The following is a 46,707-nucleotide window of genomic DNA, read 5'->3' on the forward strand; positions in this document are numbered from 1 at the left end:
TAATTTGTCCTGACAATGGATATGGAAAGAATGCTTGCCGAGATCGATACCAATAAGGGTGACGTTTTGCATGATGGACTCTCCAGAAAAAATACTCTATAAAGAGTATGGTTCACAAGGTGGGGAAGACCATCTCATTAACTCCCGTAGCCTGAAAGGGAGAGCAAGTATTGCGGTACATCTGCGCACTTTTGGAAGCAGATATCATTGGACACCTAACCCTCCGTCTGATGATGAAAGTTTCCCGGTGTTACACATCACCGGCTACTCATACAACAGGGCAAAACAGCCCCTGCCTTACGTTAAACGATACCGTTTTCATCGGTACAACATTCATCCACATTTTCAATTCATCACGATAAACGTCACGAAAATGGCGCGGCGTCACTTGTGTTGGCGCGAAGCGATGAGCAAGTGACGTCGCCGGGCGTCAGCGTCCAGAGCGCATTCGGTCTGCCTTTACGGCCGATTTGAACCCTGAATTACTCAGTGAAGCCATTCAGAACAGACCATTAACAGACATTTCATTTGATTGACGAACGAATTCCAGACCTGGTTTTCAACCCACCGCCTTAAAACAGGCTGATGCAGTAAAAAAAGGAGATATGACATACGTCAAGATAATGAGGCGTTCATCCTGAGCTGATCAGGCAATGAACGGGGAGCCTTCCATCGCTGTGCTCAGCACGTCGCGAACTCCTGCAATAACTCAACACAACCTCACTCTGCTACACATTATCTGACGCATCACGGAACGGTGAACCTGAACCGACACGCAGAGACTTGTTAAAAAAATGAATAAAAACAGAGAAAAAGTGACAGGAGAGGCGTGAATGGCGCAGAAATCGGCACGGTCAAAAATTGAGTTGTTCAGGAAAGCATTTATTACCCATGCCCGACAAGCGGGTGGGAGCTTTGCCACGGTTGCCGATCGTGAACGGATTGCCCGGCAGTTTCTTAACTTTCTCAAGGATAAAGGCATTAAGCTCCGGCAGATGGACAGCCTTAAGGTCAAATATATTGAATGCTATATTGCAGAGCGAAAGGCCAACCTTATCAGCCACCGGACTCTGCAAAATGAAATGTCCGTGCTGAGAAGCGTTTTAGCGCAGGCCGGAAAGCATAAGCTGGCTGATCCCGATAATACCCGTTTGAGCAACCGGGCACTCGGTATTGTTGCAATAAACCGAAAAGGAACTAAAACAGCGTTGGCACCGGCGGCGTTCCGTGAAATATTTCAGCAGGTCGAGCAAAAAGATCGGCGCGTGGCGGCGGTGATGCAACTGGCGTATGTTCTGGGGTTGCGCACCAAAGAAGCGGAAGCGGTGGAAGCCTATAAGTCGTTAGCCACCTGGAAAAAAGCCCTGGAAAATGGGCAGACCTCTGTGCGGGTGATATTTGGCACCAAAGGCGGACGGCCGAGGCAGACGACCATATTGGATCGGGCAGCGCTGCAACATGCCATTGCTTATGCCGAGCGAGAGCAGGCAGAGCGGGGTGGAAAACTGATTGATAAACCGACGATCACGCAGGCCATAGACCGTTACCGCTATGTGGTCAGAAGCGCAGGGCTGACGGGCAATAAAGCGCCACACAGTATGCGTTATCATTTTGCTCAGCAGTCCGGTGAATATTACACAGCGCAGGGCTTCAGTGAGCGGGAAGCGCTGGCATTGGCATCAATGGATTTGGGACACGGTGATGGACGTGGGCGCTATATCCGGCAGGTGTATTACCAGAAAGGTGAGGCGGAATAACACTATTTTCCCTGATAAAAGATAATGATCTGGATTAATCGCTACCCTACCTGACCGTCAGCTATGAGCGAAAAGCGGACCTGTAGGGGCATCGGGTCAGGCGAACCAGACTACGTTCAGGGCTTCGAACGATGCAGGGATGCTCCGGTTTTATACATGCCTGATTTATTATGCTGCCCTTTGAGATGCATACAATTCAGTATTTAAAACATTAAGTCACCTTCTGCATCATTCTCCTGCTATTTATCGATTAACTCATTGAATGTAATCGTTTTACTTTGGGATTTCTGGTCGTGAGCAAGTTCCGCCACTCTCAGTTTAAGCGGCATCGGGCTGACTATACCGCTGAATATGCAGGTTCCGGTGGAGAGAGTCGGGATGGACTCCTCTGTCAACCGATCTATATTCTCCGAAAAATTAGCGATTATACACAACCATCAACGGGTTAGATACGTAACCCTTTTTGTGTATAAATATGTTTTTTTTGAATTTTTCATTGATATTATCACTTCTCATGTATAAGGTTCGCCACCGCAAATGGGAAATGGGCTAATTATTCTTTATTGGGAGGAGGAGAGATGCGCTTTATTAACACGAGCCGTTTAGAGCCACAAGGAAATACTCTCGGTCCGATATGCTTGAGATCAGTTCAAGAAAATAGGAGCGTGTTGGATTTTGTCAGTAGTAACGCTAAGGACTTGCAAACATTGCTCTGGGAAGAAGGGGTAATTTTGTTGAGAAATTTTGGTTCATCCAGCGCTGATCATTTCTCGAAGTTGTCCGCAATTTTGTTCGATAGCCCACTTAATTATGTCTACCGTTCAACACCCAGGCGTTTATTGAGTGAGAATGTGTTTACCGCGACAGATTACCCCAATTCTCTTCATATAGATCAGCACTCAGAAAATGCTTACCAACGTGATTGGCCAATGGTTTTAGGCTTTTGCTGTATTACCAGCCCCACGACTGGGGGACAAACGCCCATTGCTGATTTGAGCAAGATAACGCAAAGTCTGGGAGAAGATTTAATCAGCGAATTTGAAGAAAGAAGAGTTCGCTATGTTCGGCATTATCGACCTTTTGTCGATTTGTCATGGCAAACTGTTTTTCAGACAGAAAATCCTGAAGACGTGGGGATATTTTGCAAGGAAAATGATATTGAATATCAATGGCTAGATAGCCAAACATTACGTACCTGGCAGGTATGTCAGGGTGTTGCATCCCATCCGATACATCATGAAAAGCTGTTCTTTAATCAGTGCCATATGTTTCATATTACTGGTGCAGGGGAACAATCGGCTAAGGCGCTTGAGCAAGCTTTTGGGCGTGATAAAGTCCCTCGTCATTCTCTGTTTGGCGATGGTTCTGAAATCCCAATGAAGACGATGAATTTCATTCGAGAAACATTAGCTGCGAATCGTTATTGTTTTGATTGGCAAGTCGGTGACATTCTGTTGTTGGATAATATGCGTTATACCCACGGTAGAACTCCTTACACAGGAGTGCGAAAGATAGCCGTCAGTATGATGCAGCCTTACTCATCTATGATTATCTAATTTAAGATAATTATTTAATATTCTTTCTTTGGGTGAATCATGATGACTCTTTATTATGAAGAGAAGAGTATGCGCTATGCTAAAAAAAAATATTTTTACTAAATACCTACGCCTTGTTTTAATGGCTTCGGGGTTATCTTTAGTCAGCGCGGTAGCTACTTTGTATTTGTTGCATAATATTAATGCTCTTGTCAATAAGAATTATTCTGTCGAAAGCAATAATATATTCATCAATGGGATGCTGGCTATGCTGGTCCTCTTTGCTGCCTCAGGGTTGATGCAGTATTTTATGGCTCGTCTCGGAGCCGGGGGCTGATCTGATTTACGACGGATGCTTTCAGGTCAGGTGCTTTTTTTGAGTTATATGGAGTTTATAAATAAACGAAAGATAATTTTTAACGCGCTGATGGGGGATATTGCAAGAATAGCGCCGCTGTTTATGCTGGGACCTCAATTTATTTACAATGCTATTCTTTTTATTTCTTGCTGTAGTTATCTGGTTTATGTGTCACCATTAATGTTTCTGGTCTTTGCTATCGGATTAGTCCTGCAATTTATAAACTCTTTTTTCACCTTCAAGTGGACTCGCCACTACTCGGAAAAAATGAGAAGCAGCGAAGATGATATTTACAATAGCTTTTCGGCGATTAGTGACGGAAAAAAGGAAATGTTGCTGAACGTCGTAAGAAGAGAATCATTCACAAAGCGAACGCTACTACCCAATATAAATAAAGCTGAGAAATTGACGAACAAAGTCTATTTATATTGGGGAATGAATGGCACATGGGGAATGATTATTTTTTATACTTTTTTGTTTTTGGTTGCCTACTTCGGCATGGATATATTTCATCTGACAGATAAAACAGTAATGAGTTTTGTTGTTGGTTCTTTCTTTATTATTGGTCCTTTTACTTTTCTTATGAACACCGGTTCTCCGGTGATCCTCGGGCTGACAAGTATATATCGTTTGAAAAGTATGAGGTTGTTTAACCAACGTATTGAAGATTTATCCACTCTCGCTGAAAGTCGTCCCTCTTCAGAGTCGCTCGAGAGGTGCAGTTTAAATAATTGGCAGAAAATCAGTCTTGAAAATGTTGTTTATCACTACGTTGATAATAATGAAAAAGAAGTTCGATTAGGGCCTTACCACCTTGAAATAAATCAAGGGGAAATTGTCTTCATTGTTGGCGGTAATGGCAGCGGAAAAACAACGCTCTTACTGTTGCTCACTTCACTGCTGAAACCTGCATCGGGCCATATTACTATTGATGGTGTAGATATCTCAGAACCCACTGAATCCTATAAAGCTTTATTTGCCGGGGTGTTTAATGAGTCCTATCTGTTTGAGCATGTTATTGATGCTCAAGGGCAGGCCGCATCTGAGAGTTTAGTGAATGATATATTAAATAAACTTGGCCTGAGTAATACGATTCACTACCAGAACGGCATGCTTTCTTCACTCGAACTGTCAACCGGGCAACGAAATCGAGTGGCACTATTGCAGTCGTATCTCGATGACCGAAATATTTACTTCTTTGACGAATGGGCTGCTGCTCAAGATCCGGAATTTAAATGTCATTTCTATAAAAAACTACTTCCTGAACTGAAAGCGAAAGGAAAAACGGTTATCGCTATTAGTCATGACGAGCAATATTTTTGTTGCGCCGATCGTTTAATAAAGTTGTGTGATGGTAAAGACGCATAGCCTGTAGTTTTCATTAAATGATGAATATTCACTATTAACATTAACTGGGATGCTAATGTCGATTAAATATGCTTGCCATTCTGAAGATTATGGCGTGCAGTCTTTGTCTGCTGTAATTATTGGTGGAACAACCTTAGCAATATATTGTGCACAACAATGGTTACGTTCCGGGCAGACCCTATCCGCAGTTGTCAGTGTGGATCATGTATTTAGAGAATGGGCTGAAGAACAAGGGATTTATTGCCTGGATGATGTGACCGCATTAGAACAATATTGCCAGGATCATTCTATTGCGCATCTTTTTTCCATCGTGAATCCACATATTCTTTCGCCTGAGCTTATTGAGAAGGTGAAAGTCGCCTGCTTTAACTACCATGATAGCCCCTTGCCTCGTTATGCCGGGCAAAACGCGACTGGCTGGGCATTGCTTAATCAAGAACAGGATTATGCCGTGAGCTGGCATTTACTCGTCGCCGGCGTTGATCGGGGAGACATTGTTGTTCAAATCCCATTGTCCATCACTGCTGATGAAACGGCATGTAGCCTCAACTTGAAATGCTACCAGGCCGCCAGGCAAGGTTTTGATCAGCTACTGGCGTCACTAAAGCAACAGACTCTCGTTGCCCTCCCGCAAGCGGTGGCTGAGCGCAGCTTTTATGCCGGTTACCGCCGGCCGCCGGGTGGTGGGGTAGTGCGTTGGGATAATACGGCCGCCGAGCTTTCAGCATTAATCAGAGCGTTAGATTACGGTGAATATTACGTAGCCTCTTTAGATATCCCTAAAATTTTGCTGGCAGATGGCACCGTATTGCTGGCGACCAAACTCAACGTATTACCCGAACCTAGTGTCCAGACCGCAGGCACGCTACTGGCAATCGGTAAAAACGAACTGACGATTGCGACCGCAGATTTCGATGTGCGTATCAGTGGATTAAAGCCATTAGAAGCTAATCAACTGGCTAGAGCAGAAATTGAGTGTGATTTTTCTCAGTTGCACATTGGGGACATTTTACCTGTCATTACCGATAGCCAGCAGCAGTGCTTAACGGAATGGCATGAAAATGCGGCTCGGCATGATGCTTTCTGGTCTCAGCGCTTGCTCAGTTTTAGCCCATTGGCGCTATCCGCTTACATGGAGAGCACGGAGAGCTCTGGAGCGACGACATCCTGGCTGTATACACCCTGGCAATCCTGGCCGACAGCAGATGGAAAAGATACGCTGTTACTGGCTTTTCTTCTGGTACTGAGCCGGATCACGGATCGGGTCGATTTGCAGCTAGGTTGGTCGAAAGCCACTTCAGCTTCCCCGCTGACTGGAATAATGAGTGAAAGTGTCCCTTTCCATCTGTTGATGGATGAGGAGCGAACCGTCGCTGAAATGCTCACCTCTCTTTCTAAAGAAAAACAGCGAATCAGTACATTACCGGCTTATGCCAAAACCCTGCCTTGGCGTTATCCCGAGCTCCGTTCGTTGCAGCCCGCCCCCACAGGGCAATGCTGGCCGATCTTGATTGCAGAAGGAGAGAGCGAGGCGGTTGCCCAGCAACTCACTTTGCACCGTAAACCTGACGAGAACAGTTTTCGTTTAGGGTATAACCCAGATAGCCTGAGCGGCGTTCAAATAGAGCGTATTTTGAGTTATTTGGACATGCTGGGGAGCCAGTTAAGCCAAGATCTTGCACAGCAACGCTGCGTCGACTTAGTGATGCTGCCACCGAGTGAGCAAGATTATCTTATCAATGGACTGAATCCATCCCTGCACCACCGGCAGTATCAAGGGACTTTGGCCGACAAAATAAGCGACATTGCCCGCGCGGCTCCTGAAACAACCGCCTTGTTTTTCGACAATCTTCAAGTGAGTTACCAGCATTATGATGAGCAGGCTGCACGCTGGGCCAGCCATCTGTCGGCATGTGGGATAAAGTCCGGTGATGTGATTGCTTTTTGTACGAAAAAGAACCCGGCTCTGTTTTTCGGCATGCTGGCGGCCTGGAAATTAGGCGCTATTTATCTTCCTCTCGATCCTGATTATCCCGCAGAGCGTCTGGCGCTTATTTTGCTGGATGCTTCCCCAACTCTGGTATTGGTTGATGAGAATGGAGAGAAGGTCTTGTCGGGCGTACTGCCAACAGGGCTAATGATGCAGCGCCTTGATACTCAACAACCGGGTAAATCCGCCGCCGATGTTCTGATAAGCAGTGACCTGGAACGGTTGCAACAAACGGCGTATATCATCTACACCTCAGGCTCGACTGGCATACCGAAAGGCGTGCGGGTATCCCACGCTAACTTGTGCAGCTTGATAGATGAACAGGGTTCATTACTTCAGGTAAATAGCCAGAGCCGGGTACTACAATTTGCATCTTTGAGCTTTGATGCCAGCATTTGGGAAATGGCAATGGCGTTCGGCTATGGTGGTGCGTTGTACTGCCCTACAGCGCACCAGCGTTTGGACGAGCGCGCTTTACTGGCGTTCTTCGACACGCACCAGATCACGCACGCAACGCTTCCCCCAGCTTTGCTCAATCAGAGCAAAGAGTTATGTCAGGGCCTGAAGGGCGTCGTCTTGACGCTGGCGGGTGAGGCTCCGGGCATTGAGTTATTCCATCAGTTAAGCCAACGTAACACCGTCATTAATGGTTATGGTCCGACGGAAGGAACCGTCTGTAATGCGGCGTGGCGCTGCCCTGAAAATTATACCGGGGATATTGCCCCCATTGGGCGAGCACTCGGCAACAGCAAACTCTATTTGTTAGACGTCCAGCAACGCCTTGTTCCTTTTGGCAGTATTGGCGAACTTTACATTGGTGGAGAAGCTGTCGCACAGGGATACCTTAATCGCAGTGAACTGAATGCAGAAAGATTTATACCAAACCCTTTTCAGCCTGATTCAGTGCAGCGTCTGTATCGTACGGGGGATCTGGTACGTTATCTGCCTGATGGGGAGCTGTTGTTTGTTGGACGACAGGATCATCAAGTTAAAATTAATGGATTCCGTATTGAAACGGGTGATATTGAAGCCGTTATCAAGCAGCAGGGGATCTCCGAATGCACGGTGATCGTCCGTGATAGCCAGCATCACACTAAGCGCTTAGTCGCTTATCTGGTGGCTGATAACGCCGAGTACGACATTAACGCCCTACGCCAGGCACTAGAGAAAGTGCTGCCCGCCTTTATGATACCTGCCGCATTTGTCATCCTGGGCAGCCTACCACTGACAGTAAATGGCAAGATCGATCGTAAGGCCTTGCCTGAACCCAACCATCAAGCATTCTCCAGGGAGTTGTATGAAGCTCCTCAGGGCGAGCGTGAACACGTCATTGCCACACTGTGGGCAGAATTTTTACAGGTTAAACAGCCTGGCCGGTGGGATAACTTTTTTGCGCTAGGCGGTGATTCATTATTGGCCATGAAATTGATTGGTCGCCTAAGAGAGTTGGGATGGCAGGCGGGTGTTGAGCAATTGTTCCAGTCTCCACAGTTGCATAGGTTTGCCTCTAGCTTGCAGCTTGCTCAGCAGGTCACAGATTCTGCATCGATGATCCCGGAAAACACTTCGCGTATCACGCCTGAAATGTTGCCTTTGCTGCAGATCAATCAGCAGTCTATTGATGCAATTTGCGCCCAATTTGGCGCTGATGTCAGCAATATTCAGGATATTTATCCACTCTCACCGTTACAAGAAGGACTCTATTTTCACCACGTGATGGCTGAGCGCGGCGATCCTTATCTGTTAGTCACTATTATGGCATTCCCTGAACGAGAGACGTTGCAACGGTATCTGGCTGCTCTACAACAAGTGATTGAACGGCATGATATTTTGCGTACGGCGTTTATTCATGGACCAGAAATAGCTCATCCTGTTCAGGTTGTCATGCGTCGTCTCTCGCTCCCTGTCACCTGGCTGGAACTCGACAGCCATGAAGGGGATGTTTACGCCCAACTGCGTGAACGCTATGACCCGCGTCATACGTCGTTACCACTGGACAAAGCGCCTTTACTGCAAGTTGTCGCGGTAGAAGATCGGCCAAATGAGCGCTGGCTGCTGTTACACCAACTTCATCATCTGGTGGGTGACCATAGTACGCTGGAGATTATTTATCGCGAGTTAAATAGCTTAATGGTTCAGCCGGACATTACCCTTCAGTCCGCTCTGGCGTTTCGTACCTTGATTGAGCGAACTCGCCAGAATGAAAGTCTGCTACGCCAGCGTGAGTTTTTCTCTAAGCAGTTGGGTGATATTACGGAGCCTTGCCTGCCTTATGCTCTCAACCCGTTGATGACCCAAGGGGAGAGCATCGAAGAGTTAAAACAGATCATTACGCCTGATTTGAACAATCGCCTACGTCAACAGGCAAGGCAAAGGAAGGTGAGCCTGGCGAGTATTTTTCATCTGGCATGGGCTCGAGTGCTCTCAGTAATTAGCGGCCAATCGCAAGTGGTATTTGGCAGCGTATTTTTTGGTCGAGCCTACAGTGAAGGTAATAGTCAGGCGCTCGGCATGTACATTAATACGTTGCCAGCGCGTGTTGACGTTGATGCGCGCGCTGTTGATGCCGCACTACAACAGATGCATCAGCAGCTAGCTGAGTTGTTGGCTTACGAGCAAGCGTCGCTGATTACGGCTCAACAGGCCAGTGGAATAGCGCCGCCTGCCGCGTTATTTGGCGCATTACTCAACTATCGGCATAACTCCAGCACAGCAATTTATACGCAACCGCTGGTAGATTTCCCTGAAGTCTCCTTGATTGATTTCAATGAAACCACCAGTTATCCACTGGTCCTTTCAGTTGAAGACTATGGCGATCAAACGGGACTCACGTTACAGGCTGTTGCCTCACTGAGTGCTGAACAAATACTGGCGTATACCCAGCTAACATTAACCTCGCTGGTGGAGGCGTTGGAACAAGCACCGCAAACGCCTCTGCAACAACTCCCTGTTTTACCTGCTACCGCGCTTCACGCCCTGACTGAACAACGCAACCTGCCGCTGTGGGTCGCGCCTGTCGAGCTGTGTGTGCATCAGCAATTTGAGCAGCAGGCCGCGCTGTATCCGCAGGCGATAGCGCTGACTTATGGCGACCAGTCGCTCAGCTACGGGCAGCTAAACCGGCGTGCCAACCAACTGGCCCATGCACTGATCCAACAAGGCGTACACGCCGACAGCCCCGTCGCGCTCTGTGCCGTTCCCGGGCTGGAGATGATGGTGGGGTTGCTGGCTATTCTCAAGTCCGGTGCCGCCTATCTGCCGATTGACCCGGCTTATGCGGTAGCGCGTATTCGCCTGATTCTGGATGATGCTCAGCCCGCTCTGGTGCTGTGTGACGCGACCGGTGAGCGCACCCTGCAACAGCAGGGGTATCAGGCGCCGTGGTTGCTGCACGACCCAGCGGTGTATGACCTGCAGCCACAGGATAACCCTCAGGGCCGGGCGGCTCCGCAGCATCTGGCCTACATAATCTACACCTCAGGCTCCACGGGGACGCCGAAAGGGGTGATGATTGAGCATCGTCAGGTTAGCCGTCTGTTCAGCGCCGTACAGCCCTGGTTTGGTTTCAGTCAACAGGATGTCTGGTGCCTGTTCCATTCGTTCGCCTTCGACTTCTCGGTATGGGAAATCTGGGGGGCCCTACTGCATGGGGGCCGCCTGGTGCTGGTGCCGACAGAGCAGACGCGTGATGCCGCGGCCTTCTATCAGTTGCTCAGCCGTGAGGGCATCACTGTCCTGAACCAGACCCCCAGCGCTTTCCGCTCACTGATAGCGGAGCAACGGCAGCGCCCGTTAGCGCTGGCGCTGCGTTATGTCATCTTTGGTGGTGAGGCGCTTGATACGGCGCTGCTGTCCGGGTGGTATGAGTCGACAGGCGAGTCGCAGCCCCAGCTGGTCAATATGTACGGGATAACAGAAACCACGGTGCATGTGACTTACCGGCCTTTGAGCCGTGAGGACAGCCAGATAAGCCAAAGCCCGGTCGGGCAGCGTATTCCTGATTTAAAACTGTATCTGCTGGATGCGCAGCAACAACCGGTGCCGGACGGAGTCGTGGGTGAGTTGTATGTTGCGGGCGCAGGGCTGGCGCGCGGGTATCTGAATCGCCCGGAACTGACCGCTGAACGTTTTCTGGCGGATCCGTTCAGCCCAACAAGCGGCGAGCGGATGTACCGCACCGGGGATCTGGCCCGCTATCGGGAAGACGGTGAACTGGAGTTTATTGGCCGTAATGACCAGCAGGTGAAATTACGTGGTTTCCGTATTGAGCTGGGCGAGATAACCGCGGCTCTGGAGCAGCACCCGGCGGTGGCGCAGGGTATTGTGTTGCTGCGGGCGGCACAGGGAGATGAAGCCAGTCTGGTGGCCTATGTGGTGGCTGAGAAGGGCGAGACTGAAGCGTCGTCTCTGACCGGTGAATTGCGGCAGGCGTTATTACGCCAGCTGCCGGATTACATGGTGCCTTCGGCTTTTGTACTGCTGGATAAACTGCCGTTAACGGTCCACGGCAAGTTAGACAAACAGGCGTTGCCGGTTCCGCAGGCAACGTCTTTCGCGCGTGAAAGCTATGTTGCGCCGGAAGGCGAGGTTGAAGAGCAGATGGCGGCGCTCTGGTCGGCGCTACTGGGCATCGGACAGGTGGGTCGCCATGACGACTTCTTTGCTCTGGGAGGGCACTCTTTACGGGCGATACGCCTGATCAATCTCGTGCAACAGCACTTTGCTGTACACATCGAGCTGTCCCGCTTATTCAGGCATAGCACGCTAACCGATTTTTCCCGCCAGGTGCTACTTGCGGTGCTGACGAATGAACTCAATTCAGATGAGTTGAATGAGCTTATATCGACGAGAGGTGAGAATAATGAGTAATCTAGATATTGATAAGCTGAGCATTGAAGAGCTTGAGCAGCTACGAGCGCGAGCAAAAAGCAAAGGCCTCAAACAGAACATCAATAAAAAAGATCGGCTGACTAAAGTTAACAGAACAGGTGAACTCCCCGTTTCGTTTGCACAAAAAAGCCAATGGTTTGTTGATCAAGCACCTGATATTGGCAGCGGTTCTAATATTATTCTGGCTTCGCGTATTAACGGTGACCTGAATAGTAAGGTCTGGCAACGTTCTCTAGATCAGATCCTGGCACGACATGAAAGCCTACGCACCGTGTTTATTCAGCGCAAAGGTCAATTGCAGGCTCAGGCATTGGATGTGGGAACCTCTATGCCCATGCAGTTTTTCGATCTGAGTGAACGGACGGATGCACAGCAAGCGCTGTCTGAGATTATTGCTGATAATGAGCTGCAAGCTTTTCACCTTGACCAGGGCCCATTAATTCGCTGCCACCTTATCCGCATGGACAAGCATCAGCACGTCTTCTTACTCACGGTGCACCACATTATTTGTGATGGTTGGTCACTGAGTATTTTTACACAAGAATTAAATGCGCTGTATCAAGGTTATTTGGCAAATAGTGGTGAAACACCCCCTGATTTAGCAGTGCAATACGCCGATTTTGCGCAGTGGCAAAACGAGATGCTGCAAGGGGATCTCGTGGTGAAACAGCAAAAATTCTGGGCGGACTACTTAGACGATATTCCGGTTTTGCTGTCATTGCCTTGGGATCGCCCTAGACCAAAACTACAGGACTTTCATGCCGGTTATGTCAGCTTTACCCTGGATAGCGAGCTGGCAGCAGGACTACGGGCATATTGCCAGCAACAAGGGTGCACGTTGTTCATGCTGTTCATTGCCGCATGGGGCGCACTTTTGTCGAGACTATCCGGCCAGTCGAGCGTGGTTATTGGTACCCCAACCGCAGGGCGCGTACGGCCAGAACTTGAGCCACTGATCGGCTTGTTTATGAATATGTTGGCGATTCGTATCGATGCACCTACGGGGATAACGGCGCAAAGTCTGCTGAAAGAAGCTCGAGACAATATTCTACATGCTTACGATCATCAGGACTTGCCATTTGAAAAAGTGGTTGAGGCCATCGGGGTGGAGCGTAGTCTGGGTCACCTCCCACTCTATCAGACTATTTTTAGCTTACGAACAAATAGTGATGGTGATAGCAAACTGGCACTCCCTGGGTTAACCATTGAAAACTTATCGGTAAGTAAAAGCTATCTGAAAGCGGACATCGAGCTGCATTGTACCGATAGCAGTTCCGGGATAACGGGGGTGATAAGCTATGCCCTCTCCCTATTTGATGAAGCGACGATTGAACGCTATCAATCGTATTTTATTGAGCTACTACGCGGCATTATTTCGCGCCCGGAACAATTACTTTCTGAAATTACGCTGATATCAGAAAAAGAACGCAATTGGCTGCTATATGAGATCAATGAGACCTCTCAACCCTTTGATCGAAATTGCTTCTTATCGCAGCGCTTTGAGGAAATTGCGGCGACATACCCAGACGCTTTAGCCCTGGTGTATGGCAATCTTCGCTTCAGTTATCGCGAGCTAAATGGCGCTGCAAATCAGCTAGCCCATGCGCTGATACGCCATGGTGTCGGCCCTGAAGCGCGAGTCGCGCTCTGTATTGAGCATAATGCGGCGGTTGTCGTTGGGCTTTTGGGAATATTAAAAGCAGGAGGGGTTTATGTCCCTATGGATGCGTCTTATCCCTCTGAGCGTTTAAAAAGCATTCTGGAAAATGTTGAGCCCTATCTTGTGTTGGCAGATGCCGCAGGTAAACAGGCACTTAATGCTGAGCTGCTGGCGGAAAACAAGGTGTGGACACTGGATTTAACGAACTGGGCATTCGGGAGTGAGAGCCGAGATAATCCACAGCTAGATACGCTGCATCCAGAGAATTTAGCCTATATCATCTACACCTCCGGTTCGACTGGCAAACCTAAAGGGGTAATGATTGAGCATCGCAGTTTAACCAACTTCTTCATGCAACATGAGCTGCGGTATGGTGCAAACGTTGAGCACCGAATTTTGCAATTCGCCTCTTTTAGTTTTGATGCGAGCATTGTTGAGTTAACGCTCGGGCTGACACAGGGGGCTGCGCTTTATCTACTGACGCCAGAACAACGTGTTTTCAGCGATATCTTTGTCGACTTTCTCCTAGAAAATAAAATAACGCATCTATTTTTAGTGCCCTCTGTCGTGCTGGCTATCATCAAAAACTCAAGGTTTATTCAGGTTATTAAGGGCGTCACTATTTCCTTGGTGGGTGAAGAGGCTCCAGCATATTTGATACGGCAATTGGCAGAACATAATCGGGTTATCAATGAGTACGGGCCGACGGAATGTACTGTATTGGCGAGTAGCTGGTTATATCACTCAGAGGCTATCGAAGGACTGGTCAGCTTAGGCAACCCGCTGGTCAATAGCCAACTGTACGTGCTTGGTCAGCATAGGCAGCCTGTACCACGTGGTGTGATTGGCGAAATATATATCGGTGGAGAAGTTGTCGCACGAGGATATTTTAAGCGCGAAGACTTAAATCAAATAGCATTTTTGCCCGATCCTTTTATCAAATCTCAGGCGGATAAGCAGATTTATCGCACCGGCGATCTTGGTTATCACTTGAATAATGGCGAGATAGTCTATTGCGGCAGAAATGATAACCAAGTGAAAATCCGCGGGTTCCGCATAGAACTGGGGGAAATTGAGAGTCAACTACGTCAATATCCGCAGGTTTCACGATGCGTCATTATTGCGGCGGAACCAAAAGGGAAAGAGAAACATTTATTGGCCTATTTTACAACCAATGAGCAAGAAGAAAGGATTTCAAGTCAGCTCTTACGCGACTATCTTTCCGAAAGATTACCCGCTTATATGATACCTACCGCCTTTGTGCAGCTGGATGTTTTACCAACAAACAGTAACGGCAAACTCGATCGCAAAGCGTTGCCGTTGCCAAGTCAGGGAGACTATGCCCGTGAAATTTACGAGGCGCCTAAAGGGCCTGCTGAAATCACGCTGATGAAACTCTGGCAGAAGTTGTTAGGAATAGAAAAAATCAGCCGTTATGACAACTTTTATGCGCTGGGCGGTAACTCATTGCTGGTAACACAGTTGAGTTATGAGGCGAGGCAAGCGGGTATCGATTTATCGGTGTTAAAGATTATCCGTAGCCCGATACTGCATAAGATGGCTCAGGATGATCTAGCAAGCGCATTCTCTGTTGATGAGGCATTACCAGCACGGAAAACCGGCTATAAGCCGCCGATATTCTTCTTCCCCGCTGGCACCGGGAATATTGAATATTTTTATGAGTTAGCTGCGACTATCGATCCTGACTATCCGATATATGGATTGCCCTGGCTACCTGAGCATGCTGAGCAGGAGCCGACTCTGGAAGCGATGAGCCACCGTTTCCTAAAGATGATTAAGCAAATCCAGCCAGAAGGCCCTTATCATTTTATTGGTTATTGCTCAGGTTCTGTTGTCATTCACGCGTTGGCGAAACAGCTGATAGGACAGAATGAAAAAGTGGGATATATCGGGCTTATCGATGCGCTCTGGATTAAAGCGCATGGCTATGGATTGAACGAAAAACGTTATTTATTTAGCCAAATAGAGTCCCAAGCCGAACGTATAGAGTTAGATATTGAGCGCTATGATGAATTACGTTCACTTGAAGAAAAACTATCAGTAGAAGAATTGATGCGGTTAGGGAAACAATGGAAATTGATTCCCGAAGAGGTTGACCTTGAGAGACATCGAAAAATCTTACACCAGCAGGTCAATTATGCTCGTATGGTCGATGATTACTACGCCGAACCACTGGATATAGATGTTTATCAATTTAATGCGATCGAAGATATTACCGAGAGACTGGTAGAAATAGACTGCAAATCCAAATCAATATTTTCTGATAAGTCGTGGAAAAAGCGAATGGGAAAATACTTAGGATGGGAGCAGGCTTTTTCTCGCAGTCGTATTCATATCCATAAAGTGCCGGGCGATCATCAGTCGATAGTCACTAATCAGGAAAATCGGCAGGTACTAGGTGACATGATTTCGCAAACGCTTGGTGATAGCGGCTTACAGGGAAAAAGCAAAACCGAATTCGATCCTTTGATTCCTTTTGTCACTTATTCTGACAGTGTGGTGCCTTTAATCTGTCTGCCGGGCGCAGGGAACAGTATCACCAGCTTGAGGCACTTTATTAGCGCACTGGAGCCTGGTCGTTCCGTGTATGGCCTGCAACCTCGCGGCATTGAGCTTTCTATGCCACCTCATTCATCATTTCAAACTGCCGCAGCTGACAACCTGAAGGCAATCGCGCGTATTACGGAAAGTGGGCCCATTCATTTAGTGGGGCATTCTCATGGTGGTTTAGTGGCGTTGGAAATGGCTCACCAATTAAACCTTCAGGGGCGTAAAGTCGCCTCCATTACCTTGATTGACAGCCAAACACCTCGCTTACTGGATGATGCCTGGAAACTCACGAATCAACAGGCCATGGATGATTTTGTTGAGGCAATATTCAACACGTTGAATATTCGACCTAAAAACATCTTCTGGCAGATTCAACATGGTGATGTTCTGACGGTATTAGCTTCCCTGCACCAATTGCTCGAAGCACATGGGCAAGTGCCAAAGAATAGCACGGTGGACCTTTTGACCGGCACTTTCCATACCTATCTCGCGGCTCGCCGTTGGACTTATACCTCACCACCGGTATACCCACAAAACCTGCATATCGTCTTAGCTAGCGAGACTTCACCACGTGTCTTGAAAACAGATAAAAAGCCAGTCGATCTCGGTTTGGCCTGGCAGAAAGAAATTGAGGATATTCAGTTGGATAGAATAAATGGCAATCATTACAGTATGTTATCTGAAATTAATGGGCCTGAATTGGCACGCTGGTGGCAGAAAAACGTAGCAAAGAAGGAGTGAGCATGCTGATGAGTTTCATCATGTGACTTGATAGGCAGACGAGCTAAATAGCTTAGGCAAACGCAATCCATATAACGAATTGGTAATTTTTAAATAAGAGTTTAATCATGTTTTTTATTATCGAAAATATTTTAATGCCTGAAGAGATTTTTGAAGCCCAACGGTTATTAAACGCAGCGAATTTTTTGGATGGGCGTGCGACAGCGGATGTTGGATATAGTGTGAAAAACAATTTGGAAATGAAGGTGGATAAGGATTATTTGTCCGTTGTAAATTTAGTGAGCACAGCGTTAGAAAATTCGACTGAAGTGAATATGCGCGTTGTTCCCAGAGCAAGAACCAACCCTATTGTGAATCGTTACGACGAAGGAATGTATTATCACAATCATGTTGATCTTCCTATTCAAGGAGGGAGTACCCAGATGGGGAAAGCCCCTGGTCGTTATGGGCAAAACTTTCTTCGCACGGATTACTCAATGACACTTTTTCTCAGCCACCCCGAAAGTTATGAAGGCGGGGAGTTGGCTTTGGAGATCGCCGATGAGCTAAAACTGATCAAACTGCCTGCGGGGAGTGCCGTTTTTTACTCGACAGGGGTTTATCATGCGGTGCAACCCGTACTTTCTGGTTCACGTGTTGCAGCCGTATGCTGGTTCCAGTCAATGTTCCAAAACGCTCAGGTCCGCAATCTGCATTGGCAACAATACTGCTTAGAGAGAGAACTTCAGCAACAAGGGGCTCACGATCTTGCGGATCAAGCCTCCGCAGTCCGTAATAATCTAATACGGTATTTGGCCGTGATTTGATAATGATTTTTGACCGCTTCTTGTGAAGGGGTTTGGTGCTTAATGCTTTTTATTTAACAAACGTTATCAAGGGATTTGGATGATGAAACAAAACACTTTTATCGATATGAGAGACGAAAACGAAAAGATAGCAGATAACTTTTCTTATATAGAGGTGGATAGAAAAGATATTGATGGGGATATTATATCCGACCTTATTCTTAATGGGGAGCGCAATGGCAGTGTGCTCTATGTGATACGCAACGCTTTTACACCTGATGTTGCTCAATCATTAGTTGATTCATTTGATGCAAAACTAGACGAAACTCAAGGCGGGAACCGACCTTATGATGGTTATGTGAACGCCGCTCAAATTGGTGCGACGCAATTTTTGTTAAAAGGCGAAGAGTATGTAAAAGGTGTAACTGAAAACAACTTAAATCTTGTTCCTGTTGTGAATTCGTTGCGGGATGAGGAAGTTGAGTCTATTTTTTTGACCAGCTTTTTGGAGCAGGTTTTCATTCAGAAAGGAATCCACTTTGGTCCTGCCAGATTAAAGGGAGGGTATGGTTCTTTTATTTCTTTACGCCGCTGGTTGGATAATGGGGAGATGTCTCTTTGGCCGCACGACGATTATGTTCAGCTGTCTACCGCCATGCAAGATAATTTTGAGATTGCTAAAACGCGCCGGGACGTTGTGTCGTTTAATGCTTGCGTGGAAGCGGCTAAAGGCGGAGGCATGTTAAAGGTTTGGAATTATAAACCGAATGAAACTACTCGACGTCGACTTGGTGTAGAGGGAAAAGGCTACCCTTATCCTCTGGAGCTGCTTGAAAATATCGAGGCATTAGAAGTCAAGCTTAACCAGGGAGATGTGTATTTTTTAAATGCGAGCTACTTGCATGGCGTGACTAGCGTCTCCGAAGGAAGAAGATTTAGTGCAGGTAGATTTATTGGCCATATTGGTGACCATAAAATTGTGTATTGGACTTAATAAGAACTGTGGGCTATGCCATTAAATTGATGAGTTCTGAAATAGGTTAATACTTTTCAGACTAAACGCCCCATGAAATTTATCGGGCGTTTAGTCTTTGCCATGTAGTGAAGGGGGTTGAGGGGGCTTTGTTGAATAAATCAGAGTCAGCCGACAAGGTTTCTCCTTGCGGGGCACCCGGTATGGGGTCCTGCATGGGCCCACGAATGCTTGCGGCATTGGGCGATAACCGTAACCGCTTTAACAGTGCAGAAGAAATTCAAAACTACGCAGGCATCGCGCTGGTAACCGAGCGAAGTGGTCAGAAATCGTGGGTACACTGGCGATGGCAATGTGCCAAGTTCGTCAGGCAGACGTTTGTTGAATGGGCTGCCAAGACAGTTAAATCATCATACTGGGCCAAACTGTATTATCAGGGGCAACGTGAAAAAGGAAAGTCTCATCAATCCGCAATCCGAGTACTGGCGTTTAAATGGATAAGGATAATTTACCACTGTTGGAAAACCAGAACCTATTACGACGAAGCAAAATACTTATTGGCACTCAAAGATCGAAATTCGCCTTTACTTAAAGAATAAAAAGCTTGTCGAATGTCTCAGGGCGTGAAGCGAGCGTTATAATGATTCTAGAAAAACGTGAATGTAGTGACCACTTTCAACTGACCACTTCAGATAATTGTTTTAATGCAACAGAACCTGTTTTTAAACACAATGGAAAAATTGAGCCAGTTTAGTGACTCACTCTTCATTATAAGTCCATTAAAAAAAATTCATTATTTAGCTATGTTTGTGTGTTATGATAGGTTTCTTCTCTTCCTCAACATAAGAAGAGGTGTCAAATGCAACTATCGGTTCACACCTGGATGCAGGAATTACACGAATTACAGGCTTGTTCGACACCTTTGTCTCACCTTGGCAGTTCACACCAGCATAGCCCGAATTATCTTCGGTGCTTACTCAATTATATTGAACGTACAAAAGACGATAACACTCGTATTTCACTTGCCACTTGCCACTTGCCACTTGCCACTTGCCACTTGCCACTTGTTACTTGCTCCGTTCCCGTTTTTACAAAGACCATGAGGTGAAGCCAATAACACAAATTTTTAATAAAATTAAAACGGAGACTTATTTATGAATATCATGAAAAAAATATTGTCAGGAGTTTTTATTTTATTCACCCTAAGTTTTTTTTCAGCAGCATTTACCCAAATTTATAAAATAAAACCTAACACCAACGAAAAATCGTCTCAACTTGCGCAAGGAAAAAAATGTACCGCTCAGTCTTCCTACCTCGGTTATGTTGTCTCTGTTGCTATTGGGTATGGAGGTTATAACAAAGGCCCGAAGATAAAAAATTATATCGCTATTACCGTGGTTGATAAAAATAGAAAAAATCCCGAATGGTACTGGTCACAGTATGATGCCAATACAGATGCAGGTAAATCCATACAAGCACTGGCGTCATATGCTGCCGCTAGTGGGCAAAAAATTCTTGCTGAGTGCGAGGCGGTCGGAGATCACCAAAATATTAACTCCTTATGGGTTGGGCCAGATGCTTGGTAAAAGGATAATGGGAGAATATTATGAATTTAATAAAGAAAATATTTATTGCCATAATTGCAATGTTATCATTTTTACCATCTATTTTCATGGCATTTGGCCAGCCATTACCCGAAGGTGATCCAAGGCGTTCGGTTGTCGGTTTCTTTTTTGATACAGAAGGTAATGTTTATAATCCCATAATGGCTTACGGAAATACAATAAGATATAGTCTGCCCGACCCAAATTTATCGATACAATATACATATGACGATTTCCGAGCTGATATTCGGATCGCACCACTTATGCGCCGTGCTGCAGCATATTGGAATAATGTGCTGAATTCTTATTTTACTATCAGGGAATTTCAACAGGGGGAACAACCTAATTTTATTCTACAAACTATGTTGCCTACTATGCTAGATAGAACCAGGCCTGATTACTATCTTGGATATTTAGACGCAATAACTGCTATGCCTATTTACTATGAATATGATGAGATGAGATTTAATTATGGCATTACGTCACCAGGAATATATTTTGTGCCTACCATTGCTGTATCTGACAGGCTTTACGACACTTGGGAAACCACAATGGGGAGTGATTTTGATTTAAGTAGGTATGCAGAAATTTTTACATATGCGCTTGTACTTCATGAGATGGGTCATGCTTTAGGGTTGGGTCATCCTGATGATGTACTCCGGGGGGTAAACCTTACGAGTACAGATGTTCACCCGATGTTTAGTAGGTTAAATAATTTTGCTGTATACAGAGATTTAGAGAGTAGTGTTCCACAAGCACCAGTAATGCTTGAATATCCAATTTATTTTTTACTAACTTTGCATCAACAGCTTGATAGGCCATTAAATATTAATAATATTGCTATATCAGAACATGAAAGAAGATTGTTATTCAATCAGGTTTCTAGTTTTTGTGATCGTTTCAATCAAGTTTCTAGATTTTTTGATCGTTCAAATAATGCAGACTGTGATTATAATATTGTTCACCCATTAGCAAAAACAATGGTGCCCATTGTCAGTATATTGCTGAGTAATTCCGCGCCTAAGCCAAAACCAAAAGTTAAGATTTGTACAGTTGAACTTAAAACCACAGACGAGATAGAGCTTATCTTTTATAGTCAGTGGCATACCACCTTTACCCGAAAGGGTGAATGTCAGGTCAATCTGAGTTTAAAATGCGATGGAAGTGAAAGCGCCTGTTCCAGCGGAGACTATTCGTCACATAATAAATTCCAATTAATCATACATGATGACCAATCAATCAATGACGAGAAGCTCACCATAAGTGCTAGAGGTGCAGAAAAAAACGACACAATGTTAAGAATAACAAATTTCTCATCAACTGATAATATGAAATTTGAAAATAAAGGTAGTGGCATAGCCAAAATTTCATATGTTGATTCAAGTTGTTACTATAGTACAGGCCCCTCTTTCATGGAAATTAAACCAGATCTTGATCGTGCGTTTACCGTAGAAACTAATAATGGTTTTTTTAGTGCCTGTACATCACAACCCAAAGTAATAAGCTGGAAAATTGAATACATTACATATGAATAAATTAACTAAAACTGGCAAGAACATAATAATTACAGCTATAAATTTTTATAGAAGTAAAAACTTTATGAATAAAATTTTCAGGATCCGAGAATACTTTGTATCAAGAGTTGGTTAGACGAAGCGACAGTTCTAAACAGCTTGTCATAATAGTGAGACTCTTATATTTCTTATTTCTTTCTCTGTATGTGAATATACATTAATTAAAAAGGAATGAATTGCTATGAAATCAATTTATTTGTTCGTATTATTTTGTTTTTTTGCTTTCAGTGTATCAGCGGAGGGGAATGGAGACAAGATAACTGGCAGCCAATTAAAGCCAAATATCTCCGTTTCTACAGGTAAGAATGATGCAATAAACTGCAATGAATCCATTACAGGATATATTATTTCCGTTTCCACAGGATATGGGGGAAATAAAAATTGGTTGGCCTTTACAATTAAAAATAAAAGTGGTCAGAGCTGGTTCTGGGCAGCTCATTTAAACAATACTGATGCAGGAAAATCCCTGCTTTCAACGGCAATTTTTGCTGCTTCTAGTGGCCAAAAAATTTATGCCGAATGCGATAATAATCACTATATTACATCTCTGTGGGTTGGGCCGGATGCGTGGTGATTCGGTTCTGTCGCATTAGTGAAGAAAGCTCGAGGATAAGGCATTAGAATACTTAGATGTCCTGACTGATATCAAAGAAGACCTGCTGATGCGTCATCGCCACAGTCATATCCGTTTGCTGGAAGAGAGGCTGAATGCGGTGCAAACACCGCAGCAACGCGTGATGCGTCAGTCGCTTCAACAAGGCAAACATCAAACCGAACTCAGGGAAATTAAGCCGGGTTCGGAAACCGAACTGAGTCTTCCAAAAGGGCAGAATACACTGAATTCGGATGCCGAACTCAGTCTGAAATCAACGCCTTATCGTGATTCTGCTAAACCGAACTGTTATGTACGTTCTTTCACACAGAGTGTGAATAAAAAAACATACGTCGATCCGCAATCCGCGTTTTTTCTGCCGGAAGGGCTGTGCCGACAACTGGAATCGGATGATGTAACGATGCTGACCAGTCAGTTGCAGGCGCTGCCCGCTGAACAGGCACAGACCGTATTGAGTTGTCTGGACAAAGCGCTACGGGCAGATCACTCTCGTCAGCCTGTATAGGTATACTTACTGGCCCCTTAGTCGCTACTTTTGTGTATTGGGAATTAAAGATAAGTATTGAAATCATAGTCATGATTATAACGTTGGTTATATATTGGGTTTTATTTTGTTTAGTTGATTTTTGTGCAGAAAAAGGGTTAGGTGAAACTATTAACATTAAATACCAACGAATAGTATTAGTTTTTATTTTTATTGCGACTCCTGCTGTTTGTGTCCTGCTTGAATTAACATAAATGCCACTCTTCTTTGAAGGTTGAATCACAAGTGCAATAGCTCCCCCTGGTATTAAGTCGATATGGTCGTGTATTGTAGTATTAAATTCACTCACTGTTAGCATTGCCAACAGTGAGTGAAGAATAATCTTCTTTAGCGCGAATAAAGTTTATCGATTTTTCTCTCTTCGTATAACTGATTAACTAAAGCAACGTTTGATTCTGTCTGTTTTATATAGATACCGTATATGATAATTCACTTAATAAATAAGAAACAACGTGCAGTATTATAGGCGTCCAGACCTGCGGATTCTGGAATGGTTGTCCTATTCCGAGCGAAAACATCACCTACATATCTCATTTCCATATCAGAAGTTATTTCTAACAGTCTACCTATTAATATATCAACCGGTAACTTATTAGCATCTATCGTTGTTCTCCATGTCACCGGGACGTTTGACAAGTATGCATTTTCATATACTTCTTTGTTTTTACTGTATATATTAATATAATGAATGATTTCATCATAAAACTTATTATACAGTTTTATATATTCCTTGCTTCCAGACATTCCTGCTATTTCTAAATCTATCATGCACTTAGATATTTTATATACGTTATCAACAGCATGTATTGATTGGGTATTTAAATCATCAATGACCTGAATATTCAGATTATCACTTGCCATAGAATAAGAAGAAATAAGTATAATTAATAAACATAGTGTCTTGCTCATAATGTCTCTCGCTTACCGACTACGATGTAACCTACTGAAAGAAAAAGATAAGAAATCAGATGGTGCTAATCTACTTTTTTATAATCAATTTATCAATTAATTAGAGTGGATGGCTTATACTCATAACTGAATCAATGTCACATTAGTATCTACTAGTAGTTGTAGTCTAAAAATTAATCTTTATATGTCCGTTGGATTCTGGTGAGCAACTTGTAGCAGCCAGTTCTCCACGATGATAGCTGCCTCAGATACGGGATACTGATTGCTTTTGAGAACATGGTAAGCCATGCCTTTTAGAGATGTTTCGGTAACAACCTGCAGTAACCCTAGGCGTAGTTCTTCCTCGATCAATAGTAAACTCAGCAGAGCCACCCCCTGACCTGCGATAGCTGCCTGAATAGCATGGCTTTCCTCGTAATACCGAATACCGGTGGACAAATCTGATGGATTAAGTCCGGTGACTTTAGCCCAAGTATTCCATGTTAAATCGACAGGCAGAGAATGATACCATTCGAAATGAATTAAAGGCCATTGTGATACATCCTGATTTATCGTCTTCAGGAGAGTTGGACTGGCGACAGGTGCGAAATAATCCTCCAAAAGCAACGTAGCAGCCTCTCCCGGGTAATGACCAAGACCATACCTAATCGCTAAATCGACTGTACCGGTATTGAGATTTACCGGAGTGTTGGATGCATGAATATGCAGATCGATGTCGGAATGTGCTTTCTGAAAGGATGCCAACCTGGGTATCAGCCATTTTGCAGCAAATGCAGGAGTCGTGGATAACATTACTGACTTCCGACGTGGTTTCTGTATACGCTCAATGGCAACAGCAATGGTTTCAAAACTACTGCACACCGCAGAAAACAGAGTCAGCCCATCCTGTGTCAGTTCAACTGCCCGAACTTTGCGCAGGAATAGAGGGCGTTCGAGATATTCCTCCAAGACGCGGATACGGTGACTGATCGCTGTTGCGGTAACAGATAATTCTTCTGCAGCCTTCTTAAAATTGCGTAAACGTGCAGCAGCTTCAAAGGCACGAAGTGATGTCAAGGAAGGGAGTCGTATAGCCATACATGGATGATATCATTTCATCTATTGGTTGAAAATATATCGTTTGTTAGACAGAAATATTAAGTAGAAACTGACTGCACTTGAATATATTTCATCTATGAGGGTTCAATTGATATGACTACGTTATTACACATCGATTCCAGTGCACGCTATGGCAGTTCTGACGAAATTTCCCACGGCTCGCATACACGTCGGTTAACTTCACGTTTCGTACAACAGTGGATTGCATTGCACCCCGAAACAAAAGTGCTCTACCGCGATGTAGGTCAGGAAGCGCCACCGCCTGTTACGGGAAAATGGATACATGCCGCTTTTACACCCGAACATGTTCGTGAAGATTGGATGAGAGAGGAGCTTAGGATGAGTGATATATTGGTGGACGAAGTGATACGCGCTGATCTTATTGTAGCTGGCGTACCAATGTATAACTTTGGGCCTCCTGCACAATTCAAGGCCTATATTGACAACATAGTGCGGGTAGGGCGTACATTCGGATTTGATCGAAGCCGGAATGGTGAACCTTATTGGCCCCTGTTGGCAGGTGCTGGAAAACGCTTGATCATCCTATCTTCACGAGGTGATTACGGGTACCAACCGGGCAGTCGCCTCGGCAGTCATAACCACGTAGAAAGAGCTGTTCGCACCGCTTTTGCATACATTGGTGTGACTGATGTTCATGAAGCAGCCATTGAGTACGACGAGTTTGCCGATCATAGATTAGCTCATTCAATCAAACAGGCGGAGGCGGTTGTAGATGATCTTGTTTCTATGTTAGTCAACCGCTCTACTTAATCTAGGTTAGCGATCAACCCTTTTTCCTCCAGAGAACCCTTCCGCCTTATGTTGGCGGAAGGGTTCTCTGGAGGAAAAAGAGGATTATTGAAGAGCCTGATATCATGGGTGTGAAAGCAATTTCAATCCATCTGGACGTAATTCCCCTTTCGGTGATACATGTCGGTACAGTGTCTGCCGGGTAATTAATGTCCAGTTCCTTGCACAATTCACTCACCTTGGTTTCCGGTTGCCCCATCGCGGCCATCGCCAAACGTAATTTGGCCGCAGTCATCTTGAATGGCCGCCCGCCTTTTCTGCCACGTGCCCGTGCTGATGCCAAACCTGCCAGAGTGCGTTCAGAGATCAACTCACGTTCAAATTCAGCTAGCGCTGCGAAAATACCGAAGACCAGCTTACCAGCGTCTGTTGTGGTATCGATAGCTGCGCCATGTCCAGTCAATACTTTGAGACCAACTGTCATTTTCAGAAGGCGATTGCACATTCTGTCAGAACCCGGCTGCACTTATTGCTAGGTTTATATGGCAAATCGTCGAGCCGTAATTCTGATAGGCAATGGTCTGCCACTCCTTGTTGGATGGTCAACACCTACGATTTTGATTTGGCAATCTGTGGTATGTCTGACGCAATGCCCAAACCTCGCATTGGTGCACACGAGTATTGAGTATAATCAAGTTTAGTGCAGTCGTCTTCTGAAGTTACTTTATCAGAAGTCATATGCACACCGGTCGTTATGCCCTGTTAATTGGTGCAATCGCCTTCTGAAAATGACAGTAAATTGGCTGGTTAATTTTTGGCTATTTAAAATGACCGCTTAACGGCGTTTACTGTTCCGTTACTCCCCAAACCCCTATTCCTACCGCAACCAACTGGAACGCGCCGTTAAGCACAACATGGCAACCGGCGAAGAGAAAGCCAGCCTTGAAGCCTGGAAGAAGTACAGCGTACTGGTGAACAGGGTAGAGCCTGAGAAACCGGAGTGGCCGGAAAAGCCAAGAGTGTGATCTCATCGGCGTTTTCATCACGTTGTTATTGTGACAATAAGGCACTTATATTTATTATTTATGGTGTAATTATGAAATATATATTGAGTTTATTGATGGTCGGAATGCTATTTTTCTCGGGCCAGTCAATGTCATCCACCACATGTAATTCTGGTAATACGCCCACAGGTGTCGTGAAAAGCTACGGGCTAGACAGTAGCGGGAGATACACGCAAATTCACTTTACTGCTAATGACGGGGCCGATTTTCCGCAGCTAACCAATAAAACATACCCTATAAACACGGATTCAGGGAAAGCTATAGATAAAATTGTTATGCTGGCGTATATATCAGGGAATAAAATAACCATTTATTGTCAGGGGGGTAATCAGTTTGCCTCCGTTAAAATTAACCATTAAATGGTGGGAAATATGAGAAAGGTAAAGTTTTGCGCTTCTCTTTTGTTTTTGCTATCTTCACTAGCTCATGCATCACAATGGTATGATGTGACTTTCAGCAATCCAAACCAATTTTACTCCATAACTATAGATACCCCACAAGGGAGTGGTTCCGAATGCATGTATATTTGGGCGGTTCCTAATCCAGCAATAACACTTCAACCAAGTCAAACATCTCAAAAAATACAAATAGAAGATAAAGATACCATATTTTCTTGTGTTGGTGGCCCCAAGTTTGTCACGTGGAACGTTCATGCCAATCCCTTACCTAGCTATGCAAAGTATTATCGTGCCAAGACATGTACGGTAGAGTTTAGGCATTTTAAAAGTGGTTCAACATGGTTCACAATAATAAATTCCCCTTGCACAAGTGGGAAAGATATACTCGTAGCTGATGCAACCTGTAATGGTCGAGGGTGCTTGAATTTAGCAGAAAGCGGCGTTCCAGAGCATGGAGCCATTAATATAACGTTCTTTACTACTAACCAGACATCATGTCGGGATAGAAATTCTAATGGAGTTTATATCGATAGTAAGGTGACTGGTATATATCCAACTTGGGGTGGTGAAGATGTAAACAGAGTTGACCTTGCTCAAGGGAAGGGACTATTTTATGGGGATTTCACTTATGAATACGGCCTGAATACAGAAGACGGAAAGAGATTTTTTAAGTACGCAACTCTGGCTAATATCACTTCCAGTAGATTACAAGCTCAGTGCGATGGGAATGGTGCATTGGGCGAAATAAATTTATTATATTAATTGGTGGCTTGATGAAAATACTAACAGTATTTTTCTTGATTATTTTCTCACCAAATCTATTGGCGCAGACTTTTTTTTACAGAAGTGATAGCCGGGCCCCGACTGGACCTGGTGGGGTATTTGAGATGGGGTTTCATCCGTGGGGGGAGAATGATAACTTACTTGAACATGTTGAAGCTGATAGTTTAGGTGGGCATGGCGGGGCGCCCACCTCTGCATTTGTAGCAACATCTACTGATTCTGATGTGGCTGTTGATATTTCTGCGGCTGAAGAGGGGGATGGAACGGAATTTTATCTTTATGAGGTAAGACCGACTGATAATTTTTATAGCGTGGAGACTTCATTTAGGGAATGGGGGAGAACGGACTCTGGTTACCTTGAGGCTCTTGATGATTTCGGCGATCAGCATGAATATGTTGCTTTTGGGGGGATCTCAAGGGAACAGATACGTAGAGCGACCTTGTATCGAATCGTAAATGGTATACCTGTACCATCTGGAGTTGAAGATAACGCTCATTACCAAGAGATAACTTCAGCAGCAAACCCTGACCCATATCCCCACATGTACCCATCAGGGACTCATACTCAATTTTCAACAACGTATGCATGTGCAAATAACACGTCATATTCAAGTGTTAGTAGACGTGAGATTCTGAAATCAGAAGATAAATTTTATAAGAAAATGCAAAAATGCAATGCATTGATACTGGCTGAGGCTTTTGTGGCCGATTTCTAATTAAAAAAACTTAAGAAGCCTCGGAGTTGAACGTAGCGCCCTTTCAGGGCGAGCGTCACAGCTGCGCAGTTCGGGGTAATAAGCGGGAACCGTCCAAAATTTTGTCACGTTTGTCACTTACTATTTAACAAAGTATTTACGGGTTCTACGTCTGAACCGCATAAATTTCTATCCAAGGGGTAAGCTGACAAACTTTTCCAGTTGCTACTCTGCGGATAGCTGCCACTTTCTGGCAAGCCTGCTTTGATTTCCATCAGACAACCAGTTATTTACTGCTTGGGGTGTTTTGACTTTAAGGGGTTTTCCGACCATAGCCCCCATTTGTTCCCCCACTCCTCTTGCTACGACAGGTTTTCAAGGTAAATATCGTTTTCTGCACTCATCAATAGTAATTCAATAACTTTTTGAATATTAATGCTTTTGTTTTTGTTGCATTCCATCCGGTGAATTATTGTTTCATGTGTTTGGTGCTCTGGCGCAATCTTACCGCATTGGAAGACGGTATGTCCAAAGCTGCTATTTGCCATAATTTTGGTGTAAAAAGAACAACCCTCATTGACACATTGAATCGTATAGGTCAAGACAGAAAGAATAAACAGGAATGATGCCAAAGGTAGCCAAACGGATTACATGAATTTTTTAAAAAATAAAAAAAACTATATTCAACAGGTTATCACGTTTTATCAAGTGCTATTCAAAATCGATTTTTCCGTTGAAAGCCAGACGTAGCAAGGGCTAAGAGGGAGCAAGGGAATAAATCGGGGCTATGGTCAGAAAACCCCATAAGGCAACTATAGGAAATTTTTCTCCCTTTTACTTTTGTCCTACGGCCATCGGATGACCTTGCCACGTTGGCAAAATGATGTCTTTCGTGTGTCATTTTCAGAAGGCGATTGCACCAATTAACAGGGCATAACGACCGGTGTGCATATGACTTCTGATAAAGTAACTTCAGAAGACGACTGCACTAAACTTGATTATACTCAATACTCGTGTGCACCAATGCGAGGTTTGGGCATTGCGTCAGACATACCACAGATTGCCAAATCAAAATCGTAGGTGTTGACCATCCAACAAGGAGTGGCAGACCATTGCCTATCAGAATTACGGCTCGACGATTTGCCATATAAACCTAGCAATAAGTGCAGCCGGGTTCTGACAGAATGTGCAATCGCCTTCTGAAAATGACATGAATGCCAAAACGCGGACTGTCAAGATTTGTCACTTAATCCGTCATTTATTCTAAGACTCGTAAAAGGTTCATCTGGGTTAAAATGTGACACAAATTCCAACGGAATACCTACCTCAACAAATAAGGTACGAAGTTTTTCCAGAGACTCAGGGTCACACAATGAACGAGCTGTATCGGGATTGTGTCGTGCCTCAGCAACGGCTGCATTAAGCGCATCGGTGAGGTTTTGCCAGGGATTGAGAGAGCGTTTATTTCCATTTGTTGGCAGGCCGTTGGTAAAATCGCTTTGCGGTTCGGGTAAGAACAAGTCTGCCTGTTTACCATATGGATTCAATATCTCTGATTCGATTAGGTTCATTGCCATCGCCGCTGCTTCTAACATTTTTAACTGTACTGCCGGATTCAAAATCTCATAGGGTTTCCATAAACTTTGCCCTGCGCGAAACGGATAACCACAACGTTCCCAAACATAACGGAGATTACCAGCGTAGGTTCCACATTGTGAAATGGGTGTATTGAGTTCATCCAGCAAGGTACGTAGCAATCTAAACCATAAACCGGCATGGACTCGGCGTTGTGGTAGATCCACATACCCTGTAGCCAATGCCTGCCAGGTACGCTTATCCATCACCGCAATAGCATTGCTGGCTGTACGTGGCAACATATCTGTATTTTCCCAGCCGAAAAAATGCCCTGAAAGCCCCTGATAGAATTCCAGCCAACAACCATGCAACGGACAACTCAGCATAAGAGGCAATTTCCATATGAGTAATATAGGTTTCACCGTTGAATTGTTCAGACAATGTGGGCAAGCCCGATAGATGGGCTGGCTGGGCAACCAAGCTCGCCAGCTTGCAATTAACCTTATTTTGCGGCGATATTCCGGCAATAATACCGAAAACTGAAATACGTAAGTTTCCAACGCTGAAGGAATTAAATCGTCGAGGCTATCCAACAACCACGGTACCCAACCGGCAAAATTCATAGAGTGCAGTCGCTCTAACTCGACACCACTTCGAAGTGAGAGCGCTGTTAATAGCGAACGTGGTGGCGCTATATCTAGATCATCGACTTGATCGTGTCCAAGGTCGTGTTCCAGCAGTTCATGAACGCTCATCTGGTAACAGGTAGCAACCCGATGAAGCCACGAAGATAAAGATTCACCGTCTACTGGAGTTGGATGCAATGGCCAGCGTGGTGCTGGCTTCACCTCATTTCTCTCTCAAATTGGCGTCGTCGCTCGCTGGGGCCATTATAATCTGCCATGCTGAGTGTACGATGATTGATAGCTTCTTCCCCAATTTCTACAGCCGCGATAGCAACCGACATCAGCAAGTGTGCCAGTTCACCGATTGTCCCCTCGCATCGGGTAAGCAGATAACGTGCCATGTTTGGTGTAGCAATCGGTGATTGTCGCTTCAGCGGAAACGCAGCGGCAAAACTAGCCAGTAATGAACAACAGTCATCGTTGACCTCCCACAGAGGTAACATCATCGGCTCGAATCGATTTTCCAATTGATCGTCTGAACGGATCGCTAAATAGGCATCGTGTGTCCCAACACCAACCAGCGGAATACGGAGTTCGTTACCAAGAAAGCGTAATAAATTGAGAAATTCTCGCCGATTGACACTGTTACCTGCCAGAACGTTGTGCAGTTCGTCTATCACTAATAGTCGAACACCGACCTTACGTAGCAATGTCAGTGCCAGTTGCTCCATTTCGGGTAGTCGGGGACGCGGTCGTAATGGTGCACCCATTGCCGCGAGCAGCGCGACGTAAAAGCGGATCACCGAAGGTTCAGACGGCATCTGCACAACCAATACTGGAATGTACTCTTGATTGTCGTCATAACTGGCTGGATGTGCACGCCGGAACTTTTCGATGATCATCGACTTACCGTTGTTGGTTGGGCCAACCAGTAACAAATTAGGCATGCGTTGCTTATTAGGCCAAGTGTACAAGGTTTCTAATCGGTTCAATGCGTCAAGCGCTCGTGGATAGCCTATCCAGCGATCAGTGCGGATACGTTGAATACGCTCAGTTGCTGGCAATTGAGCCAATCCTTGTACCGCTGGCAGCAGATGGGATAAATCGATGATGGGATATTCGTCCACAGCTACCACTCCTCTATTTGATCGAATGGCTTGGCCAGAGGCTGATTTTCTGCCTGTTGGTCAGTTATCTCTATTTTGGGTAAAACGGGTTCATTGGGTGGCAGTGGTGCCTTGAGATGCTGGCGTCGTTCTGTATCACGGCGGGTTTTGCGTGTCGCTTTTTGTGCTGTAGTGACAATTTCACGCATTTGCTTAATCATGCGAAATAACATCGATTCATCCACCTGTTTCCGCCCGAGTTGGCGGAGATTTGTCAACGCCTGCCGCTGCTCCCATAGGGTAATGGCCGGGTGGGATAAGGCACGGTAGGGGATTTCCAGATAATGCTGTCCCTCGGGTTCCAATACCCAAATACGGCTGATATCGCGTGGGTCACGCCGGATCAGAAATGCAGGAAAATTTTCACGTCGGGCAATCCAGGGCTTGAGTACGTCGGCGTAGTAATGAATGTGGTCAATAACAAAGCCGGTACGTGTCAGAATGCGGCGGAACACGGGGAGAAAATCAACCAGAAAGGCAGTAGCGTGCGTGACAACAGCGGGGATGCCTATTCGTTCCACGGCTTCAGCCCAGCATGCTGCCGGAGGTTGGAGTAGACCACTGTGTATCAAACCGTGATAGGCGCCGATCGCCAGAGCAAACCAGCGCTCCAGTTCAGACAATGTCAGAGAGGCTAACTTATCGGAAGCATATTCCCCACGTTGTTTGGGATTGGAGAAGGTGGTTCCCGGCAATTCATCGTGGATCATTTGCATTGTTGTACCGATGATCCGTTCTACGATGCCGCCGTAGTGCGGTTGCCCGCGAGGACGATAATCCAATCGGATGCCGTGTTGTTCGCAGCCCCGGCGCAGGGCTTCGCTTTTAAATTCAGCGGCGTTGTCGAGATAGAGTTGCCTGGGTTTGCCACTCATCGGCCAGTTCATTTCTATATCCAGCCTTTCCAGCCAGGGGCGCTTATCACAAACGATGTGGGCGAGACAAAGTCCGACAGCAACAGCAGACGGCGCTTCCAGGGTGATCACCATACCAAGCACGCAACGTGTGAATACATCAATAGCGATGGTAAGATATGGGCGGCCAATCGGTTGCCGATCACAAGTATCAACAACGATTAGGTCAATGACTGTGTGGTCAATTTGTACCTGTTCCAGTGGTGCCGTTACGGCGGGAGGTAAACCTCCGGCACCTTGTCGATCCCGTGCTGCATCTTGGCCTTCTCGGTAATGTATTGTTTTGAGTAATGTATTGTTTTGAGTGGATCAAGGTCAGCTACCCGCAGTGCCACCGTATTGCGCGTTGGGACGGGCAAATTTTGCTTTTTACAGGCCTGTGCAATCTCTCGACAAAGTGCTGCCAGACTGCACTTTTGCTTAGTCAAAAATCGCTTTTTCAGTAAATCATGAATAATACTTTCGACTGACTCCGGCAGGCGTTTTTTACCTTTGCCGCCGTTAGATTGACCCGGAGCCAGATCTGTCACAAGGCCAGAACCTTGCCGGGCTTGGCTAATCAGAGCATATACCTGCCGCCGGGATAAACCCAATGTCTGAGCAGCAGCATCAGCGGCTTGATGACCGACCGTATTAAGCGCTGCTAGGGGTTCAATGATTTCATTTCTGCGCCGGGCCTCTTGCCATACCTTATCAGGTAAGGTCATCACGCCTCGCTCGGTAATTTGTGGTGTGTCTAACATGCTCACACCTCACACTTAGTGCATACGAGTACTGAGTATAATCGTGTTTAATGCAGACGTCTTCTGAAATGATGGCTAAATAACAAGCAAAAAAATGGTGTGTGTTCGAAAACAAGAAGAGTGTTAACGCTGTCGCCTCCAACGCTAGAACTCCGTTTTTTGATATTTCGTGCAGTTGACTATTTCAAATTACATATTTCGGTGCATACGAGTACTGAGCATAATTACGTTTAGTGCAGTCGACTTCTGAAATTATTTTATCAGAAGTCATATGCACACTCAGCTTTAAGCCCTATTAATTGGTGCAGTCGTCTTCTGAAAATGACAGTGCCAACAAAGATTAAAAAATACACACTGTTGGCACTGCCAACAGTGGCTAAAAAATCATCTTTTTTGACAGTGAATAAAACCCATCATTTTTCTCTTTTTTCATAACTGGTTATCCATTGAGTCACCGCCTCCTTTGCCTTAATAGTTTGACTGACTTATCAAGGTCAAACAGGAGTTTTTGTGCATGTCTGATGCAGAAAAAAAACCGCATCTCAGCCGCGTTTACGCGCCGGTGTCTTAACATCCTCGTTAACGATTGAATTACATACCCACTATGCGATCCGGCTCTGGGCGGGACGCCGACGGGAAGACATCAGCAAGACACATCAGGTTACGGAGATCCTCGGAATGCCACAGATCATTAAGCGTGCCGGTAATATCAGTGTGGATTCCGCCGCCGATAATCCGTATGCCGATGCCTGGCTGGTGAAGCTGGAGCAGGCGTTGGAAGCCGCATCTGCCAATCTCCAGCAGAGTATTGCCACTTTGCAGGATACCCTGAACGCCGTACCCCAGCAGATCACCTTATCCGCCGTTTCCTCTGTCGAGCCGTTGAATATCGGGGTTTACAGTCATTCGCCATTAGGCTATCGCGGTGTCTGGCTGCTGGTCGGCTATGACCAGCTCGCCATGAAAACGTTTCAGGCTTTCCATTACGGGCTGATTTCACGGGCAGAGCGGGATGCCTTTCTGCACAATGGCAGCCGGGCCATTCGCCAGATTTACGGCATTGTACGCTCTTACCGTTCACTGGTTGTCACTCGCCAGGATATTGCAGAGAAAACCCCAGCGGGACTTGAGGCCATTAAACTGCTGGGTGAACCGCATCCCGATATTTTGTCAGGTAAGTGGCGTTCGGTTTTCTCCCCACCTTTACGTTCGGTTGAACCCAATTAATGAAGGGGATGCAATGCAGCTTTATTTGTGTGAAAAACCCGCTCAGGCCAAAGACATTGCCAAAGTTTTGGGTGTGAAACAGCGCGGACAGGGATTTCTCTTCGGCTCCGGCATTACTGTCACCTGGGCCATCGGACATTTGCTGGAGGTGGCTGCCCCCGAACACTATGGCGAGCAATTTGGCCCGCCGTGGCGCATGGAGGTGATGCCGGTGCTGCCCGTTCAATGGCAATGGTCGGTAAAAAAAGAGACCGCCGGGCAGTTTGCAGTGGTTCAGCAGCTATTGAAACAGGCGGATGAGGTGATTATTGCCACCGATGCCGACCGTGAAGGCGAAGTGATTGCGCGTGAGTTGCTGGAGTATTGCCATTTCACCGGTCCGGTCAGGCGGCTGTGGTTGTCGGCACTGGATGAAACCCATAAAGCCACGACTTACCCGCGCACGGATTGCGGCTATCTGCCCATGTCCATGCAGGCCGATATTCCGGTGGTGTTGACCGCGCTGGTGCGAACCGATCCGGCGATGACCGCTGTTATCAGCCAACTGGATAGACAACTCGTATCCCGGGTCTGGAATGACACAAAAATCACGGCGCACCATGCCATTATTCCCACGCGTCATGCTTTTGATATCAGCCGGTTAACGACCGATGAGTTAAAGGTTTATCAGCTTATCCGTCAGCATTATCTGGCGCAGTTTCTGCCGACGCAGGAAACCGATGTGACAGAAGTGACGCTGGATATCGGCGGGCCATTATTCCGGGTAAAAGGTCGGGTTAATGTGATGACGGGCTGGAAAGCGCTGTTTACCGATGAGGCGGGAGAGCATGGAAAGGAGGAAGGAAAGGAAGCCGATCTACCGCTACCGGCCCTTAATCAGGGGGATCGCTGTCAGGTGATTGAGGCAAAAATTCAGGCAAGCCATACCAAACCGCCGGCACCGTTTACTGAAGGTACGCTGATTGCCGCGATGAAAAATGCCGCCGGTCTGGTCAGTGATCCGCAACTGAAACAAATCTTGCGAGAAAGTGCCGGGTTAGGGACGGAAGCAACCCGGGCCGGCATTCTGGACACCTTGTTTAAACGCCGGCTGATTGAACGGAAAAAGAAAGCGATCCACGCGACGCCGCTGGCGCAGGAACTGATTGCCGGGTTGCCAACGGTGCTGACAGATCCGGGTATGACCGCGTTATGGGAGCAGTCGCTGGAGGATATTGCGCAGGGTAAAGCATCACTGGCGGTTTTTATGCAAAAACAGGCGCAGTGGCTTTTGCATCTGGTCGGGCGGGGTAAAACACAGCCGCTTCATCTGACGTTGCCGAAAACCCCGGCCTGCCCGAACTGTGGCGGGCGGATGCGGCAACGGCAGGGAAAAACCTCGCCGTTCTGGGGCTGTGTGAACTATCCGGCCTGTAAAGGCATGCTGAATGATAAAGCGGTCACGCAATCGCGCAAAGCCAGGCGGGCAAATCAGAAAGTCTGAAGATCTGATTGTTGATTGACGCCTTGATGGGATGCGCGAAAAATCAGCCTGTTTCTTTAATGATCGGAGAGCCTGTAACGATCGCCTCCGGGTGGCTGTAAAACTTCCGTAGCCTGCAAGGGAGTACACACTGTGTGGTACATCTGCCCACCTTTGGAAGCAGATATTGCCAACCCAATGGCAATGAAGGTTCATTATGCTTTATCAGAACGTCAGCAACGTATACGTCTGACGCCCGGCGGGGAAAATCTTTCCCGTCAGGGATGGGGTTTTCTCCGTCATTCCTTATTTTTTGACCTCCATGGAGAACATCGTATGTCTGAGAACACCACATCGTTAACCAAAAACGACTATTTCAACCTGAATATTAAAGGCTTGGGCTATCTGAATAATATCCGCCATGTCAGCACCGCCAACGGGACGTTCCTGAGCTGCGTGATCAATGCGTTAAATGGCCCGAGTGATAATCCGGTCTATGTGCGTTTTGATATTACCGTGGTCGGTAAGGAGGCAACCAGTCTGGTGGGTCGTTGCCAGAAATCGGTGGATGAGGACAAAAAAGTGTTGCTGGGCTTTACCTTAAGTCATCCCTCCACCGATATTTTTACCCTGAAACGCGGGGATCATGCCGGTGAACAGCACGTCAGCCTGAAAGCCCGTCTGATCAAGGTGGACTGGATTAAAATCGGTCAGGAGAAAGTGTATCAGGCCGAACAGTCCGACTCGACCCCCCCGCAGAACGGTGCTGCACAAACCGAATATGCAGAAAACTCATTCTGATATTCCTTTTATCCCACCGACTTGCCCTGAGGTTTCAGGGCAGTCTTTTTATTATCAAAGACAACAGGATACAGAGATGAATATCGCACCGATTGGTGTTCTGGCACTGCAATACTGCCATAAGCAGTTACCGTTAACCGTGTTGCGAAGCTGTGCAGGCTTTTATATCGGCACACTGGATGAGGGGGAACCGTGTTCCCGTGAATCGGTGGAATATTTTGCCTGCCGTGAGCAGGCGGAATTTGCCCTGAAGCAGGGGTGCTGGACGCAGCGTCAGTCAGTGTAACCAGGAGGAAATGGATATGTCTTCACGTGGAATTAACAAGGTGATTTTAGTCGGAAATCTGGGGCAAGATCCGGAAATCCGTTACCTGCCAACCGGCGGTACAGTGGCAACACTGTCACTGGCCACCTCAGAAAACTGGCGGGATAAACAAACCGGCGAGCTGCGGGAGAAAACCGAATGGCACCGGGTGGTGATCTTCGGCAAGTTAGCAGAAATTGCGGTGGAATACCTGCAAAAAGGCGCTCAGGTCTATATCGAAGGTTCTTTGCAAACGCGCAAGTGGCAGGACCAACAGGGGCAGGATCGCTATTCAACCGAAGTGGTGGTGAGTGTCAGTGGCACGATGCAGATGCTGGGAAGTCGTGGCGATGTAAAACAGGCGGCTGCTCAGCAGGTGGGGCATAAGCCCGCACCGAAGCCACAGCCTTCTCAATCCGTCAATAAGGAGAGAAAAACAACTCGTGCGGTACAGCCTGCTGCTTTACCGGAACAGGAAGAAGTGGATTGGAATGATGAGATCCCGTTCTAGATCATGTATAAAAATAGCTTCTTTTATTAGTTTGTATAAATTATAACCCAGCAAATATGCTGGGTTTTTTGTTTGCCCGGCAAAATTGGCAACCCCTTCAGACTGAAAAAATTCTGAATCGCCCCGAATGAAAGAAAGGTAATTCAACTGGAAAAGACGTTGCTGGATAGCAGCTGGGTCTGAAGAAAGTAGGAGGCATATAGAGTAAGCGAATCTGGTTTAACTTGATTGGTAGTCAAGCGTACAAAATATCGTGAAGTCCAATACCCTGTCAGATCAACCGGGTAGAGTGGAGTTTATTACAGGGAGACGGTGCATTGATCACTTAGCTAACTCATTTTTTCTCAAAATCGTGCCAGTAGTGCGCTATACCACCAAGTGGTAACGTTCTGACTTGACTCAATTTTTATAATGTTACAGAGTATCTATTGTACAGGAGGCGATTAAAATCACTCATGAAACAAAAATTACGCAAGTTTAATTCACAGGAGCTAAGTGTATGAACCTTAGCAACTCTGAACTGAATAGCTTAACTTCTGAAATAATAAAATGACAAAAATTGAACAGTTAGAACGTTTGGTTGATCGATTCACTAGTGACTTAGATTACTATCGTTCCAGTCGCTACAATGAGACTCAATTAAGAACGGATTTTCTTGATCAGTTCTTCATGATTCTTGGGTGGGATATCACAAATTCGAACGGTAAGTCAACGAATGAACGTGAAGTATTGGTTGAGGAAGGTTTAAGGGCTAGAGCAGGAGAAAACACTAAAAAACCTGATTACACATTCCGTTTCTTCTCAGAACGTAAGTTCTTCGTCGAAGCTAAAAAACCGAGTGTTCAGGTTTCAACTGATCCAGAACCAGCAAAACAAGTTCGTCGTTACGGCTTTACAGCAAAATTAAAAATCTCAGTTTTATCAAACTTTGAATACACTGCAATCTATGATTGTTCTAACCAAGTCTCAGAAGACGATACTGCGTTGAATTCCAGAATCAAGTTATATCACTTCACTGAGCTAGTTAATAATTTTAATGAAATTCAGAAGCTTATTGGTAAAGACAGCGTGTATTCTGGTCAATTCGATTCTGAATGGTCAGACATTGAAAACAACATTTCACGTTTCAGCGTTGATGATCTGTTTTTGAAACAAATCAATGAGTGGCGTTTGATGCTGGCTAATGAATTCATCACTATCAAACCTGAATTAAGTGAAGAAAAACTAAATGATCTAACGCAGAATTACATCAACAGCATAGTGTTTTTGCGTGTCTGTGAAGACCGAGATTTGGAAGATTATGAGACACTTTATCATTTTGCTCATCAAAAAGATTTTCAATCTCTCATCAGTAAATTACAAGACTCTGATCGAAAATATAATTCAGGCCTATTCGCCCTTGAAAATATTGACGAACTGATTAGTAATAAAGATTCTTGTATTTGGACAATCATCGAACAGCTTTACTTCCCCCAAAGCGCGTATTCTTTCTCCGTATTTTCTTCCGATATCTTAGGGAGCATTTACGAAGTATTTTTGAGTGAGAAAATACGCATTAAGGAACCTGGAAAAGTAGAGATTCAGCCTAAAGAAGAACACATTGATCGGGACGTTGTTACTACCCCCAGTCATATTATTAAAGATATTATTCGAAATACTGTTATTGAGTTCTGTAAAGACAAATCTGACGAGCAGATATTAAACTCTAAATTTGCGGATATTGCTTGTGGCTCAGGCGCTTTTTTACTTGAAGTATTTCAGACGATTCAAGATATTTTGATTGACTACTATATCGAACATGATCGTTCGAAATTGCAACAGCTAACTGAGCACAGTTTCAAATTGAAACTCTCTGTTAAGAAAGAGATTCTAACTCGCTGCATTTACGGTATTGATAAAGACTTCAACGCTGTTAAAGCTTGTTCGTTTGGTTTACTTCTAAAACTACTCGAAGGTGAGTCAAAAGAGACTATAGGTCCCAATAAGCCAATTCTACCAAAAACAGAGAGCAATATTCTTTTCGGAAATAGTTTGATTACTCTGTCTGACAATGTGAAAACAACAGATCTTTTTAGTGTGAATCCATTCAACGTTGATCATAGCTTTGACGTAATTGTGGGTAATCCTCCCTACATGGCAACCGAGCACATGAAGCAAATAACGCCAGCTGAACTACCAATTTATAAGAAGAAATACAAATCCGCTTTCAAACAATTCGATAAGTACTTCCTCTTTGTAGAACGTTCAATGCAACTTCTGAAGGATAATGGTTATTTGGGCTATATACTTCCGTCAAAATTTACTAAAGTAGGTGCTGGTAAAAATCTACGTAAATTACTTGCTGATAATAAATACCTTTGTAAACTAATCTCGTTTGGTTCGAATCAAGTTTTCAAAAACAAAACAACCTATACTTGCTTATTATTTTTGAAAAAATCTCAGCAAGAAAAGTTTTCTTTCTATGAGGTCAAGAATTTCAAGAAATGGCTCACTCGTGAAGATACATTCTTACTATCAAGTAATTACGAAGTAGATAAACTGGATTCAGATACTTGGATTCTGGAAAAAGAAACCAATGAAATCTTGCAGAAGATGTACAGTAATTCCCTGCAATTAGGTGATATCTTAGGCCAAAAAGCGATTGCAAACGGTATTCAAACCAGTGCCAACGATTACTATATTCACAAAGGGATTAAGATCGAACAAGACTATATTTACTTTGCATACGATGGTCATGAATATCATGTTGAGAAAGAATTGACTCGCCCATACTTTGAAACTCAGCGTTCAGGAGAAGACCATTTCTACACGTATAAAGACGTAGAGCCGAATGCTTTCGTCATTTATCCATACAAAAAAATAGGTGATAGAGTTCAACTCATAGAATATGCGGATTTAGAGCAACATTACCCGAAAATGTTCGAATTCTTGCAAGTGATAAAAGATAATTTAGATAATGGTAAACGCTCTATTAAGCCTGACCCTACTACACCTAATGAATGGTATAGATATGGCCGTAGTCAAGCTCTCGAAAACTGCGATGTGCCACAAAAGATCATTGTTGGCGTTTTATCAAATGGTTATAAATATTCAATAGACAATAACAGAACCTTCATATCATCGGGAGGAACCGCTGGTTACAGTATCATTAATGTTCCTGAAACTTGTCCTTATTCTATTTACTATATTCAAGCGATTCTATCTTCAAGATACTTAGAGTGGTTTGCTTCGATATATGGTGAAGTATTCAGAGGGGGTTTTGTCGCTCGTGGGACAAAAGTTCAAACACGGATGCCAATCCCAATAATCAATTTTGGCAATACAGAAGAAAAAGCGAAGCATGACGTTATTGCAGATTTACAACAAAGAATGAACAAACTACATTCAGATATATCCAAAGCAGATACACGCTCGAAAATCGTTTTAGAAAGACAGTTCGACACTGCAAAAGAACAAATGGATAACTTTATAAAAGATTTGTTCGATCTTGGTGAGCTAGACAGTAAAATCCCTTCTGTTACTGATTTGTATAACCACTTGTAATTTAAGAATAAAAGCAGCTCATATTAAGTGAGCTGCGATTCTGATACATACTATTTACGTAAACGTCTATCTCTTAATTTTTTCCAAATAGACATTAGGTTTTCATTATCTTCATTGGTAAAACCTAATTTAGATAAAATTGCCTCTCCTTGCATTCGCATCGCCTCTTCAACTTTACCTTCTTTCACTAGCTGGTTCAGAGTAACCATATCGTGCTTATTACCTTCAATGACTGGGATATAAAGCTTTTCTATTTCAGAAGGAACAAGCTCTAATACCCCGCCACCATAATAACGCCCTTCTAACTCTGCTGTGATGGCTGTGAGAGGGTTTAAAAAACTGCACACCAAGTTTTCTGCGCTTGTGAAAGTCGAGGATACACGATAAGCCGTATCTGTTGTGTATGCTCCAACTTGGTTTAAAATCAGTCGAGGAGCTTCGTGACAACGTTTCAGCATGCCAATTTCGGTGCTGTAAACGGATGGCACCTTATACCAAGGCTTGCGAATACGGCACTTATAACGTTCATGATATTTCTCAGTTTCACCAAGCTCAATATAATCTTTTACCTTTGCAGGAGCTTTTTTAAGCTCTTCTTTGATGTATAAAAAGTTTGTTGGAAGACCTTGATCCTGATTGCTCTGATGTTGTGCTTTGTCATACAAGATACCTGGACAGTGTTGACTACGGCCAAACATAGGATGAGCGTATTGTTCTAATCCATATTGCTTGATAGTTTCGTTATCTACTAAAAAGAACTTGTTGGCTCCTGTTACAATGCCAACATCAACTTTTGCTATATCTCTGAATTTATGTATAGATTTATGACTAATAAGCTTTTTAATAAGTGACAGTTCGTTCTTTTGCAGGATTGCTTTTGTCCACTTACCTTCTATTGTTTCGCCATTTATTCCCAAGGTTTTGTTAAATAGTTCATCAGGGGATTCTTCAAGAAAGTCGAAACCATTTACACTAACAATACCCACACCCTCTGATGACTGTTCAATCCGTTCTTTCTTCTCTGCTAAGATAATAACAGCCCCTTGCAGAGTATCTTCAAACCAAATCTCTTTCGGATCGATTATCACGATTTTTGAACAGACTTGTCCCATATAGTTACGAAGCGATTGAGCATGCATTACGTGAATAATCTCAGAAGGGATAACCATTCCCATTCGACCACCATTCTTAAGTAAAGCAAGAGTCGATAGTAAGAAAGGAACCCAAGCATTTGTATGTTTGGTAAACTTCTGTCCTAATTGCTTAAAAACAAGTTCTGCCTGTTCCTGAAATGATTTTTCAAGAAATTGATATCTTATAAAAGGAGGATTGCCGATAACAGCATCAAACAAACTATGTCCTAGATTCAGTTGCTTGTTTGCCCAGACTAGAAAATCACCTTCTGTAACAATAGCATTGTCAAAACCCAAAGTTTGACAACGTTCAGACGCTTTTTGAGCTTCTGTATCAAACAATTCAAAACAAGAAAGCTTAATAGTCTTATTACATTGATTATTGTTAAGTGATTGAATGAATACACCATCACCGCAACTTGGCTCTAAAACTGATTCAGGCCGTTTACTTAACACCCATTTAGTTACGTAATCTGCCAAGTTCTGAGGTGTGTAGTAACCACCTCTTAGCTTTTGGCTTGTCTGGTCTGCTTTAAATTTCATCATCTACCTTTGAAAAACTCTTAATAAGTTCATTTCTTTTTTCTTCTATATGTTTCTGAGCCTTATCTACAAACCAGTCTTTAAGTGTTTGTTGTTCATGCGCTAATATTGAGTATAGGGCTTTTTTCAATTCTGGATCGACTTCCAAAACTATGCGCCCTGATTCACCTTTTGCCATTAGATAACCTATGTAACATTTGTTATGTAACATAAGTTACAGGTTTTTAGGCTAAATCGAAAGCTTCATTAGTAGAAAAATTTGAGTACCTTGGAAAGGATTCTCTTTGTACCACCTATGGAGTTCGTTAACGTAAGTACATATTGTTTCAATCAAGCCTGAGTTAATAGTCGACTTTGAATGTGTAATACAATACAAACCAAAATTCAGGAAAAAGAATTTTTCATCACAAGATAATTTGAGAAATATATTAAAGCGGTTAAAAACTAACGACGAACATGTTCTTAGCAGTCTAGAATATCATTTACTAAGCTTTAAAATTACCATGATCAATTAGATATATGAGCTATTATTATGGCGTCTTCTCGTTAGATTGTTCTTTATTTGAACAGGGTCGGTAATCTAATAACTTAATTTACTTGTTAAACTTACCTGTTCGATTATTGAATTCGATAACACAATCAGTTAAAGTAAAAAAGCTATCAGCTCATCTGATAGTCGGGGATTTGCGACCTCGTTTGTTATCCACTGGTAGGAAGTTTCTACCAGTGTGCCTGCTATCGCCCCTTCAATGGCGGTTCAGGCAGGGGAGACTCACGTCTCGCCGGCTGATAACTCCGGTATCGCAAACCCTGTCTGAACTACCACCAATAATCAACAGAAGGGGACGCAGGTATGACTCACACTCGACAAGACTGGCACCCAGCCGAAATTATTTGTGCATTACGCAAGCGTGGTACGACACTCGCCGCTTTATCCCGAGAATCGGGACTCAGCTCTTCTACACTGGCAAATACCTTATCCCGCCCATGGCCTAAAGGGGAGTTTATCATTGCTACCTGTTTGGAAATGGAGCCTGCTGAAATCTGGCCCAGCCGCTATTTTGATCGTAATGGTAATTTGCTTGAGCGAAAAGCGCGTAAATCGGTTGCTGAATAATGCCCTGTTATCACTCATGCCACGTAATACGATAATACCGGTTCAGGGGTTATCCGTTACTTCCTGTTGCGGCATTTTTATTTTCAGCAAACACAGTTGAGTTGTTCATTGAATACATCACAGGGTTCCCTGCATAGTCAGGATTATTTTACGACTGAGCAGGAACCTATTTGGCATGAAAATAACTGTGTTAACCGGCTTAATGGCGGTAATACTGACGGGATGCACAGCTCCCGTAAAACAACCGCCACCTCAGCTTTCCAAAGAGACCTTTCCTTCCGTTACGCTGACCCGTAACGTTCAGCCGGTTTCACCGGATATTTATGGGCAAAAAACAGAAGTGGTCCGTTATGGCCGCTATTTGCTGGTCAGTACCGACCCGACAGCGGCCCAGCGTGACCCGCTTTCCCAGCTGGTTGATAGTCAGCTCCCCGCCTCTCAGAAACCCACCGTGGCTGATGCGATGCGTTATGTTTTGCGTCAATCGGGCTACACATTATGTGCGCCGGAAAAAACCAATAACATCTTATATCGTCAGCCCTTGCCGTCGGTGCACACACAGTTAGGCCCTGTCCGGTTGCGTACCGCGTTGCAGGTGATGGCAGGCCCGGCCTGGCAACTGAACGTGGATGAAGTGCAGCGAGTGGTGTGTCACCATTTACGCCCGGGCTATCAGTTACCGACTCCGGCTAAACAAACGCAGCAGGGAGGGCATTGATGAAATGGCATCGTTTCGGTTTATTGATCTGGTTGCTGAACAATCCGGTCTGGGCAGCCACACCGACACCGTTAGCCTCGCAGCAGACACCATCGACAGCAAGCCAGCCGCAATTCCTGAAAAATCAGGCTGAACAGTGGACGTTAAGTGCGGATGAATACCGGCGTTATCAGCAACTGATGAGTGGGCCCCGGGGTATCCAGTCCCCGGGGCTTGATCCGCTGACCACATTAGGTATTGAAGCCGACAGTGATGCCGAACGCCGCCGTTATGCTGAACAGTGGGTCAGGGCGGAGTTTGCCCGCACAGAGAAAGAGCTGCGTTTCCAGCGGGAAGTGGATGCCGCCTGGCAGCGGCTGTTTCCGGATGTGTTGTCGGTCAATATGACAACATCACGGGAGACAAATGGACGGCTGGCGCTGTTTGTCAGAGTCAACGATTGCCCGCCCTGTGACACCCGTTTGGCCGAAGTCCTGGCGGCAAAGCAACCGGTGGATATCTATCTGGTTGACAGTCAGGGTAATGACGACACATTACGCCAGTGGGCCAAAAACCATCATATCCCGGTTGAGCGGGTACGTCACCGGCAAATCACGCTGAATCATGATGCGGGGTACTGGTTCCGGTTTGGCAGGGGGCGGATGCCGGTAGTGTTGCGACAGGGGGAACAGGGATGGCATATCACATCATTACAATAAAACGGCTGAGCCTGTTACCTATTGTTGGTTTGTTATGGATGAGTGCCTGCCAGGCTGAACTGAACGTGATTGCCGATTTAGGCGGCCAGGAGGCTGCGCCCTTTTATGCAGGTATTCATGCTCAGTCAGATGATATCACTTTGCCGCCACCGCATTTTTCACCCGAGCAGGCCGGTGAAGCGGCCATGTTGCCGGTGAAAACACCGGAACTCACGCCGGGAAAAGTGGCAAGCCGGCCACTGCAACTGCCGGGCATTGGCGCACTATTTCTGATGGGTGATGACGCTGATTCGCGCCAGTGGTTAAGCCAGAATGCTGTACGACTTAAGCAATTGCATGCGGTGGGACTGGTCGTCAATATCAGTGAAATGGCGGCGTTACAGTCACTGCGGGCATTAGTACCGGATTTGCTGCTATCACCGGCTTCCGGCACAGAACTGGCCCGCCGTTTGCAGTTACAGCATTATCCCGTACTGATCACTGAAACCGCTCTGACTCAGCAGCCCTCACTATGAGCCGCCGTTACGTTGTTGAAGCCCTGTTACGTCCTGCCGTCGAGCTGAATACCGCGGTGGTTTCCGCCGTTGCCGCGTTTGTCTGCATCCGGGCACCCTGGGCGATTGCACTGGCACCGTCAGTCAGCTATGTGATGGCCGGCGGTTTTGCGGTATTAGCGATGATACGCACGTGGCAGGGCATTCAGGTACTCCGCTATCGCCGAAACCTGCGCCGCTTGCCGCGCTACCTGATGAGCACAAAACAGATCCCCGTCAGCCATCAGCGTCTGTTTCTGGGCAGGGGATTTCGCTGGCAGCAGAAGCATACCCAGCGTTTGCAGGATACGCGGCGACCGGAGGTCGAACGCTTTGTGCAACCGTCTAAGGTTTATCAGCTTGCCCGTGCACTGGAGCACCGAACGGAATACCGTTGGCCGAAATTGTCGGCCCTGTTACGCAACGACTCCCC

General features: G+C 45.3%; 31 protein-coding genes and 6 pseudogenes. 29 read left to right on the forward strand and 8 right to left on the reverse strand.

Annotated elements, in window-relative coordinates; all coding sequences use genetic code 11:
* Positions 1-70: 70 nt before the first annotated feature.
* The 14 genes and pseudogenes from AAY47_RS07260 (at position 71) to AAY47_RS07325 (ending at position 22,924) form a co-directional block, all read left to right on the forward strand.
* Positions 71-418 (forward strand): hypothetical protein, encoded by a 348-nt coding sequence (locus AAY47_RS07260; protein ID WP_047768350.1) that lies wholly within the window; start codon positions 71-73, stop codon positions 416-418.
* Positions 419-833: 415 nt separating this feature from the next.
* Positions 834-1,757: an integrase domain-containing protein gene (locus AAY47_RS07265; protein ID WP_047768352.1), complete on the forward strand. Its 924-nt coding sequence runs from the start codon at positions 834-836 to the stop codon at positions 1,755-1,757.
* A 578-nt stretch (positions 1,758-2,335) separates the two neighbouring features.
* The gene (locus tag AAY47_RS07270) at positions 2,336-3,313 is read left to right on the forward strand and encodes a TauD/TfdA family dioxygenase (protein ID WP_047768360.1); all 978 of its coding nucleotides are present in this window, start codon (positions 2,336-2,338) and stop codon (positions 3,311-3,313) included.
* 76 nt (positions 3,314-3,389) lie between these two features.
* Positions 3,390-3,629 carry a hypothetical protein gene (locus AAY47_RS07275; RefSeq protein WP_047768362.1) on the forward strand — a complete coding sequence of 80 codons (240 nt, stop codon included), beginning with the start codon at positions 3,390-3,392 and terminating at the stop codon, positions 3,627-3,629.
* Between the two features lie 48 nt (positions 3,630-3,677).
* Positions 3,678-5,018: an ATP-binding cassette domain-containing protein gene (locus AAY47_RS07280; protein WP_235428313.1), complete on the forward strand. Its 1,341-nt coding sequence runs from the start codon at positions 3,678-3,680 to the stop codon at positions 5,016-5,018.
* A 55-nt stretch (positions 5,019-5,073) separates the two neighbouring features.
* Positions 5,074-11,877 carry a non-ribosomal peptide synthetase gene (locus AAY47_RS07285; protein WP_053014224.1) on the forward strand — a complete coding sequence of 2,268 codons (6,804 nt, stop codon included), beginning with the start codon at positions 5,074-5,076 and terminating at the stop codon, positions 11,875-11,877.
* Complete coding sequence (locus tag AAY47_RS07290) at positions 11,870-16,870, forward strand: non-ribosomal peptide synthetase (protein WP_047768366.1); 5,001 nt, start codon at positions 11,870-11,872, stop codon at positions 16,868-16,870. Before AAY47_RS07285 ends, AAY47_RS07290 begins: the two co-directional genes overlap by 8 nt.
* 107 nt (positions 16,871-16,977) lie before the next feature.
* The gene (locus AAY47_RS19945; RefSeq protein ID WP_053014225.1) at positions 16,978-17,676 is read left to right on the forward strand and encodes a Fe2+-dependent dioxygenase; all 699 of its coding nucleotides are present in this window, start codon (positions 16,978-16,980) and stop codon (positions 17,674-17,676) included.
* Between the two features lie 79 nt (positions 17,677-17,755).
* On the forward strand, positions 17,756-18,649 hold the full coding sequence (locus AAY47_RS07300; RefSeq protein WP_053014226.1) for a hypothetical protein: 894 nt from the start codon (positions 17,756-17,758) through the stop codon (positions 18,647-18,649).
* A 176-nt stretch (positions 18,650-18,825) separates the two neighbouring features.
* Positions 18,826-19,227 (forward strand): annotated as a pseudogene (locus AAY47_RS07305) (IS110 family transposase); the annotation flags it as partial.
* Between the two features lie 555 nt (positions 19,228-19,782).
* Positions 19,783-20,214 (forward strand): hypothetical protein, encoded by a 432-nt coding sequence (locus AAY47_RS07310; RefSeq protein WP_047768370.1) that lies wholly within the window; start codon positions 19,783-19,785, stop codon positions 20,212-20,214.
* Positions 20,215-20,234: 20 nt separating this feature from the next.
* Positions 20,235-21,767, forward strand: coding sequence for a hypothetical protein (locus tag AAY47_RS07315; protein ID WP_047768373.1), 1,533 nt, complete (start codon positions 20,235-20,237; stop codon positions 21,765-21,767).
* A gap of 220 nt (positions 21,768-21,987) precedes the next feature.
* Positions 21,988-22,380 (forward strand): hypothetical protein, encoded by a 393-nt coding sequence (locus AAY47_RS07320; protein ID WP_047768375.1) that lies wholly within the window; start codon positions 21,988-21,990, stop codon positions 22,378-22,380.
* 88 nt (positions 22,381-22,468) lie between these two features.
* Positions 22,469-22,924: a hypothetical protein gene (locus AAY47_RS07325; protein WP_235428312.1), complete on the forward strand. Its 456-nt coding sequence runs from the start codon at positions 22,469-22,471 to the stop codon at positions 22,922-22,924.
* Between the two features lie 468 nt (positions 22,925-23,392).
* On the opposite strand, the gene AAY47_RS07330 is transcribed toward AAY47_RS07325, so the two are convergent.
* The gene (locus tag AAY47_RS07330) at positions 23,393-23,872 is read right to left on the reverse strand and encodes a hypothetical protein (RefSeq protein ID WP_047768377.1); all 480 of its coding nucleotides are present in this window, start codon (positions 23,870-23,872) and stop codon (positions 23,393-23,395) included.
* Positions 23,873-24,052: 180 nt separating this feature from the next.
* A complete protein-coding gene (locus AAY47_RS07335) occupies positions 24,053-24,949 on the reverse strand; it encodes a LysR substrate-binding domain-containing protein (RefSeq protein WP_047768379.1) in 897 nt (298 codons plus the stop codon).
* 114 nt (positions 24,950-25,063) lie between these two features.
* Here AAY47_RS07335 and AAY47_RS07340 point away from each other — a divergent pair, with 114 nt between their 5' ends.
* Complete coding sequence (locus AAY47_RS07340) at positions 25,064-25,741, forward strand: FMN-dependent NADH-azoreductase (RefSeq protein WP_047768381.1); 678 nt, start codon at positions 25,064-25,066, stop codon at positions 25,739-25,741.
* Positions 25,742-25,843: 102 nt separating this feature from the next.
* Here the strand turns inward: AAY47_RS07340 and AAY47_RS23160 are convergent.
* Positions 25,844-26,198 (reverse strand): annotated as a pseudogene (locus AAY47_RS23160) (recombinase family protein); the annotation flags it as partial.
* Positions 26,199-26,610: 412 nt separating this feature from the next.
* Here AAY47_RS23160 and AAY47_RS20525 point away from each other — a divergent pair.
* The 3 genes and pseudogenes from AAY47_RS20525 to AAY47_RS07360 all read left to right on the forward strand — a co-directional run.
* Positions 26,611-26,745, forward strand: a pseudogene (locus tag AAY47_RS20525) (tail fiber assembly protein); the annotation flags it as partial.
* Between the two features lie 410 nt (positions 26,746-27,155).
* Positions 27,156-27,944 carry a hypothetical protein gene (locus tag AAY47_RS07355; protein ID WP_047768385.1) on the forward strand — a complete coding sequence of 263 codons (789 nt, stop codon included), beginning with the start codon at positions 27,156-27,158 and terminating at the stop codon, positions 27,942-27,944.
* Between the two features lie 11 nt (positions 27,945-27,955).
* Positions 27,956-28,681, forward strand: coding sequence for a scabin-related ADP-ribosyltransferase (locus AAY47_RS07360; RefSeq protein ID WP_047768387.1), 726 nt, complete (start codon positions 27,956-27,958; stop codon positions 28,679-28,681).
* Between the two features lie 1,211 nt (positions 28,682-29,892).
* Here AAY47_RS07360 and AAY47_RS07370 read toward each other — a convergent pair.
* From AAY47_RS07370 to AAY47_RS07380, 3 genes and pseudogenes are all read right to left on the reverse strand, one after another.
* Positions 29,893-31,083, reverse strand: coding sequence for a TniQ family protein (locus tag AAY47_RS07370; protein ID WP_047768391.1), 1,191 nt, complete (start codon positions 31,081-31,083; stop codon positions 29,893-29,895).
* Positions 31,080-31,988: a TniB family NTP-binding protein gene (locus AAY47_RS07375; RefSeq protein ID WP_047768392.1), complete on the reverse strand. Its 909-nt coding sequence runs from the start codon at positions 31,986-31,988 to the stop codon at positions 31,080-31,082. The genes AAY47_RS07370 and AAY47_RS07375 overlap by 4 nt, the downstream gene beginning before the upstream one ends.
* Before the next feature lie 2 nt (positions 31,989-31,990).
* Positions 31,991-33,684: pseudogene (locus AAY47_RS07380) on the reverse strand (transposase).
* 528 nt (positions 33,685-34,212) lie between these two features.
* On the opposite strand from AAY47_RS07380, the pseudogene AAY47_RS07385 reads away from it, so the two are divergent.
* From AAY47_RS07385 to AAY47_RS07410, 6 genes and pseudogenes are all read left to right on the forward strand, one after another.
* Positions 34,213-34,911, forward strand: a pseudogene (locus tag AAY47_RS07385) (PFL_4669 family integrating conjugative element protein); the annotation flags it as partial.
* A gap of 13 nt (positions 34,912-34,924) precedes the next feature.
* A complete protein-coding gene (locus AAY47_RS07390) occupies positions 34,925-36,394 on the forward strand; it encodes a DNA topoisomerase (protein ID WP_047768394.1) in 1,470 nt (489 codons plus the stop codon).
* A gap of 315 nt (positions 36,395-36,709) precedes the next feature.
* Positions 36,710-37,174 carry an STY4534 family ICE replication protein gene (locus AAY47_RS07395; RefSeq protein ID WP_047768425.1) on the forward strand — a complete coding sequence of 155 codons (465 nt, stop codon included), beginning with the start codon at positions 36,710-36,712 and terminating at the stop codon, positions 37,172-37,174.
* A 76-nt stretch (positions 37,175-37,250) separates the two neighbouring features.
* Positions 37,251-37,460: a hypothetical protein gene (locus tag AAY47_RS07400; RefSeq protein WP_047768396.1), complete on the forward strand. Its 210-nt coding sequence runs from the start codon at positions 37,251-37,253 to the stop codon at positions 37,458-37,460.
* 16 nt (positions 37,461-37,476) lie between these two features.
* On the forward strand, positions 37,477-37,989 hold the full coding sequence (gene ssb, locus AAY47_RS07405; protein WP_047768398.1) for a single-stranded DNA-binding protein: 513 nt from the start codon (positions 37,477-37,479) through the stop codon (positions 37,987-37,989).
* Positions 37,990-38,538: 549 nt separating this feature from the next.
* Positions 38,539-41,532 (forward strand): Eco57I restriction-modification methylase domain-containing protein, encoded by a 2,994-nt coding sequence (locus AAY47_RS07410; protein ID WP_047768400.1) that lies wholly within the window; start codon positions 38,539-38,541, stop codon positions 41,530-41,532.
* 50 nt (positions 41,533-41,582) lie between these two features.
* Here the strand turns inward: AAY47_RS07410 and AAY47_RS07415 are convergent, their stop codons facing one another.
* Both AAY47_RS07415 and AAY47_RS07420 read right to left on the reverse strand, forming a co-directional pair.
* Positions 41,583-43,208: an Eco57I restriction-modification methylase domain-containing protein gene (locus tag AAY47_RS07415; protein ID WP_047768402.1), complete on the reverse strand. Its 1,626-nt coding sequence runs from the start codon at positions 43,206-43,208 to the stop codon at positions 41,583-41,585.
* A complete protein-coding gene (locus AAY47_RS07420; protein ID WP_047768403.1) occupies positions 43,198-43,386 on the reverse strand; it encodes a hypothetical protein in 189 nt (62 codons plus the stop codon). The genes AAY47_RS07415 and AAY47_RS07420 overlap by 11 nt, the downstream gene beginning before the upstream one ends.
* Positions 43,387-44,061: 675 nt before the next feature.
* Between AAY47_RS07420 and AAY47_RS07425 the strand changes: the two genes are divergently transcribed.
* From AAY47_RS07425 to AAY47_RS07445, 5 genes and pseudogenes are all read left to right on the forward strand, one after another.
* Positions 44,062-44,325, forward strand: a complete 264-nt coding sequence (locus AAY47_RS07425; RefSeq protein ID WP_047768405.1) for a helix-turn-helix domain-containing protein — start codon at positions 44,062-44,064, stop codon at positions 44,323-44,325.
* 175 nt (positions 44,326-44,500) lie between these two features.
* Positions 44,501-45,043 carry a PilL N-terminal domain-containing protein gene (locus tag AAY47_RS07430; RefSeq protein WP_047768407.1) on the forward strand — a complete coding sequence of 181 codons (543 nt, stop codon included), beginning with the start codon at positions 44,501-44,503 and terminating at the stop codon, positions 45,041-45,043.
* Positions 45,043-45,741, forward strand: a complete 699-nt coding sequence (locus tag AAY47_RS07435) for a TIGR03759 family integrating conjugative element protein (RefSeq protein WP_047768409.1) — start codon at positions 45,043-45,045, stop codon at positions 45,739-45,741. Before AAY47_RS07430 ends, AAY47_RS07435 begins: the two co-directional genes overlap by 1 nt.
* On the forward strand, positions 45,717-46,256 hold the full coding sequence (locus AAY47_RS07440; RefSeq protein ID WP_047768411.1) for an integrating conjugative element protein: 540 nt from the start codon (positions 45,717-45,719) through the stop codon (positions 46,254-46,256). The genes AAY47_RS07435 and AAY47_RS07440 overlap by 25 nt, the downstream gene beginning before the upstream one ends.
* A pseudogene (locus AAY47_RS07445) lies at positions 46,253-46,707 on the forward strand (conjugative coupling factor TraD, PFGI-1 class); the annotation flags it as partial. The gene AAY47_RS07440 and the pseudogene AAY47_RS07445, both read left to right, overlap by 4 nt.

Source organism: Xenorhabdus griffiniae, from assembly GCF_001028135.1.
In the GTDB taxonomy this organism is placed as follows: Bacteria; Pseudomonadota; Gammaproteobacteria; order Enterobacterales; family Enterobacteriaceae; genus Xenorhabdus; species Xenorhabdus bakwenae.

Coding starts and splice junctions, on each gene's coding strand:
- AAY47_RS07410 (WP_047768400.1), top strand. CDS start 38,539: ATGACAAAAATTGAACAGTTAGAACGTTTGGTTGATCGATTCACTAGT.
- AAY47_RS07330 (WP_047768377.1), bottom strand. CDS start 23,872: ATGAGCAAGACACTATGTTTATTAATTATACTTATTTCTTCTTATTCT.
- AAY47_RS07395 (WP_047768425.1), top strand. CDS start 36,710: ATGTCTGAGAACACCACATCGTTAACCAAAAACGACTATTTCAACCTG.
- AAY47_RS07335 (WP_047768379.1), bottom strand. CDS start 24,949: ATGGCTATACGACTCCCTTCCTTGACATCACTTCGTGCCTTTGAAGCT.
- AAY47_RS07435 (WP_047768409.1), top strand. CDS start 45,043: ATGAAATGGCATCGTTTCGGTTTATTGATCTGGTTGCTGAACAATCCG.
- AAY47_RS07285 (WP_053014224.1), top strand. CDS start 5,074: ATGTCGATTAAATATGCTTGCCATTCTGAAGATTATGGCGTGCAGTCT.
- AAY47_RS07415 (WP_047768402.1), bottom strand. CDS start 43,208: ATGAAATTTAAAGCAGACCAGACAAGCCAAAAGCTAAGAGGTGGTTAC.
- AAY47_RS07290 (WP_047768366.1), top strand. CDS start 11,870: ATGAGTAATCTAGATATTGATAAGCTGAGCATTGAAGAGCTTGAGCAG.
- AAY47_RS07420 (WP_047768403.1), bottom strand. CDS start 43,386: ATGGCAAAAGGTGAATCAGGGCGCATAGTTTTGGAAGTCGATCCAGAA.
- AAY47_RS19945 (WP_053014225.1), top strand. CDS start 16,978: ATGTTTTTTATTATCGAAAATATTTTAATGCCTGAAGAGATTTTTGAA.
- AAY47_RS07265 (WP_047768352.1), top strand. CDS start 834: ATGGCGCAGAAATCGGCACGGTCAAAAATTGAGTTGTTCAGGAAAGCA.
- AAY47_RS07270 (WP_047768360.1), top strand. CDS start 2,336: ATGCGCTTTATTAACACGAGCCGTTTAGAGCCACAAGGAAATACTCTC.
- AAY47_RS07260 (WP_047768350.1), top strand. CDS start 71: ATGATGGACTCTCCAGAAAAAATACTCTATAAAGAGTATGGTTCACAA.
- AAY47_RS07425 (WP_047768405.1), top strand. CDS start 44,062: ATGACTCACACTCGACAAGACTGGCACCCAGCCGAAATTATTTGTGCA.
- AAY47_RS07300 (WP_053014226.1), top strand. CDS start 17,756: ATGATGAAACAAAACACTTTTATCGATATGAGAGACGAAAACGAAAAG.
- ssb (WP_047768398.1), top strand. CDS start 37,477: ATGTCTTCACGTGGAATTAACAAGGTGATTTTAGTCGGAAATCTGGGG.
- AAY47_RS07430 (WP_047768407.1), top strand. CDS start 44,501: ATGAAAATAACTGTGTTAACCGGCTTAATGGCGGTAATACTGACGGGA.
- AAY47_RS07315 (WP_047768373.1), top strand. CDS start 20,235: ATGAATTTAATAAAGAAAATATTTATTGCCATAATTGCAATGTTATCA.
- AAY47_RS07360 (WP_047768387.1), top strand. CDS start 27,956: ATGAAAATACTAACAGTATTTTTCTTGATTATTTTCTCACCAAATCTA.
- AAY47_RS07320 (WP_047768375.1), top strand. CDS start 21,988: ATGAAATCAATTTATTTGTTCGTATTATTTTGTTTTTTTGCTTTCAGT.
- AAY47_RS07340 (WP_047768381.1), top strand. CDS start 25,064: ATGACTACGTTATTACACATCGATTCCAGTGCACGCTATGGCAGTTCT.
- AAY47_RS07440 (WP_047768411.1), top strand. CDS start 45,717: ATGGCATATCACATCATTACAATAAAACGGCTGAGCCTGTTACCTATT.
- AAY47_RS07390 (WP_047768394.1), top strand. CDS start 34,925: ATGCAGCTTTATTTGTGTGAAAAACCCGCTCAGGCCAAAGACATTGCC.
- AAY47_RS07275 (WP_047768362.1), top strand. CDS start 3,390: ATGCTAAAAAAAAATATTTTTACTAAATACCTACGCCTTGTTTTAATG.
- AAY47_RS07280 (WP_235428313.1), top strand. CDS start 3,678: ATGGAGTTTATAAATAAACGAAAGATAATTTTTAACGCGCTGATGGGG.
- AAY47_RS07325 (WP_235428312.1), top strand. CDS start 22,469: ATGCGTCATCGCCACAGTCATATCCGTTTGCTGGAAGAGAGGCTGAAT.
- AAY47_RS07355 (WP_047768385.1), top strand. CDS start 27,156: ATGAGAAAGGTAAAGTTTTGCGCTTCTCTTTTGTTTTTGCTATCTTCA.
- AAY47_RS07400 (WP_047768396.1), top strand. CDS start 37,251: ATGAATATCGCACCGATTGGTGTTCTGGCACTGCAATACTGCCATAAG.
- AAY47_RS07310 (WP_047768370.1), top strand. CDS start 19,783: ATGAATATCATGAAAAAAATATTGTCAGGAGTTTTTATTTTATTCACC.